Annotated in this window: 49 protein-coding genes and 1 pseudogene (2 of these 50 cut by a window edge); 44 read left to right on the top strand and 6 right to left on the bottom strand. The window is 38.9% G+C overall.

Features of this window, described 5'->3' with window-relative positions; genetic code table 11:
* A protein-coding gene (locus CLNEO_RS06470) for a putative polysaccharide biosynthesis protein (protein ID WP_066086181.1) crosses the window boundary here: on the top strand, positions 1-1,179 show its 3' portion. The gene continues 450 nt to the left of window position 1, outside the view; only the last 1,179 of its 1,629 coding nucleotides appear in the window; its start codon lies off the left edge, out of view; the stop codon is at positions 1,177-1,179.
* 91 nt (positions 1,180-1,270) lie between these two features.
* Here CLNEO_RS06470 and CLNEO_RS06465 read toward each other — a convergent pair whose 3' ends face one another.
* The gene (locus CLNEO_RS06465) at positions 1,271-2,926 is read right to left on the bottom strand and encodes a CotH kinase family protein (protein ID WP_066086178.1); all 1,656 of its coding nucleotides are present in this window, start codon (positions 2,924-2,926) and stop codon (positions 1,271-1,273) included.
* A gap of 508 nt (positions 2,927-3,434) precedes the next feature.
* Here CLNEO_RS06465 and uvrC point away from each other — a divergent pair.
* Genes uvrC through CLNEO_RS06435 form a run of 6 tightly spaced genes read left to right on the top strand, consistent with a single transcriptional unit; the run spans position 3,435 to position 9,347 of the window.
* On the top strand, positions 3,435-5,297 hold the full coding sequence (gene uvrC, locus CLNEO_RS06460; protein WP_066086174.1) for an excinuclease ABC subunit UvrC: 1,863 nt from the start codon (positions 3,435-3,437) through the stop codon (positions 5,295-5,297).
* A 53-nt stretch (positions 5,298-5,350) separates the two neighbouring features.
* Positions 5,351-6,283: an HPr(Ser) kinase/phosphatase gene (gene hprK, locus CLNEO_RS06455; protein WP_066086172.1), complete on the top strand. Its 933-nt coding sequence runs from the start codon at positions 5,351-5,353 to the stop codon at positions 6,281-6,283.
* Between the two features lie 12 nt (positions 6,284-6,295).
* Positions 6,296-7,204, top strand: coding sequence for a UDP-N-acetylmuramate dehydrogenase (gene murB / locus CLNEO_RS06450; protein WP_066086168.1), 909 nt, complete (start codon positions 6,296-6,298; stop codon positions 7,202-7,204).
* Between the two features lie 25 nt (positions 7,205-7,229).
* Positions 7,230-8,108, top strand: coding sequence for an RNase adapter RapZ (gene rapZ / locus CLNEO_RS06445; protein ID WP_066086166.1), 879 nt, complete (start codon positions 7,230-7,232; stop codon positions 8,106-8,108).
* Positions 8,109-8,148: 40 nt separating this feature from the next.
* Complete coding sequence (gene whiA / locus CLNEO_RS06440; RefSeq protein ID WP_066086163.1) at positions 8,149-9,108, top strand: DNA-binding protein WhiA; 960 nt, start codon at positions 8,149-8,151, stop codon at positions 9,106-9,108.
* Positions 9,105-9,347, top strand: a complete 243-nt coding sequence (locus CLNEO_RS06435) for an HPr family phosphocarrier protein (protein WP_066086161.1) — start codon at positions 9,105-9,107, stop codon at positions 9,345-9,347. Before whiA ends, CLNEO_RS06435 begins: the two co-directional genes overlap by 4 nt.
* Before the next feature lie 120 nt (positions 9,348-9,467).
* On the opposite strand, the gene CLNEO_RS06430 is transcribed toward CLNEO_RS06435, so the two are convergent.
* Positions 9,468-10,601, bottom strand: coding sequence for a THUMP domain-containing class I SAM-dependent RNA methyltransferase (locus CLNEO_RS06430; protein WP_066086158.1), 1,134 nt, complete (start codon positions 10,599-10,601; stop codon positions 9,468-9,470).
* A gap of 446 nt (positions 10,602-11,047) precedes the next feature.
* Between CLNEO_RS06430 and tgt the strand changes: the two genes are divergently transcribed.
* From tgt to alr, 15 genes are all read left to right on the top strand, one after another.
* Complete coding sequence (gene tgt / locus CLNEO_RS06425; protein WP_066086157.1) at positions 11,048-12,193, top strand: tRNA guanosine(34) transglycosylase Tgt; 1,146 nt, start codon at positions 11,048-11,050, stop codon at positions 12,191-12,193.
* A gap of 104 nt (positions 12,194-12,297) precedes the next feature.
* On the top strand, positions 12,298-12,753 hold the full coding sequence (gene yajC, locus CLNEO_RS06420; RefSeq protein ID WP_242864175.1) for a preprotein translocase subunit YajC: 456 nt from the start codon (positions 12,298-12,300) through the stop codon (positions 12,751-12,753).
* Positions 12,754-13,159: 406 nt separating this feature from the next.
* Entirely contained in the window at positions 13,160-14,290 is a 1,131-nt protein-coding gene (locus CLNEO_RS06415) for a BMP family ABC transporter substrate-binding protein (RefSeq protein ID WP_066086154.1), read from the top strand.
* 274 nt (positions 14,291-14,564) lie between these two features.
* Positions 14,565-16,133: an ABC transporter ATP-binding protein gene (locus CLNEO_RS06410; RefSeq protein ID WP_066086151.1), complete on the top strand. Its 1,569-nt coding sequence runs from the start codon at positions 14,565-14,567 to the stop codon at positions 16,131-16,133.
* The gene (locus CLNEO_RS06405) at positions 16,123-17,229 is read left to right on the top strand and encodes an ABC transporter permease (protein ID WP_066086148.1); all 1,107 of its coding nucleotides are present in this window, start codon (positions 16,123-16,125) and stop codon (positions 17,227-17,229) included. The genes CLNEO_RS06410 and CLNEO_RS06405 overlap by 11 nt, the downstream gene beginning before the upstream one ends.
* Positions 17,229-18,173 (top strand): ABC transporter permease, encoded by a 945-nt coding sequence (locus CLNEO_RS06400; protein WP_066086145.1) that lies wholly within the window; start codon positions 17,229-17,231, stop codon positions 18,171-18,173. The genes CLNEO_RS06405 and CLNEO_RS06400 overlap by 1 nt, the downstream gene beginning before the upstream one ends.
* Positions 18,174-18,246: 73 nt before the next feature.
* Positions 18,247-19,188: a nucleoside hydrolase gene (locus tag CLNEO_RS06395; protein ID WP_066086143.1), complete on the top strand. Its 942-nt coding sequence runs from the start codon at positions 18,247-18,249 to the stop codon at positions 19,186-19,188.
* Positions 19,185-20,117, top strand: a complete 933-nt coding sequence (locus tag CLNEO_RS06390; RefSeq protein WP_066086140.1) for a nucleoside hydrolase — start codon at positions 19,185-19,187, stop codon at positions 20,115-20,117. Before CLNEO_RS06395 ends, CLNEO_RS06390 begins: the two co-directional genes overlap by 4 nt.
* Before the next feature lie 144 nt (positions 20,118-20,261).
* Entirely contained in the window at positions 20,262-20,891 is a 630-nt protein-coding gene (locus CLNEO_RS06385) for a TetR/AcrR family transcriptional regulator (protein WP_066086137.1), read from the top strand.
* A 64-nt stretch (positions 20,892-20,955) separates the two neighbouring features.
* Positions 20,956-22,215 carry an MFS transporter gene (locus CLNEO_RS06380; RefSeq protein ID WP_066086135.1) on the top strand — a complete coding sequence of 420 codons (1,260 nt, stop codon included), beginning with the start codon at positions 20,956-20,958 and terminating at the stop codon, positions 22,213-22,215.
* A 26-nt stretch (positions 22,216-22,241) separates the two neighbouring features.
* Complete coding sequence (locus CLNEO_RS06375; RefSeq protein WP_066086132.1) at positions 22,242-24,593, top strand: FtsX-like permease family protein; 2,352 nt, start codon at positions 22,242-22,244, stop codon at positions 24,591-24,593.
* A gap of 16 nt (positions 24,594-24,609) precedes the next feature.
* The gene (locus CLNEO_RS06370; protein ID WP_066086129.1) at positions 24,610-25,356 is read left to right on the top strand and encodes an ABC transporter ATP-binding protein; all 747 of its coding nucleotides are present in this window, start codon (positions 24,610-24,612) and stop codon (positions 25,354-25,356) included.
* A gap of 189 nt (positions 25,357-25,545) precedes the next feature.
* Positions 25,546-26,031 carry a QueT transporter family protein gene (locus tag CLNEO_RS06365; RefSeq protein ID WP_066086127.1) on the top strand — a complete coding sequence of 162 codons (486 nt, stop codon included), beginning with the start codon at positions 25,546-25,548 and terminating at the stop codon, positions 26,029-26,031.
* A gap of 187 nt (positions 26,032-26,218) precedes the next feature.
* The gene (locus CLNEO_RS06360; RefSeq protein WP_066086125.1) at positions 26,219-28,132 is read left to right on the top strand and encodes an oxidoreductase; all 1,914 of its coding nucleotides are present in this window, start codon (positions 26,219-26,221) and stop codon (positions 28,130-28,132) included.
* A gap of 144 nt (positions 28,133-28,276) precedes the next feature.
* Complete coding sequence (gene alr, locus CLNEO_RS06355; protein WP_066086123.1) at positions 28,277-29,470, top strand: alanine racemase; 1,194 nt, start codon at positions 28,277-28,279, stop codon at positions 29,468-29,470.
* Positions 29,471-29,643: 173 nt separating this feature from the next.
* Here the strand turns inward: alr and CLNEO_RS06350 are convergent, their stop codons facing one another.
* Entirely contained in the window at positions 29,644-30,537 is an 894-nt protein-coding gene (locus CLNEO_RS06350) for a DegV family protein (RefSeq protein WP_066086121.1), read from the bottom strand.
* Between the two features lie 458 nt (positions 30,538-30,995).
* Here CLNEO_RS06350 and CLNEO_RS06345 point away from each other — a divergent pair, with 458 nt between their 5' ends.
* The 5 genes from CLNEO_RS06345 (at position 30,996) to CLNEO_RS06325 (ending at position 34,169) form a co-directional block, all read left to right on the top strand.
* On the top strand, positions 30,996-31,463 hold the full coding sequence (locus CLNEO_RS06345; RefSeq protein ID WP_066086118.1) for a CarD family transcriptional regulator: 468 nt from the start codon (positions 30,996-30,998) through the stop codon (positions 31,461-31,463).
* Between the two features lie 70 nt (positions 31,464-31,533).
* Positions 31,534-32,613 carry a PIN/TRAM domain-containing protein gene (locus tag CLNEO_RS06340; RefSeq protein ID WP_066086115.1) on the top strand — a complete coding sequence of 360 codons (1,080 nt, stop codon included), beginning with the start codon at positions 31,534-31,536 and terminating at the stop codon, positions 32,611-32,613.
* Between the two features lie 84 nt (positions 32,614-32,697).
* A complete protein-coding gene (ispD, locus tag CLNEO_RS06335) occupies positions 32,698-33,399 on the top strand; it encodes a 2-C-methyl-D-erythritol 4-phosphate cytidylyltransferase (RefSeq protein ID WP_066086113.1) in 702 nt (233 codons plus the stop codon).
* The gene (gene rnhA, locus CLNEO_RS06330) at positions 33,396-33,863 is read left to right on the top strand and encodes a ribonuclease HI (RefSeq protein ID WP_066086111.1); all 468 of its coding nucleotides are present in this window, start codon (positions 33,396-33,398) and stop codon (positions 33,861-33,863) included. Before ispD ends, rnhA begins: the two co-directional genes overlap by 4 nt.
* 105 nt (positions 33,864-33,968) lie before the next feature.
* Positions 33,969-34,169 (top strand): cold-shock protein, encoded by a 201-nt coding sequence (locus CLNEO_RS06325; protein ID WP_066086108.1) that lies wholly within the window; start codon positions 33,969-33,971, stop codon positions 34,167-34,169.
* 233 nt (positions 34,170-34,402) lie between these two features.
* On the opposite strand, the gene CLNEO_RS06320 is transcribed toward CLNEO_RS06325, so the two are convergent.
* Entirely contained in the window at positions 34,403-34,885 is a 483-nt protein-coding gene (locus CLNEO_RS06320) for a hypothetical protein (RefSeq protein WP_066086105.1), read from the bottom strand.
* 1,062 nt (positions 34,886-35,947) lie between these two features.
* Between CLNEO_RS06320 and CLNEO_RS06315 the strand changes: the two genes are divergently transcribed.
* From CLNEO_RS06315 to CLNEO_RS06240, 16 genes and pseudogenes are all read left to right on the top strand, one after another.
* Positions 35,948-37,417, top strand: a complete 1,470-nt coding sequence (locus CLNEO_RS06315; RefSeq protein ID WP_066086102.1) for a sensor domain-containing diguanylate cyclase — start codon at positions 35,948-35,950, stop codon at positions 37,415-37,417.
* 442 nt (positions 37,418-37,859) lie between these two features.
* Positions 37,860-39,122, top strand: a complete 1,263-nt coding sequence (locus CLNEO_RS06310; protein ID WP_242864174.1) for a chloride channel protein — start codon at positions 37,860-37,862, stop codon at positions 39,120-39,122.
* A gap of 276 nt (positions 39,123-39,398) precedes the next feature.
* Complete coding sequence (locus tag CLNEO_RS06305) at positions 39,399-40,208, top strand: transporter substrate-binding domain-containing protein (RefSeq protein ID WP_066086099.1); 810 nt, start codon at positions 39,399-39,401, stop codon at positions 40,206-40,208.
* A gap of 70 nt (positions 40,209-40,278) precedes the next feature.
* Positions 40,279-41,007, top strand: coding sequence for an amino acid ABC transporter permease (locus tag CLNEO_RS06300; RefSeq protein ID WP_066086096.1), 729 nt, complete (start codon positions 40,279-40,281; stop codon positions 41,005-41,007).
* The gene (locus CLNEO_RS06295) at positions 40,997-41,743 is read left to right on the top strand and encodes an amino acid ABC transporter ATP-binding protein (protein WP_066086093.1); all 747 of its coding nucleotides are present in this window, start codon (positions 40,997-40,999) and stop codon (positions 41,741-41,743) included. Before CLNEO_RS06300 ends, CLNEO_RS06295 begins: the two co-directional genes overlap by 11 nt.
* Positions 41,744-42,126: 383 nt before the next feature.
* Entirely contained in the window at positions 42,127-42,438 is a 312-nt protein-coding gene (locus CLNEO_RS06290; protein WP_066086088.1) for a YbjQ family protein, read from the top strand.
* Positions 42,439-42,505: 67 nt separating this feature from the next.
* The gene (locus CLNEO_RS06285) at positions 42,506-43,426 is read left to right on the top strand and encodes a magnesium transporter CorA family protein (protein ID WP_066086085.1); all 921 of its coding nucleotides are present in this window, start codon (positions 42,506-42,508) and stop codon (positions 43,424-43,426) included.
* A gap of 375 nt (positions 43,427-43,801) precedes the next feature.
* Entirely contained in the window at positions 43,802-45,709 is a 1,908-nt protein-coding gene (gene thrS / locus CLNEO_RS06280) for a threonine--tRNA ligase (protein ID WP_066086079.1), read from the top strand.
* A 382-nt stretch (positions 45,710-46,091) separates the two neighbouring features.
* Positions 46,092-46,586 (top strand): translation initiation factor IF-3, encoded by a 495-nt coding sequence (gene infC, locus CLNEO_RS06275; RefSeq protein ID WP_066086076.1) that lies wholly within the window; start codon positions 46,092-46,094, stop codon positions 46,584-46,586.
* Positions 46,587-46,659: 73 nt separating this feature from the next.
* On the top strand, positions 46,660-46,860 hold the full coding sequence (rpmI, locus tag CLNEO_RS06270; RefSeq protein ID WP_066049731.1) for a 50S ribosomal protein L35: 201 nt from the start codon (positions 46,660-46,662) through the stop codon (positions 46,858-46,860).
* 31 nt (positions 46,861-46,891) lie between these two features.
* Complete coding sequence (gene rplT / locus CLNEO_RS06265) at positions 46,892-47,245, top strand: 50S ribosomal protein L20 (protein ID WP_066086074.1); 354 nt, start codon at positions 46,892-46,894, stop codon at positions 47,243-47,245.
* 111 nt (positions 47,246-47,356) lie between these two features.
* Positions 47,357-48,274 carry an AEC family transporter gene (locus CLNEO_RS06260; RefSeq protein WP_066086070.1) on the top strand — a complete coding sequence of 306 codons (918 nt, stop codon included), beginning with the start codon at positions 47,357-47,359 and terminating at the stop codon, positions 48,272-48,274.
* A 217-nt stretch (positions 48,275-48,491) separates the two neighbouring features.
* Positions 48,492-49,049, top strand: coding sequence for an XRE family transcriptional regulator (locus tag CLNEO_RS06255; RefSeq protein ID WP_066086067.1), 558 nt, complete (start codon positions 48,492-48,494; stop codon positions 49,047-49,049).
* 353 nt (positions 49,050-49,402) lie between these two features.
* Positions 49,403-50,497: a YkvI family membrane protein gene (locus tag CLNEO_RS06250; protein WP_066086065.1), complete on the top strand. Its 1,095-nt coding sequence runs from the start codon at positions 49,403-49,405 to the stop codon at positions 50,495-50,497.
* 38 nt (positions 50,498-50,535) lie between these two features.
* Entirely contained in the window at positions 50,536-51,885 is a 1,350-nt protein-coding gene (locus CLNEO_RS06245; protein WP_066086062.1) for an aminotransferase class III-fold pyridoxal phosphate-dependent enzyme, read from the top strand.
* Between the two features lie 141 nt (positions 51,886-52,026).
* Positions 52,027-53,135: pseudogene (locus tag CLNEO_RS06240) on the top strand (IS256 family transposase).
* Between the two features lie 570 nt (positions 53,136-53,705).
* Here the strand turns inward: CLNEO_RS06240 and CLNEO_RS06235 are convergent.
* The gene (locus CLNEO_RS06235) at positions 53,706-54,281 is read right to left on the bottom strand and encodes a hypothetical protein (protein WP_066086059.1); all 576 of its coding nucleotides are present in this window, start codon (positions 54,279-54,281) and stop codon (positions 53,706-53,708) included.
* 79 nt (positions 54,282-54,360) lie between these two features.
* Positions 54,361-54,999, bottom strand: a complete 639-nt coding sequence (yunB, locus tag CLNEO_RS06230) for a sporulation protein YunB (protein ID WP_066086055.1) — start codon at positions 54,997-54,999, stop codon at positions 54,361-54,363.
* A 177-nt stretch (positions 55,000-55,176) separates the two neighbouring features.
* Here yunB and CLNEO_RS06225 point away from each other — a divergent pair, with 177 nt between their 5' ends.
* Positions 55,177-57,671: the 5' portion of a transglycosylase domain-containing protein gene (locus tag CLNEO_RS06225; protein ID WP_157723495.1), read on the top strand. The gene runs 202 nt beyond the window's last position; 2,495 of the gene's 2,697 nt are visible here — the first part of the coding sequence; it begins with the start codon at positions 55,177-55,179; its stop codon lies off the right edge, out of view.

The following is a 57,671-nucleotide window of genomic DNA, read 5'->3' as shown; positions in this document are numbered from 1 at the left end:
ATGAATACAATGATTCCAACGGCAATTTCTCAAATTGTGGAGCAAATAGTTAACGCATTTTTTAGTGTTTATCTAGCATATATATTTCTAAGCTTTGGTGTAAGCGCTGGGGAGAAAAATATTCCCATGGGTGCTGCCGGCGGGACTGCGGGAACGGGCATTGGTGCGGCGGCAGGGCTTTTGGTGGTAATCTTCAGCTATTTTTTAATCAGACCGACGATCAAAAAAAAGGTGAAGCGGTGTCATCAAACCACCGAAGAAAGCCGTTTAGACACGGCAAAACAGCTTTTTGCCACAGCGTGGCCTATTATTGCCGGAACTGCGGTGTTTAGTATTACAAACCTAATTGATATGAATATGGTTACCCGTATTTTAGAAAACACAGGTTTTTCTCATAATGAAGCCCTGGACTTATATGGGCAGCTCTCCGGGAAATATGTTACCTTAACAACGCTGCCCGTTTCAATTTCCACGGCTTTGGCCACGGCTGCGTTGCCCAGTATTGCGGCTTCGGTGAAATTAAGGGATCTAAAACAGGTGCGCAGAAAAATGAATTTAACGTTCCGCATTTCCATGATTATTTCCGTTCCTGCGGCAGTAGGCATTGGCGTATTAGGCGAACCGATCATTCATTTGTTGTTTCCCAAGGCGATGGCTGGCGGTGCATTATTAACAGTAGGCGCAATTTCTATTTTATTCCTTGCATTATGTCAAACCGCAACGGGAATTTTGCAGGGGATAGGGCATATTAAGGTGCCTGTGATTGGTGCAATTTTAGGTGCGATCGTAAAGGTGATATTGAACTATCTGTTAATTAGAATACCCGAATTAAATGTACTTGGGGCTGTTTTATCCACAACTGGGTGCTATTTGGTAGCGGCTGTTTTTGATGTAATCATGCTTTCGAGAATTTCGGGAATTAAATTTGACATGATGGGTACACTTTTAAAGCCCATTGCCGGTGCAACCGCCATGGGGGTGACTGCCTTGGCAGTTTACCACGTTGTAATTATGGCTTACCCAAGTAATGCTTTGGCAACGATAGTAGCAATTTTATTTGCCATGGGGATTTATGGAATGGTCATGTTATTGATTGGCGGTATTACCGAGGAGGACTTGATGAGCCTGCCAATGGGAAAGAAAATTGTTAGCTCCTTAAGACGGCTTCGCTTGGTATAATAAAAACCTCAAAATTGTTGAAAAACAGCAATTTTGAGGTTTTTTATATTTCATCTGTTTTTTAATCTAGGAAATGCATTTGAACATCCTGTTATTTATTTTCTTTTTCCGTTTGCATTGGCATCTGTCCGGGGAAGTTTCCCATACCCTCATGACCTCTTCCTTTTCCTTGACTGCCCATGGCGGAAATATCAATTCCACTGGCGTCAACAAGTGCAGTTGCATTCTGTGCATCGGTAGTAGAGGCAAGAGAACCATCAAGCTGACTGCGAATGCTTTGTGCGCGAAGGATGCAGAATTGGGTAAGGGTATCCACCGCTGTATCAAATTCATCAATGCTGTACCATGCAGTAGGGTCATTTTCCACATAAGGACGAATAAGGGTAGAAATACGGCTTACCGTACTTTCAAAACGACCGGATTCAAAGTAATTTGTAATCAGCTCATCGAAATATTTGTGATAAAGCTGCAAATTTTCCTCGTTCGCCATAAGCTGATCCCACATGGGCCGCTTGCCAACATTTTCCGAGTTTAAAGGTGTATCGATGGCGGTATTTACAATGCTGGTTGCATCACCATTCATTTGGAAGCCACCAAAGGCAAGGTTATAGTCCCAAGGAAGCATGGATAAAATGCCATTATCTTCATACAGCCAGTAGTTATGGAGCATAGAGCCGGTATAACTGTCACCGTTTATCACAAAGTTGTGTGCCACAAAATAACGAACTACGGCATCAACATTTATGCATTCCTCCAGATTTTCTCCTGTAGATAGCTGTTTCAGTGCTGCAATTACGCGTTCTTTGTCCTCATCCGTTGCTTTGGTTTCGGCGTTATCAAAAATATCAGTATAACTGGTAATTTCGTCATCTGTATAGGCAAGGTCTGCGCCCTTTGCCGTACCGCCCATACCCATGCCACCGTTGCGGTGCTGTCCCATATTCTCGGGCATGTCGATATTTTGAGGATTTTCCGTATTGGCTTGTGCTGGCATTTGCTTGCCATTTTGCGTGTCATCTATTTCTGCAGGTCGTTCCATGCCCTCAGGTCCCTCCATGCCCTCAGGTTGTTCCATGCCCTCAGGTCGTTCCATGCCCTCGGGTCGCTCGCCATCTTTCATGCCCCGTTGCTTCATATTCCCTAACATTTCCGTTTCCGGTTTATAAAGCTGGCCGTAGTCTTCACCGTAGTTGCGTTCCAGAAAAGATGTGCTTACATCCTCTAGTGCCAAATACAAGCCGTAAAGCTCTCCGTTAATGGAAAGAGAAACATAGCTTGTTTGGGGCGCGGCAACACCGGCTTCCTGCATAATTTCATAAGCAATATAGTCTTTCATATAGGTTGCATCGGAAAAAATATTCTGCAGGTTCAATTTATCCAAGCCGTCATAGGTCTGTTCATCAACAAATTTACCGAAGTTGATTTTAAAGCTGTATCGATCGCTTTCGCTTCCTGCTACCTGAGAAAGGGAGGAGTTTCCCTTTGTTGCAAAAGATACATTTTCAACGGTGTTTCCGTCGATGACAACATTGGTTGCATACTTTGTTTTGTCCATTGGATTTTCCAGTAGGTTTGCCCAACTGTCTTGGTCAATTTGAATATCAACGGTATGTACATAGCTATCATCAAATAGAGCGTTTGCATATTCCGCTGTATCAATCTGTGAGTTTTCCTGTTGTGCTTTACTGCAAGCAGTCGTACCGAATAAAAGGGTAAGGCTGAATAATACGGGGGTAAATCGTTTCATTACTTTCATCCTTTCTATGATTAATTTATTTACATTAACATGATAAATTTAAATCAAACTTAAAATCTTATGGGAATTATATAATTTTTCACAACAATGTTTTAGAAAAGCTTAAAATAGTAGTTTGAAACAGTGGATTTCACTGGATTTTTCTAGGAAGCCAGGCTATAACCTTAATATAAAATAAAATTTTACATATAAAGTTTTCATAAGCCTTATCATAAGCTTGCAGGATACAAAACAGCAATCAGAGAAACTGAAACTGTATTTGCCCATGAGATTTTTTTGTTTGCAGGTGTAAACTTTGTTTCTTTGTAGATTTCTTTTGAAAAATAAAAACCAAACCTTACAATCTATTTTGCAAAACCTCTTTAAAATTAATGAAAAATAGTATATAATATTTTTATTAAGCAAGAGAAGAAAAGGTAGGGAAATATAGGCCTTTGGTACTTCTCTTTTTTCTTTTTCTGAGAAAAAGACTACACAATTTGGGAAAGAAGGTGATGGAATGTTTGATATTAGTGAGGAATTGAAAAAACTGCCGCAAAAGCCCGGTGTTTACCTTATGAAAAACGAAAAAGGCCAAATTATTTATGTTGGGAAGGCAATTAACTTAAAAAATAGAGTTCGCCAATATTTTCAAAGCAGTAAAAATCAAACTGCAAAAACCAAGGCAATGGTTCCTCAAATTGTGGAGTTTGAATATATTGTTACTGATTCAGAATTGGAAGCATTAATTTTGGAGTGTAATCTTATTAAGCAGTATGAGCCCTATTATAATATCATGCTGAAGGATGATAAAACTTATCCATACATTAAAGTTACGATTCAAGAGGATTTCCCTCGTGTTTTTATGACACGGCGTATGGATAAGGATAAAGCCAAATATTATGGCCCATACACCGATGTTTTGGCAGTGAAGGAAACGGTGGAAACGCTGCATAGGCTTTTTCCTATTCGTAAATGTAAAAAAAATTTACCGAAGGAAATGGGGAAGGAGCGCCCTTGCCTAAATCATCATATCGGACAATGTCTTGCGCCTTGCAGTGGAGCAATTGCATCCCCAGAATACAAAAAATATATTAGCGATGCCATAGATTTCTTGGAAGGAAAGCATGACGAAATACGAAAAAAAATGGAGCAGGAAATGGCAGAGGCTGCAGAAAAGATGGAGTTTGAAAAGGCAGCTGCGTTAAGAGATAAAATTCGAGCGGTAAAGAGCATCGCCCAAAAGCAAAAAATGGCGAATATGTCTGTGGGGGATGCTGATGTAATTGCTATGGTTCGTGCCTTTCACGAATGCTTGGTGCAGGTTTTCTTTATTCGAGATGGAAAAATGACCGGGCGGGAGAATTTTACCATGACCGCCTCGGAGGAACAAGGCCGTAGTGAAATTTTAACTGCCTTTGTGCAGCAATTTTATACAGGTACAGCTTACATTCCCAGAGAAATTATTTTGCAGGAGGATTTGGTTTCTGAGGAAAAAGAGCTTTTGGCGGAATACCTTTGGGAGAGGCGAGGGGGAAAGGTTACCTTTACTGTGCCGATCAAAGGCGAAAAGCAAAAATTGGTTGAGCTTGCCCATAAAAATGCTATGCTTATTTTCGAGCAGTTCGGCGAGAAATTACGCAAAGAGGAGCAGCGTACCAAAGGGGCCATGGAGGAATTGCGCCAGGCATTAGGGCTTTCACAAACACTGAAACGTGTGGAAGCATATGATATTTCCAACACCCAGGGGTTTGAATCGGTAGGGTCTATGGTGGTATTTGAGGATGGCAAGGCGAAAAATAGTGATTACCGTAAGTTTCGCATAAAAACTGTAATTGGCGCAAACGATTATGCATCTATGAAAGAAGTCATCACTCGTCGCTTGAATCATGCTTTGAAAGAAAAAGCAGAGGGAAAAACCAGCAGCTTTACGCGTCTGCCGGATTTGATTTTTATGGATGGCGGAAAGATTCAAGTAAACGCCGCCCAGGAGGTTCTATTGTCCTTTGGCATGAATATTCCCGTTTGCGGCATGGTAAAGGATGAGAAGCATCGTACCCGTGGACTTTTGTTTGATGGAGAAGAAATCAAGATACCATTTACCTCCGAAGGCTTTCGCCTACTGACAAGAATACAGGATGAGGTGCATCGCTTTGCCATTACCTATCATAGAAAGCTGCGGCAGGAGAAAGGGCTGCACTCAGTTTTAGATGATATTAAAGGGATCGGAGAGATTCGCAGAAAGGCTTTAATGCGTCATTTTGGATCGATTGAAGATATTGCCGCAGCAGAGGTGGCGGAGCTTTTGGAGGTAGAAGAAATGAATATTCCCTCGTCAGAACAGGTTTATGCCTTTTTTCATCAGGATGAATTGCAAAATTAACGGTTTTCGGTTATGATAACAGGGAATAAGCCCGTTTTGCCAAGGAGGTTTTCATGTATAGCGCAAAATTAACAAAAATTGTTGAAGAATTTCAATTGGAGAATATTTTACCTGAGGTTGATATATCAAATCGGGTAATAACCCGCAAGGAAGTAAATCGCCCTGCGTTACAGCTGACAGGTTTTTACCATCGCTTTGACAATGATCGACTACAGATTATAGGCAGGGTGGAACACAGCTATTTACAAACACTGGATGAACCTGCTAGGGACGAGGCAATCTGTCATTTGTTTGAATGTCATATTCCTTGTTTGATTGTTTGTAAAAGTCAAGAAATTTTTCCGGAGATGCTTTTTTACGGAAAAAAATATGAAATTCCAATTTTTAGAACCTGTAAAACCACTACGGATTTTGCCGCAGAAATGATACTATGGCTGCGGGGGGAATTGGCTGATCGTGTTACCATGCATGGCGTACTGGTTGATATTTATGGCGAGGGCGTTTTAATCACAGGGGCAAGCGGGATCGGAAAAAGTGAAACCGCTTTGGAATTGATAAAAAGAGGTCATCGTTTAATTGCCGATGATGCGGTGGAAATCAAAAAAATTGCTGACCAAACCCTTGTGGGAACTTGTCCTGAGCTGATTCAATATTTAATTGAATTACGAGGAATTGGTATTATTAACGTAAAAGAATTATTTGGCATTGGTGCGGTGAAGCAGATAAAATCCATTGATTTAGTGGTTAAGTTGGAAATTTGGGATGGAAACAATTGCTCCTACGACCGCTTGGGATTAAGCGAGGAATATATTGAAATTTTAGGGAATAAAGTACTTTGTAATACCATTCCCATTCGTCCTGGCAGGAATGTTGCGGTTATTTGCGAATCAGCGGCAATCAGTAATCGCCAAAAGAAAATGGGGAATAATACAGCATTGGAACTGGAAAAAAAGATTATGCAAAACAATCATACTGAGACAAAATAGGAAGGTGACTATATGGATTCAGTAGTAGCGGCACTGCGCGTAAGACTGGGTGAGGATGCTGTTTTGGCGGATGAACCCATGGATGGGCATACCACTTTTCGCACAGGTGGACCGGCGGATATTTTTATTATGCCCGGCAGCTTTAAGGAAGTAAAAGAGAGCATCAGTATTTTAAAAGAGAATAACATTCCATTTATGGTAATTGGTAATGGCAGCAACCTGTTGGTAAGGGATAAGGGCATTCGAGGGGCGGTAATTCAGCTTGGCAGAAGATTGTCAAAGGTTGATGTGGACGGCGAATTTGTCTTTGCAGAAGGCGGCGCACTTTTGACTGCCTTATCTGCCAAAGCAGCTGAAAATGCGTTGAGTGGACTTGAATTTGCATCGGGTATTCCTGGAACCGTGGGCGGAGCCATAACAATGAATGCCGGGGCTTATGGCGGGGAAATGAAGGATGTGTTAATTTCCGTTGAGGTTTTAACGGAGGAAATGGAAGTGAAGACAATTCCTGTTGAAGCCTTGGAATTATCTTATCGACATAGTATTTTGCTTAAAGATGGGTATATTCTTTTGAGGGCAAAGCTTAAATTGAAAAATGGAAATCCGGAGGAAATAAAAACGAAAATGGCGGAGCTTGGGGAGCAAAGACGGGAAAAACAGCCTTTGCAATACCCTAGCGCAGGCAGCACCTTTAAGCGTCCCCAGGGCTATTTTGCAGGGAAATTAATACAGGATGCAGGGTTAAAAGGCAAGCGTATTGGCGGGGCACAGATTTCCGAAAAACATGCAGGTTTTATTATTAATGTGGGGAAAGCCACCACACAGGATATTCTAGACTTGATTGCATTCTGTCAGCAAACTGTTTATGAAAAATTTGGTGTGCGTTTGGAAACAGAGGTAAAAATTATCGGAGAGCTTTAAGCGCTATACAAAGGAGAAGATTACTATGAGATTTGTAATTGTTACAGGTATGTCCGGCGCAGGAAAGTCATCGGTTCTTAAGTTTTTGGAGGATATTAATTTTTTCTGCGTTGACAATTTGCCGCCGGCATTGATCCCGAAGTTAGCTGAGCTTTGCTATGAACAAGAAGGGGAAATTGAGCGTGTTGCCATGGGGGTAGATATTCGTGGCGGAAAGCTTTTTAACGACTTATTCAATGTATTATTTATTTTGGAGGAAAAAGGCTATCAATACGAAATTATTTTCTTGGATGCCTCGGATAATACGCTTATCAAGCGTTATAAGGAAACGCGCCGCAGCCACCCCCTTTCTCGAAAAGGAGCTATTGAGGATGGCATTTTGCAAGAAAGGGAAATGCTGAAGGAGGTAAAAGGCCGCGCAACCTACATTTTGGATACGACGAACGTGCTTACCAGAGAACTAAAGGCGCAAATAAACCGTATTTTCATGGAAAATCAACAATTTGAAAGCCTGATTATTACCGTTTGTTCGTTTGGTTTTAAATATGGTATTCCTGTAGACAGTGACTTGGTTTTCGATGTGCGGTTTTTACCAAACCCCTTTTATATTCAGGAGCTGAAGGAAATGACAGGAAATGATACGCCTGTAAGCGATTATGTAATGTCGTTTCAAGAAAGCCGGGATTTTTTGAAAAAGTTGGTTGAAATGGTTGAATTTTTACTGCCTCTTTATGTAAAAGAGGGGAAGAATAGTCTTGTAATCAGTATTGGATGCACGGGCGGAAAGCATCGCTCCGTTACGTTGGCAAATGCTTTGTATCATGCCTTAGACCAGGACAAGCATACACTTTTATTAAAACACAATGATATAGAAAAAGACGCTCGTCATAAAAAACAGTCTTAAAAAGTTTGAGGCGCACAAAAACTTGTGAGGAGGCGTAAATTTGTCATTTTCATCTAAGGTTAAGCAAGAGATTGGCGAACATTTAGGAAATGGGAGACATTGCAGAATAGCCGAACTCTCATCTTTTGTAAATATTTGTGGACATATCGGGCTTTGCAGAGATTATTTTTGTCTAAAAATTCAAACTGAAAATTACCTTGTCGCGAAAAAATGCTTTACATTATTGAAAAATGCTTTTAATATTAACAGTGAAATATTTATCAAATCCGGCGGGAAAAAACGCAGGTCAAAGGTTTATGTTCTTTTCATAAAAGATTCTGACCAAGTTGAAAGGTTACTTAGGGCAACAGGCATTTTGTTGACTAAGGAAGGTTTGCCGGTTATTCGAAACAAGTTGAATCCCACGGTAGTCAGCAGCATCTGTTGTCGACGTGCGTACATTCGTGGAGCGTTTATTTCGGTTGGCTCGGTAAACAACCCCGAAAAAAATTATCACTTAGAGTTTGTGCTGTCTTCTTGGGAATTGGCAACGCAGCTTCGAGATTTGGTGAATACCTTTGATCTTGACTCAAAAGTGGTAGAACGCAAAGATCATTTTGTTGTGTATCTAAAAGAAGGGGAGCAAATTGTAGATTTGCTTAATATCATGGGTGCACATATTGCATTAATGGATCTGGAAAACGTTCGCATTGTGAAGGAAATGCGAAACGATATTAACAGAAAAGTGAATTGTGAAACAGCAAATCTCAATAAAGTGGTTCTTGCGGCGGTCAAGCAGTTGGAAGATATTACATATATCCAACAAACCATTGGGCTTGATAAGCTTCCGATGCAGTTACAGGAGGTCGCAAGACTTCGGTTGGATTATCCGGACACCAGCCTAAAGGAATTGGGAACCTATTTGGCAGAGCCAGTTGGCAAATCCGGTGTAAATCACAGACTGCGGAAAATCAGCAACTTAGCAGAGACGCTCAGAGAGGGTAAGGGTGAAGAAAAATGACACAGAGAACAGTGACAATTAAAACATCTTTAGATGCAAGACAGGCAGCTTATTTTGTGCAGACAGCAAGTAAATTCAATTCGGAGATACAAGTAAGTGTGGAGGATAAGAAAATTAACGCAAAAAGCATTATGGGTACCATTGCGTTAAACATGAAGGAAGGTCAAACCGCTACAATTTTTGCGGATGGCGCAGATGAAGCGTTGGCTGTTGAGGAATTGGCAGCAGTATTGTGTTAAGCAATTATTCTAATTAATAAATTTTTGCCCTTTGAATGTACGAGGGTGGTTTTATCTGTCATATTAAAAATAAAAGAAACTGCGTTGTCATATTTTTTTGGCAATGCAGTTTCATTTATATTAAGTGCGGGGAGGTTTTGCTCCTTCGAATTGGTAATAATCCGTTTTAATTCGACCGTTAAACAATTTTCTTTTTTTATCCGCTTTTCGCCCAAACAGTGTTTCAAAGTATTCCATAGACGTGATTAGATAGGTTGACCATGTAGAATCCTCTTTCATGGTTGCGCCTAAAGCACGATACATTTCCTCCACTTCCTTTAGCTCGCCAATTCGTTCGCCATAGGGCGGGTTTGTTATGACAACACCGTATTTTCCAGGCAAAGTGATTTCATGGGAAGGCTTTACTTCAAAAGTAATACAGTCATCCACACCAGCCTTTTCTGCATTTTCCTTGGCAAGGACAATGGCGGCGGGGTCAATATCACTTCCATAAATTTGTGGGGTAACATCATAATCAATCGCTTGATAAGCCGCGGCCCGTACCTTTTTCCACCGTTCCTTTCCGATTCGTTCCCATTCCTCGCTGGCAAATTTTCTTTGCAAGCCGGGTGCAATATTTCTTGCAAGCATTGCTGCTTCAATGGGAATGGTACCTGAACCGCAGAAAGGATCCAACAAAATTCTATCCTTCCGCCAATAGCTAAGCTGTACCATGGCTGACGCAATGGATTCTTTAAGTGGCGCATCCAAAGCATTTGCACGATAGCCTCGCATGTGCAAGCCAGAGCCGCTGCTATCAATGGCAAGCGTAACCATATCCTTTAAAATCCCAACTTGAATTGTATAAGAAGCACCTGTTTCATCAAACCAATCGGTTTTATATTTATCCTTCAGTTTTTCCACCACTGCTTTTTTAACAATTGCCTGGCAATCTGGCACGCTGAATAGGGTAGACTTGACTGATTTTCCCACAACGGTAAATTTTCCGTCTTGAGGAATCCAATCGCCCCAGGGTAAGGCCTTAGTTTTATCAAATAATTCCGTAAAGGTTATGGCGGTAAAACTGCCCATCTTTATCCATACCCTTCCGGCGCAGCGCAGCCAAAGGTTGGCCTTTACGATGTCGTCTTCGTTTCCGGTGAATTCCACTTTGCCGTCGGAAACATTAATATTTTGAAATCCAAGGGCTTGGCATTCCCGCTTTACAACGGATTCCAGACCAAAGGTTGTACTTGCAATTAATTGTATACTCATTTGTTTCACTCCGTTCATTTTTCGATTTTATAGAAATAGGTGCATAGCTTTTTCGTCGACACAGTAAAATAGCAGACGAAAGGGGTTTTTTGCATGGATTTGAAACGATTATACCATAAAACGGTAAAACTTGGTTTGTAAAAGCTTCAAATTCGAATTTTTGTCTTTGTGTTTTGTTTTACAGATTAGAAAAGCACGAAAAAATTGATTTGATATTTATGGTTCGAATTACGAGAAAATACAAAACAAAATGCTGGTTTCGCAAACTTCATCAATGGTAATTTGCCGGGCCGTTTTTTTGAACAATTGTTGTATTATATCATGTTATTGACAAAAGCTAAAGGAAATATGACTAATTTTATCCAAAATAATTAAATTCTCTTGATTAAAAATTGGAAAAACGGTATTATAATGTTTACGCATAAAAAATAGAAACGGGGAGAATTATGTATAAATTATTAAAAACCTGCGGAAGAGCCAAACGTGGTGAATTTCACACACCTCATGGTGTGATTCAAACCCCTGTGTTTATGAACGTAGGAACCTTAGCGGCCATCAAAGGTGCTCTTTCAACAGAGGATTTGGAACAAATAAAATGTCAGGTTGAGCTCTCCAACACCTATCACTTGCATTTGCGTCCCGGTGATAAAATTGTAAAGCAGCTGGGCGGACTGCATAAGTTTATGGTTTGGGACAGGCCCATTCTAACAGATTCCGGTGGCTTTCAAGTTTTTTCCTTAACTTCTCTGCGGAAAATTACGGAGGAAGGCGTGCATTTTAGCTCTCATATTGATGGCAGAAAGATTTTTATGGGACCTGAAGAAAGTATGCAGATTCAGTCAAACCTTGCCTCAACGATTGCTATGGCCTTTGATGAGTGTATCGGAATTCCGGCAGAACGGCCTTATGTTGAGGCATCTGTGGAGCGAACAACCCGTTGGCTGGAGCGTTGCAAAAAGGAGATGACGCGCTTGAATAGCCTGGAGGATACCATTAACAAAAAGCAAATGTTATTTGGTATTAATCAAGGTGCAATCTATGCTGATATAAGAATTGAACATGCAAAACGTATCTCAGAGCTGGATTTGGATGGTTATGCTGTGGGCGGTCTTGCAGTGGGAGAAACCCATGCTGAAATGTACCATATTTTGGAAGAAGTCGTTCCGTTTTTGCCGCAAAAAAAACCCACGTATTTAATGGGCGTAGGCACTCCCGAAAATATTTTGGAATCCGTAGAAAGAGGAATTGATTTTTTTGATTGCGTATTGCCGGCCAGAAACGGTCGTCATGCCCACGTTTATACCAATGCTGGCAAATTGAATCTGCTCAATGCGAAGTTTGAGCTTGATGAAACACCCATAGATGCTACTTGTGATTGCCCTGTATGCCGCAGATACACTAAGGCCTACATTCGCCATCTTTTTAAGGCAAAGGAAATGCTGGCAATGCGTTTATGTGTTATGCATAACCTGTATTTCTTCAATACCATGATGGAAGAAATCAGGCTGGCCCTGGATGAAAATAGATTTCCGGAATATAAAAAAGCAAAGTTAGAAGGGTTTTCAGCAAGCCAAAGGCAAATAATTCCTTGACGTTAATTTGATTTTTATATATAATTGTTTCGATACCAATAAAAAGCTTGAAATTGGATTTTTTTGATTCAAGTTTTAAGAAAACTATGTTAGGAGAGATACAAATGTTATTCGTACCTTTATTATTAGATGGAAGCACTACAATTTTACCTAGTAGCGGAGATGCTGCTACTACAACTTCTACCAGCGGAAATATTTTCGGATCTTTTGCCAGCAGCAATCCGGTTATGTTAATCGTGCTTTACTGCATACTCCTTGTAGGTGTTATGTATTTCCTTTCTGTACGTCCAAATCAAAAAAGAGAAAAGCAGTTGGCTGAATTGAGAAGCTCAATTGATGTAGGTGACTCTATCATCACAAATAGTGGTATGTTTGGCAAGGTTGTAGATATCACATATGAAAGCTTCATTATTGAATTTGGCTTAAACAAAGGCGTTCGTGTTCCTGTTTTAAAGGGCGAAGTTTTAGGCAAGAGAGAACCTAACTTATCTAACGAAGCTCCTGTTCCGGTAGAACAGCCCAAAAAGAAAAAAAGTCTTTTTCGACGCAATGAGGAATAAATGAACGGAAAGGAAAGGCTCTATGATTGCATGGAGTCTTTTTTTATATATCGATATGTTGACTTGATTTTACGAGATAGCATTTGCAAATGAAAACCATAGAAAAAGTTATTGGTTTTTGAAAAATTAGCGAATAAATAAATAAAAAAACAAATTTTATTGGTAAAAAAATAAATAATGTTTGAAATTTAACAAAATAAATATGTATTTGTGGTATAAGAATTATATAAATTAAAATATTTGTCGCAAAAGTAAGAACAATTTTTACAAATATCTTACCAAATAGTTGTAGTTTATTGACAAAATTGAGCAATAGAGGTAAAATATGTTCATGCAAAACTTGTAAGTATACAAGCTTTGCAAATTTTAGGTAAACTAATATGCAAAAAGAAAGGGAGAAAAGACTATGAAAAAATTGCTTTCCATGCTTCTTGCTTCTGCACTGACAGTTTCCATGCTGGCAGGTTGCGGCGGCAGTAAAGCAAACACCGATGCAGATAATGGAGCTGCTGCAGACAATGAGAAAAAAGTATATAAAGTATGCAACTTGGTAAACGGTACATTGGGTGATAAATCCTTCTTTGACTCTGCTCAGGCAGGTCTGGAAAAATTAAAGGCCGATGGTAGAATTGATTTTACAACCATTGAAATGGGCGGCACAACAGAAGATCAGGCAAAGTGGCAGGGCTACTTGGAAGAAGTTTCTGCTTCCGGGGATTATGATCTGATTATTTGCGGTACATATCAAATGCCTGATTATTTAAAGAATGTATCTGAAATGTATCCTGATCAGAAGTATCTCATTTATGATGATACAACACATCAATTGCCTAATGTTGCAAACTTGAGCTATGCGCAGAACGATTTGGGCTATCTGGTTGGTGTTTATGCTGGTGCAATGACAACAGAAACAAGTGTTGAAGGTATGAATGAAGACGCTGTTGTTGGTTTTGTTGGTGGCGTTGACAGTCCTGTAATCAACGATTTCCTGTATGGCTTTATTTTGGGCGCACAGGAATCAAATCCTGATATTAAAATTGATACAAGATATGTAAATAGTTATGTTGACCCTGCAAAGGCAAAGGAATTGGCTGAATCCATGATTAATGATAAAAAATGTGACATTATCTGGGGTGTAGCTGGTAATTCCGGTAACGGCGCTGCTGAAGCCGCTTTGGAAACAGGAAAAGCATTCTTCATTGGCGTTGACTCCGATCAGGAATTAACATTCTCCCCTGAATTGGCAGCAATCACGTTGACATCAGGTTTGAAAAACATTGGAAATTCCCTTATCTGGTTCTTTGATGAATGGGATGCAGGTGTTGAACATTTCGGTCAGCATACTTTATTAGGTATGAAAGAAGGCGGCATTGGTGTCGTAACAGATAAAAACTACGACAGCAAAACACCCGAAGCAGTAAAAGAAAAAGTAGCTGCAGCAATTGAAGCTATTTCCAGCGGTGATGTTGTAGTTCCTACTGCAATTGGAAATCAAACTGATGATGTTCAGCAGTTAAGAGAATCTGTAAAACCTTGATGAGTCAGCATCAAACGTTTGAATGATGGTGAATGTAGGGGGGCTTTCAAGCTCCCCTTTTACCATTAATTAAAATTTTCTTATGATTTACCCTTGTTTCACAGAATAAATCGTATTAAACTTCTGCAGTTCTTACAAAATATGCATTTTGAAAAAAGATATTTATTTAAAATTATTTAAAAAATGAATTTTTTGAGGGTGCATGGGAAAAAATGGACTTTCTGCCTAAATTACGAAACAAATTATCATATGCAAAAGAGGAGGGGAACCGACAATGTCTGACAACGATTTTGTTGTTCAAATGAAGGGTATTACCAAAGTTTATCCTAATGGTATTGCTGCCAATCAAGGGGTTGACTTTAACGTAATGCGTGGGGAAATTCACGCCCTTATGGGTGAAAACGGTGCCGGTAAATCTACATTAATGAAGATGCTTTTTGGTTTGGAACAACCAACCGAGGGAGAAATTATTATTAATGGAGAAAAAGTATCACTTTCGTCACCAACTGTGGCGATTGCAAAGGGAATTGGAATGGTTCATCAGCATTTTATGCTGGTTCCAAGCTTAACTGTTGCCGAAAACATGGTTTTAGGCATGGAACCCAAGCAAGGAAACAAATTATTTATTAATTACAAAAAAGCCGTAGAAATTACAGAGGAATTTTCAAAGAGATATAATCTTTATGTTGATCCACATGCAAAAGTAAGAGATATTCCTGTAGGAATGAAGCAAAAGGTGGAAATTTTAAAAGCTTTGGTGAGGGGTGCAAAAATACTTATTTTGGATGAACCTACTGCCGTATTAACAACCCAGGAAACCGAGGAGCTTTTTAAAGAGCTGATACATTTGAAAGAACAGGGTTACACCTTGATTTTTATTTCTCATAAATTAAATGAAATCAAACAAATTACGGATCGGCTTACCATTATGCGTGGCGGTAAGTCTATGGGTGTATATGAAACGGCAGGTATTTCAAAAGAAGATATTTCTCGATTAATGGTTGGGCGTGATGTTGTGCTTACCGTTGAAAAGGAACAAGCCCATCCTACAGATGTGGTTTTAAGTGTGCGCAACATGGAATACACCAATGAGTGGAATAAAAAAATGCTGGATAAATTGTCCTTTGATGTTAGGAAGGGCGAAATTCTGGGTATTGCCGGTGTTGAGGGTAACGGGCAGAGAGAATTAGTTGACATGCTTTTTAATTTAAATGTTCCCGATGGTGGTTCGGCAAAGGTGAACGGAAAAAATATTTTGGGGCGTCCCCAGAGAGAAATTCGAGATATGGGCGTGTCATTAATTCCTGAGGATAGAATGACTTTTGGTATTGCCGGCGGAGGTACAATTGAAGAAAATTTGATGAGTGACCGTGCGTCTGACAAAAGATATAATAACGGGGTTTTATTTAACCTAAATGCAATGCATAATGACAGTGACCAGCTGATTAAAGATTACAAAGTGCTTTGCAAATCACGCAAGCAGCTGGTTGGAATGCTTTCGGGTGGTAATATTCAAAAGGTTGTTGTTGCAAGAGAATTTTCCAGTGAACCTGTATTAATTATTGCGGATCAACCAACGAGAGGTATTGACGTTGGTGCAACGGAGTTTATTCGAAAAAAATTGGTTGAACTAAGCCGTGAAGGTGCTGCAGTTCTTTTGGTTTCTGCGGATTTGAACGAAGTAATGGAGCTTTCTGACAGCTTAATGATTATGTATAACGGTAAAATTGCCGCTTATTTTGAAGATACAGCTGTTTTAAACGACACAATTATGGGCGAATATATGTTAGGCTTAAAACAACAAAGTGTCGAGGAGATAGGGGGAGTTGTACATGGAGAATAAGCGTCAAAGTATGTTTGAAATTTTCCGTGGGTTCATAGCTATCGCAATTGCGATTTTGGTTGCATTTATTTTAATTCTTATTTGCGCTGATGACCCCGGTAAGGCTTTAGAATGCTTGCTAATCAAACCTATTATTAGCAACGGTGCATTGAATACAAAATCAATTTTTACAATTTTGGCTCGTATGACTCCCGTAATATTTACAGGTTTGGCGGTTTGCGTCATGTTTTCAGCAAACCAATTTAACTTGGGGGGCGAGGGTTCTGTAATGTTAGGGGGCTTTGTGGCTGCAATTATAGCCATCAATATTCCAATGGCAACAGGGGCGCATGTTTTTGTTGCAGTATTAGCCGGTACGATGATTGGTGGATTGGTTATGATCGTCCCTGCCGTAATTAAGGTTAAGCTAAAAGCCAGTGAAATGGTTTGCTCCTTAATGATGAATTACGTTATTATGTTTGCTATTTTACATTTTTTGAATAACAAATTTGCTGATAGAAGCAAGGGTGCGACACAAACCTATCCGTTCTTAAAAACCGCTGTAATATCAAAAATGATTCCGGGAACAGAATTGTCTTGGGGTTTTCTTATTGCAATTATAGCAACGGTTATTGTGGCGATTTTTATGTATCGCACAAGATGGGGATATTCCATTCGTATGATCGGTATTAATGAGTCTTTTTCAAAATATTCAGGGATGAAGGTTGGTGGCATGATCGTTTTATCCCAGGTGATTGGTGGTATGCTTTCCGGTATGGGTGGTGCCATTGAAATGTTGGGTAGATATAATACCTTTTTATGGTTGGATTTACCAGGCTACGGTTGGACAGGTATTACCGTTGCGATTTTAGCCAAAAACAACCCGATTATGATTCCCCTTGCGGCTTTGTTTATTTCTTATTTGAATAGAGGCTGTGAATTAATGTCTATTTATGCAGGGGTTCCGGCGGAAATGATAGATATTATTCAAGCAGTTATTTTCTTGTTCTTTGCAGCGGAGCATTTCTTGTCTGGTACACGGCAAAAAATTGTTGTTAAGGACGCAAAAGAAGAATTACAGAAAAAAGAATTGGCAAGTGAAGGGGGTAATGCGTAATGTTCAGTCAGATAATTGAAATGATTTTTTCTGCGAGCTTTGGATATTCCATCATTCGTATTACTTCCCCAATTCTATTCGCAGCTTTAGCCGCAGTTGTTGCAGAAAAGGGCGGTGTTGTTAATATCGGCTTGGAAGGTATTATGACAATTTCCGCATTGTTTGGTGTGCTTTTTGCTTACTGGTCCAATAGTTGGATTATTGGCGTAATTGGCGCTACAGCAATTGGTGTTTTGATTGCAATGATTATGGCAGTATTTGCATTAAAATTAAAAACGGATATTATTTTAGCCGGTATTGCTGTTAATCTCTTGGGCGGCGGGGGCACCGTGTTTCTTTTGTTTCTTTTTACCGGGTTAAAAGGAAACACTGCAAGCCTTACAACACCAAATATGCTAACGCCTAAGGTGAATATCCCTTTTTTGAAGGAAATACCTGTAGTTGGACGGATTTTTTCGGGTCACTCAGTATTAACTTATGTTGCGTTCCTTTTGGTTATCCTCGTATGGGTATTGCTGTATAAAACTGCTATGGGTCTTAGAATTCGTGCAGTGGGTGAAAACTCTCATGCCGCTGACAGCGTTGGTGTTAGTGTAATGAAAACACAGTACATTGCTTTAGCCATCTCTGGTGCATTGGCGGGCTTGGGCGGCGCGTATATGTCTATGTACTATTCTCAGAGTTGGAACATAGGTATTGTTGCAGGGCGTGGATTTATTGCTTTGGCTGCACAGGCTATGGGGCAAGGCCAGCCTGTTGGGGCGATGCTGGCATCCCTGTTGTTTGGGTTTGCAAGTGCCTTGGGTAACAAGATGGAAGGCATGCAAGGCTTCTCCTCGTATTTAGTGGCGTCCATTCCGTATGCGGTTACCATTATTGGTTTGGTAATTTATTCCATGAGTACCATTAAGAAAGTGAAACGCTTTAAAGACAACGAAAAATAAAAGCCTGGGGGAAGTTGGAAAGTTCTTTTGGACTTCAACTTTCTCCATCAATAGAATAAATAGGAGGATAGAGATGAAAAGGATACCTATTATTTTAGATGGTGATCCAGGACATGATGATGCAATTGCATGGGTTTTGGCAAAGGCAAGCCCAATGCTTGATATTCGTGTTGTTACGTCTTGCTGTGGAAATCAAACAATTGAAAAAACGACTTACAATGCGCTACGCATATGCACATTAATCGATTTACATGTGCCTACAGCTAAGGGACGCCTTCGACCTTTGATTGCTGCGCCCATTATTGCACCAACAGTGCATGGGGAATCCGGCTTAGATGGACCTGAATTACCTGAACCGGATTTTGATGTTGTTGATATGGATTCGGTAACCTTAATGGCAAAGGTAATTCGAGAAAGCGATGAACCTATTACCATAGTGCCCACCGGCCCGTTGACAAATGTTGCGGCGCTACTATTGGCGCACCCTGAATTGAAAAAAAATATCAAGCAGATTTCGTTAATGGGCGGAGGAGTTCAGTTTGGCAACTGGACGCCTGCAGCGGAATTTAATATTTTGGTTGATCCTGAGGCGGCGGATGTAGTATTCAAATCGGGCATTCCAATCATTATGGCTGGTTTGGACGTAACAGAAAAGGCGATGATTTTCCCAGAAGATTTTGAAAGAATTCGAGCATTGGGAAATCATGTAGCAGAAATTGTAGCCGATTGGTTAGAGTTTTTCTATCAATTTCATAGAAGCATGGGCTATGAAGGCGCACCTGTGCATGATGCAGTGGCGGTTGCGGCCTTAATTAAGCCGGAAATTATGGAATCCAGAGATTTATTTGTGCAAATTGAAACAACAGGGGATTTTTGCAAAGGAGCAACGGTTGCTGATTTTAACCACGTATTGGGAAAAGCACCAAATGCGAAAGTTTTAATGGGTATCGATAGACAAGCCTTTGTGGATCTTTTAGTAGAAGCAATTCATACTTACGGGGAGGTGGCAAAATGAATCGTTTCCCAGTAATTATTGACTGCGATCCCGGCGTTGATGATACGGCTGCATTATTATTGGCAAGTCGTATGGACGAATTGGACATTCGTGGAATTACAACCGTTGCAGGAAATGTTGGGGTGGATAAAACAACGGCAAATGCAATAAAAGTAAGACACGCAATGGGAGAAGACATCCCGATTTTTATGGGGGCAGATAGACCCATGTTTCGTGATCCTGTTACTGCCGAAAAATTTCATGGCGAAGACGGTTTTGGCGATGTAATCTATCCCAAGGAAATCAGTGATAACGAAATCGGTGAAGAAAAGGCGTGGGATGCCATTTATCGCATCGCAAAAGAATGTAATGGAGAATTGATTGTAATAGCAGTCGGCCCTATGACAAATCTGGGCATTGCATTATCAAAATACAAGGATTTACCTCAATTAATCAAACGTATTGTAATTATGGGTGGAGCTGCAATAGGCGGCAATATTACCCCTTCGGCGGAATTCAACATTTATGTTGACCCAGAAGCAGCGGATATGCTGTTTTGCTGCGGGGTACCCGTATATATGTGTGGGTTGGATGTGACTTTAAAAGCATATATGACTCCAGAGGAAATTGAGGAAATTGGGGCATTGGGTTCTTTTCAGGCAAAGCTGTTTCGTGATGTACTGCAAGGTGGCTTGAAAAAATACTTGGGCTGGGGCTATAAAGGTGTTGCTCTGCATGATCCAGTAGCTGTATTATATGCTGTTGATGATAGCATTTTTGAGACGCACCATGTGGGAATTCGGGTTGAAACAAAAGGTCTATTGACCCTCGGCAAAACTGTGACGGATTTATTGAGTGATAAACAAATGGAACATAATGCTTACATTGTTACTAATGTGAATCGAGAAGCATTTTTAGAAAAAGTGAAAAGCTTAATGTCAAAATTTTAAGAAATGCCTCTATCCAATGAAAATTGTGGTAGAGGCTTTTTATAATTATTAAAAAAATACTTGACAAAAAATAAAAAAACTCTTACTATAGCCTTATATAGACCGACGGTCGGTCTGCAAGCGGAAAAGGAGCATACTACTAAGATGAGAAAAGTAAAGGAACATGACGAACGGAAAAATGAAATTATCGATACAGCCCAAAAACTGTTTTCAACAAAGGGATATGGGCAATGCAGCGTAAATGAAATTTTGACGGAAATTGGAATTGCCAAAGGCACCTTTTATCATTATTTTAAATCCAAAGAAGAGGTGCTAGACGCAATCATTGAAAGGACAACAGAAATCATTATCAGCAGGGCTGAGGCTGCGGCAACGGTGAAGAACCTTTCACCGTTGGACAAATTGATGAAGATATTTTTGGCAATACGTATAGAAAATGAGATGGATTCCGCCTTGTTAGAGGAAATGCATAAGGCGGAAAATGCATTGATGCATCAAAAATCATTGCGTTGTGTAGTGACACAGCTTACGCCAATATTGGTAAAGGTAATTGAGGAAGGAAACAAAACCGGTATTTTTCATGCCGAGTTTCCGAAGGAGTATATGCAGATTTTTTTGGCTTCTGCTTTAACCCTTTTGGATGAAGGGATTTTTCAAATAGAACCAACCCAACAGCAGATTATGTTTCAAGCACTTATTACCCTACTGTCTAAAATGCTGAATATCGAGAGCAATTTGTTACTAGAAAAGGCCGCATTATATTGGCAGCAGTAAATTATTTTTTGCGGCACTTGAGAAGCAAGCATTGCATTTTAAAGTAAGAAGGATGGACAGAATAATGAAAAACTTTTTAATCATATGGGCTGGCGAATTGATTTCCAATATTGGAAGTGGTATGACGGCATTTGCCTTGGCAATTTATGTATATCAGCTGACAGGCAGTGTGACTTATGTATCCCTCATTACATTGTTCGCGTATATGCCAACGGTACTGTTAAGCCCCTTTGGCGGGATTTTGGCTGACAGATATGATCGAAGAATATTAATGATTTGCGGCGATACACTATCGGGGTTTGGCTTGCTGTACATTTTACTGAGCATAAAATTCGGCCATGGCGGCATGATACCAATTTTTGTTGGTATTACTTTGAATTCAATTTTTGTTGCTTTAATGGAGCCTGCGTACAGAGCAACCATTTCGGACTTATTAACCGAGGCAGAATATGCCAAGGCAAGCGGCATGGTACAAATTGCGTATAATGCAAAATACTTGATATCTCCTGCAATTGCAGGCATTGTTCTTAGTGTTTCTGACATTTCACTAGTTTTAATTCTCGATATTTCTACATTCATTATAACAGTTTTTGCCGTTGCCATTGCAAGAAAGGAAATTCAAAAACCCATAAAAAAAGAAGTGCACAGTGGTATTTTTAAGGAACTTCGGGAAGGTTTTCAATTGATTAAGGAAAAGAAAGAAGTTAAGTCCCTTATTCTAATTATGACACTTGTATGTTTTTTTATTGGATTTATTCAAACCCTTACTGCACCAATGATATTGGTCCTTAGCAATGCAAAAATAGTAGGCTATATTGAATCAATTTGTGCCGTCGGCATGGTGGTTGGAAGCGTTGTGATTGGTATTTTTGGAATCAAAAACAATCAATATTGGAGAGTGCTTTTTTTGGCAGCTATTTTTTGTGGATTATTTATGACCTTTGCCGGACTAAAAACAAATCTCATTTTTATTTCTGCGGCGCTATTTCTCTTTTTCTTGACATTACCTTTTATCAATACCTGTGCGGAGGTTCTCTTACGGGTAAGCATTCCCAACAATTTGCAGGGGCGGATTTGGGGGTTAGTAAGCCTGCTTACGCAAGGGGGAATGATTATTGCTTACGGAAGCTGTGGCGTAATTGCAGATGTTGTTTTTGAACCCATGTTTCGACAATCGGGGCTTCTTAACCAAAGCATTGGAAAAATCATAGGAACAGGGGAAGGCAGGGGGATTGCCTTTATGCTAATCCTTGCAGGCTTAGGAATGATAATAGCTATGGGTTTTCTAAAGAGAATAATTGTCTTTGGTAATCTAAAAGAGTGAATTTTCGTGGATGAAGGGAGAGAAATATGATTTTTAGAATAATTAAAAATGATATGAGAAAAAACCCTGGAAACAACCTGGCTTTGCTGCTATTTATGCTATTATCCGTTGGGTTGGTTGCCACGGTGATTCTTACCATTAGTCAATTATTCATGTCGATTTCTACGATGTATGAAACTGCCAGGCCGCCCCATTTTTTGCAGATGCACAAGGGAATGATAGATCAAGAGGAGTTAGAGGCATTTAACTGTGCATACTCCAATCTTACATACTGGCAAGCCGTAGAAATGATTGATGTGTATGGTGATGAACTAACGATTAAAAACCTAAGGAGATTTACACTGGAAGATTGTCGTTTGGATATTGGTTTGGTAAAGCAAAATGAGCAGTATGACGTGCTGCTGAATGAAAAAAGAGAACCCGTTCATCTGAAAAAAGGAGAAATCGGCGTTCCTGTCATACTATTAGAAAAATATCCAATTGATATCGGGGATACAATCCTGCTGGAAAGCAAAGGCGTTACGGCAAATTTTATTGTTGCAAGTTATATTTATGATGGGCAAATGAATTCCACACTATGCTCATCAACCAGATTTCTGCTCAGTGATGAAGATTTTAACGCTTTGCGTGGTATCGTGGGCGAAACGGAATATCTATTGGAAGCATATTTCAAAGATCCTTTCATGGCAGCAGACTATCAGACCGCCTATGAGCAGTATACACCGGCTTTGCCCCAAAATGGTCAAGGGGTCACCTATACCATCATTTTTCTTCTGAGTGCTATGACGGATATTATGATGGTAATGATATTGCTTGTTATAAGCATTCTTTTGATTTTAATTGCATTATTCTGTATGAAATATACCATTTTGACAGCAATGGAGGAGGAATTAACGGAAATTGGCACGATGAAGGCAATCGGCTTGCCTCGCAGTGCCATTGCAAACTTATATTTGGGAAAAATGAGAATTTTAATGGCATTTGGTGTTGTTTTTGGTTACCTGCTTTCCCTAATAAGCTTTTGCTATACTTCTGGGCATATGAACAGAACCTTTGGGGTACAGCCCTTATCCATGAAGGGGTTCGTACTTGCGGGAATTGGATGCTTTCTGGTATATTTTATAACAATTCAATATTGTAAGGCCACATTAAATAAGCTAAAAAAAATCAGTGTTGTAGATGCATTGGTTCGTGGGCAGGGGATTGGAAGGGAAAAGAAAATTAGGAATGTTTTGCTTAGGGCTTCAAAAATCCCCTCTACGCTTTTGTTGGCTCTACATGAGGTTAGAGTGGAGTTTCAAAGGTTTACCCTAGTCCTTTTAGTAATGACCCTTGTTTCTTGTATTGTCATTATTCCGATTAATATTGTAAGCACCATGGAAGCGGATGAATTTATTACCTATATGGGCAGCGATGTCCATGATGTTTTAATTGAGATAGAACCGGGGGATGATTTGGATCATAAGTTTGAAAAGTTAGAAAAGCTTTTGCAAAAAGAAAGTAACATTCGTTATCAATATTTACAAAGAGTTAGAGTGCTTGCCATAAATGCTCATGGAATAAGGGAAAGCATTCATATTGATTCGGGAAAGACAGCGGGTTTTGGACTGCAATACTTAAAGGGAAATGCGCCAGCCAATGAAAACGAGATTGCATTATCAAAGCTGGAGGCGGCACAGTTAGGTAAAAATATGGGCGATTCACTTTCAGTTTATTTAGAAAATCAAGAATTTTTATTTACCATATCCGGAATATATCAGGATGTAACCAGCGGTGGTATGACGGCAAAGGCAACGGTCCTTTTTATGGGGGCAACCTCTGAGCAGTATACGTTCATGGTCGATATCTTGAATTCAGCAAAAAAGCAGCAGTTGGTGGAAGGTTGGCGATACAGCCTTGGTAATGGTTATTCCGTTGAACAAATGGATGAATTTATTTCGCAAATTTTAGGCGGTGTGGTAAAGCAAATACGCTCTGCGGCTTGGGCGGCCATGGGAATAGGCGTGGGGCTTACAGGACTTGTAATCTTCCTCTTTATGAAACTAAGACTGGCTAGAGGCGCTTCACAGGTTGCGCGACAAAAGGCAATGGGAGTTTCCACAAAAAGACTGCGTAAACAGGAGCTATATCAGATTTTAATTTCTGCTGGCATGGGTATCTTTTGTGGCGCAGTTATCGCAAACTTATTTGGGGACTATTTGGTGAGTATTCTTTTCGCTATCATGGGCTTGGGAATAGAGAAAATTCATTTTTTCATAAATCCGGTGATTTCGTGGGTTGTGGTGCCATTCATATTATTAGTGTTTGCGGGCAGTTTTTGTTGGATCAGTACCGAAAGAATAAATAAAATGAACGTACTGTGCCACTTGAACGATTAAAAGATAGGAGCAAGCCATGGGAACAATATTACAAGCTAAAAACGTATGCAAACAATATGAAGGTAATGAGGTGTTGAAGAGTATTTCTTTATCTATAGAAGACGGAGAATTTGTTGCGATTATGGGGCAGTCCGGCTCAGGAAAATCAACCCTTTTATATAATTTCAGCGGCATGGACACAGCGACAAGTGGTCATGTTTTCTTTCAAGGAAGGGAAATCACTGCACTATCCGAAGAAGAAATAAGCTGTTTACGATTGGAAAAAATGGGATTTATTTTTCAAAGCGCAAATTTGTTGAAAAACTTATCCATTCGGGACAATATTATATTTCCGGGGTTTCTGCTGGGGAAAGCATCGCCAAGGGAATTAAATAATCAAGGGGAGATATTAATGAAACGAATGGGTATTTTTGAAATTGCAAACCATGACATTAAAAAGGTTTCTGGAGGACAGCTTCAAAGGGCGGCAATATGCAGGGCTTTAATCAATAATCCAATCATTATTTTTTGTGACGAACCAACGGGTGCCCTAAATTTGGCGGCCACAAAAGAGGTGATGGAGCTTTTTAATAAAATCAACAGAGAAGGCACTGCGGTCATGCTTGTTACACATGATGCAAGGGTTGCGGCAAGGGCGGACAGAATTATTTATTTGGAGGATGGGGAAAAGAAAGCTGAATTACGCCTTGGCAAGTATCAGGATGAAGATAGCTTGCCAAGAGAGAAAAATATGATTGAATGGTTGCAAGGCATGGGATTTTAAATAAAACAAGCATATTACAAAAAAAAAATTTACTTTGGTGAATGTATCAACTGAAATTATCAGTTGCATTTTCAATGAAATCCCTGTATAATGCCTATGATACATTTAATTTAATATTATGAGATGTTCCTTGCGAAGGACGGTTAAGCTGTCCCACCATCTCGTAAATAAAAAACAGGGGGTTTTTTTATGGAAAAAAATAGGATATCAACAAAATTTTTGGTTGTAACAGCGTTAATTGCAGCGGTTTATGTTGTTATGACACTTGCCATTGCACCTTTGTCGTTTGGGTTTATCCAGATGCGCATTTCTGAGGTTTTGGTGCTCTTGGCGTTTATTGACAGGCGGTATGTTCCGGGGTTAATTTTAGGCTGCTTTATTGCAAATTTATTCAGCCCCTTTGGCATGATGGATGTTTTTTTTGGAACAGCCTGCACGGTAGCTGCTCTTTGGGGTATTACACACAGTAAAACATTATTTGGTGCCAGCTTATGGCCGGTTTTCTGTAATGCATTCATAGGAGTGGAGCTTTATTTATTAGGAGAGTGTCCTTTGATTTTTGGCATGGTTACCGTTGCTATTGGCGAATTTTTAGCGGTTTCATGCGTAGGATATGCTTTATTCCGCCAGATTATGAAAAATCCGGGGCTTATGGCTCGTTTGAAATTTGCATAAGCTTGAAAAATAAATTGGGGAAGTGTTTTCTTGGGGTGTCATTGTGATAAAGCGATGACACCCCATCTTTATTTATGGTATACTTAACCTACAATATGTTGAAGCTATCATGGATTAAAAAGCATCTATACAAAAATAATGATAAAACAGTTAAAAAAACAAAATTTTAAACGGACGGAGTGATTTAATGCTATATTCTTCATTTAAAATTCGAAATTTGGAACTGAAGAACCGATGGATTATGCTGGCCTTGCATACAGGCTATGCCCAGAGAAATACAATTAGTGAAAGGGAAATTTCGTTTTATGAAGAAAGAGCCAAAGGCGGTGCTGCTGCGGTAACGATGGTTTTGGCTGTAAATGAGGCGGGAAGTCTAAGAGGAATGCATCAAGGAAAAATTCTTGAAATGGAGAGCCTTAGGCAATTGGCCAATCAATTACACCAGTATGACTGTAAGCTGATCGTCCAGCTTTTTCATTGTGGGCGAAATGACAGCAAAAAGGGCCATGGGACGAAGGCATTGCTTGCACCTTCTGCCGTTCCCTCTATAATTTATAAGGCAGAACCTATGGAAATGGATGAGGCTGAGCTAGCAGGAACAAAAGAGGATTTTGCATTTGCCGGGGAGTTGTGTAAAAATGCAGGGGTGGATGCAATTGAAATCAGTGCGTCGGCGGGGTATTTATTATCGGAATTTTTGTCGCCGCTTACAAACCAGCGGAAAGACGACTATGGATATGAAACCCATGGGGGGATGGGTTTTCCCCTTGAGGTCATTCGGACTGTCCGTGAAAGGGTAGGAGATTTACCTATTTTACTTAAGGTTTCCGGCGCACAAATGGTAGACGGGGGCTATGGACTAGAGGATACGATTTCCTTCTGTCGCTTGGCAGAGGAATATATTGACTGTGTTACTGTTACAGGCGGTTGGCATGAATCTCCCGTGGAGCAGATTTCCTATCATGTGGAAAAGGGGGCATATGCACCTTTTGCCGGAGTGTTAAAAAAATATATTGCTTTGCCTGTAATTGCTTGTAATCGGATTCACGATGGTGAAACGGCGGAACGATTGCTGGCAGAAAAGCAGTGTGACTTAGTAGGCTCGGCAAGAGCTTTTTTGGCGGATCCCCAGTTTTCAAATCGTGTGGAAAAAAAAGAGCGGTTTTTACCCTGCCAAGGCTGTAACCGCTGCATTACTAGAGTTTTAAAGGGACAGGAGGTAATTTGTGGTTTTAATCCTGAGGCAGGGAATGAATATTTTGAAAAACAGCGAAGAAAAATAGCAACCAGAAAAGAGGTTGTGGTGGTTGGCGGCGGTCCTGCCGGAATGGAAGCAGCGAAAAAAGCGGCAGAACGTGGTTTTATGACAACATTGATTACTGAGGAAAAAACCTTGGGTGGACAATTAAATTTGGCGGCAAAACCTCCTAAAAAGGAAGCAATGGGGGAATATATTGCCTATATGGAAGAGGTGTTAAAAAATTTAAATGTAAATGTTTTGTTGGGGCAAAAATGCTCTGAAGAATTTTTAATAGAGAAAAAGCCTTATTTTACGGTTATCGCAACGGGCAGCCAGCCCGTCAGACCCAAGATGGATGGCGAGGAAAAAGGGATATTTGCAAACGATGTTTTGGCGGGGAAGGCTTCTCTTCCACCCCAGTCTTCGGAAGGACAAATTGTAATTATTGGCGGTGGCTTTGTTGGGCTGGAAACAGCAGCATATATCATGAAAATGGATGCCCAGAGAAGAATTAAAATTGTTGAAAGCCAAGATGCTTTTGGCAAAGGGCTGGGAGCGCTGTCAAGACCGCTGATTTCAAGCTTGCGTTCCAAAGGCGTTCAATTCATGTCAGACACCAACGTTGACGGCTTGGAGGGTGGAAAAGTGTTGGTTTCTATTGGTGGCCAAAAGTATTTTTTGCAAGCAGATGCCGCCATTTTGGCAACAGGGGTTACGGCGCGGGAATTTGGTTATTTAACCATGCCTTTGATGGATGAGAGGCTGTCCTATGCCTTAGTTGGTGATGCAGAAAAGGTTGGAGACGGGGCTGATGCAGTGCATTCAGCTTATGAATTATTCACAAGGGTTTATTTGGCATGAACTAGCAATAATAAACAAAAATAAAGATGTTTATTGCTTATTCTGGGTAATTGTACTATAATTAATGAGGTTTTAATTGGAAGCAACTGTAATCAAATAAAGGGTTTTTGATTATTTAGGAGAGAGAACAGAGGGGGAAATAAAATGGATTTTATCAGAAGAACTTGGGCTGAAATTGACATGAATGCATTGGCGCATAATATCAAAAGCATCAAGTCAAAACTGGCAGAAGGCGAAAAGGTAATGGGAATTGTGAAGGCCGATGCTTATGGCCATGGTGATGGATATGTGGCGCGGGCTTTACAGGATGCAGGGTTTGATTGGTTCGGCGTTTCCAATATTGAAGAAGGTATAAGCTTGCGTAACGAAGGAATTACTCAGCCGATTTTGGTTTTAGGCTATACTCCCGTTGAAACCGTAAGCATAATGAATGAATATAAGATTACACAGGCCTTAATTGGGATGGACTATGGGATGGCATTACAGAATGAAGCACAAAAGGCGGGTGTAATTGTAGATGTACATGTCAAGCTGGACACGGGCATGACTCGTGTTGGCTTCCAAACGGATGATGAAAACTTTGAGGAATCTTTGAAGGAATTAATTGAAGTAAGCAAAATGCCTAATATTCACATTACAGGTATTTTTACCCATCATGCAGTTGCGGATGCTTATCAGGGGGACAATCCTCAGTTTACGCAAATGCAGTTTATCCGGTTCAACAAAATGGTTAATGCTTTAAAGGATGCGGGTGTAGATACTGGAATTCCTCATTGTGCAAATAGTGCAACAACCATTGCGTATCCCGAAAAACACCTGGGTATGTGCCGCTCCGGTATTATTACCTATGGAATGCTTCCTTCCGGCGAATGCGAAGGCATGATTGATATTAAGCCTTTAATGACACTGAAAACAACAGTTGGACTGATTAAGCATGTAAAAGCCGGTTCTCAGCTTTCCTATGGCAGAACCTATACGGCGGATAAGGATAGAGTCATTGCAACAGTACCTATTGGATATGCGGACGGATACAATCGCTTGTTGTCTAACAGGGCTAGAATGCTGGTAAACGGACATTTTGCTCCGGTTGTTGGCCGTGTTTGCATGGATCAGCTCATGCTGGATGTAACAGGTATTCCCGATGTAAAAATGGGGGACGAAGTCGTTGTTTTTGGCCATCAAGGAGATCAGGTTTTGCCCATTGAAGAATTGGCAGATATGCTGGGAACGATTAACTATGAGCTTACTTGCGTTGTAACTAAAAGGGTTCCTCGTGTGTTTATTCAAGATGGTAAGGTTATTGGTGTAGTTGACCACGTTTTGCATCAATATAAATAAGCAAGACTTAAAACAGCAGTTTTTGTGGAAGCTGCTGTTTTTTTTGCAAAAAACTCCTACTAAAAATACAGACAATAGTAACGAAGCATAGGTGGAAATAAGTAATTTTTATTAAAAATAAAAAAACGATAATCATATCGTTATGATTACCGTTTAAAATACTTATTTTAAATTTATAAATGATAGGCTTGATATTTTTTTGCAAAACAAAAGCCGATGGTTCCGGGCCCGGTGTGAGAAGCAACCGTAGCACCAATTTGAAAGGATGGAATAAATTCCATTTCCGGCAGAGCCTTTTTTAGCACGGCTTCAAATTCAGGAACTTCATCCCAAACGTTTGTTGTGCCAACAAAGCCTACATAATCCTTAGGATTTTCTCCTGTTGCTTTAAAATGCTCTTTTGAGATGTCTGCCAATTTGATAAGACCCTTTTTCCTGCTTCTTACAGCACCGCCAACACTAATTTCTCCCCCTTTAAGTATAATAAGAGGTTTGATTTTTAAAATGCTGCCGGAAAGAACGGCAATTTTACCAATTCTTCCACCTACTTCTAGATGACTTAACCCACCAACCATGAAATGAATGCGTGCATCAACTTTTGCTTTTTCCACGTATTCCAAAACCTCATCAATTGTTTTGCCAGCACGCTTCATCTTAGCCATTTCCATCAATATTAAAGTTTGGGATCCAGTAATATGCCAACAATTAACGACATAAATTTTTGCGTTTGGAAATTCTTCCTCCAGCATCATTTTTGCGGTTGTGGCTGATTGAACAGAACTACTTAAAGAGGGTGTAATTGTGGTACAAATGATATCCTTTCCTTCTTGTAAAACAGGACGAAAAGCGTCAATAAAATCCTGAACAGAGGGCAAAGAGGTTTTCGGAAAACCATTTTGCTCGGTCATAAATTTATAATATTCGTCTAAAGAAATTTCTTCGATTTCCTTATGATATTTCTCGTGATCTAAAGAAACATAAAAAGGAACGAGGGAAATATTGAATTCTTTTTCTCTTTCTTTGCCAATATCACAGGCGCCGTCGCTGAAAATTTGATAGTCTGCCATAGCTTCCTCCTTCGGTACATTACTACCTCATACATAATATAGCAAAAAAATTAGCGAAATGCAACAGAAATTACGTAACGTAGTTTAAATAACTATGTTATGTGTATTATTCGTGTTTTTACAAAAAATATGAGGCAATATTCTTGTTCATTTCAGCAACGTAAATAAATAATTTTTTTATTTTTAACTTTTGTTTTATGCAAGGGTATTAAAATTATTTTTAAACATTCGTGATACATTATTATTATAGACTTATATTTTCCAGATGCTGAAAACACATTCGGAAATTGCTTGCATGCAGCTAAAACTGCAACATTAAAAAACGTACACAAAAATTAAAGAAATTGTCAGGGAATTTTAAAGATTAATTTGAAAAAATGATTTATGATAATTAAGTCCACAGGTTGGCATAAGAATCTCCTTTTTCGGGAAAAATTAGAAAAAAGGAGGTAATATATATGTTTGAAACAGGACAAAAAATTATATATCCTATGCATGGAGCCGGATATATCGAAGATATCGAGGGGACCGACAATGGCGAGTATTATATTATCCGTATTCCAACAGGTAACGTAAGAATTCGTATCCCAATGGATGGCGCTGAAAAATCAGGAATACGTGCTCCAGGTGAAAAGATGGCAGTGGAGGAAACTATAATTCAGGTTGGAAAAAGTAAGCCTGCAATATCCAATAATTGGAACCAAAGATATAAGGAAAACTTTGGACGACTAAAGACAGGAAAGTTAGAAGAGGCGGCTAAAGTGATAAAGCTGCTATATGAGCAGGAAAAAAAGAAAAAGCTTTCTTCCGTTGAATGTCGACTGCTAGGCATGGCGAGACAAATTGTGCTGAGTGAAATTATTTCTGTTTATGAAATAAATAGCGAAAAAGCAGAAGAATTACTTGCAAAATGGATACAAAATTGATATTATTCTGATATGGTAAAGTATGGGTAGTTTACCCTTTTGCCAATAATAGGGGGAAGGAGGTGGAAAAATGAAGAGACTTGTTGAGATTATTATGAGTTTAATCGTTATGGCGGCGACTTATGCGCTTATGCATATTTTATTTATATCTAACCAGTTTCAATGGCATATTTCCATGCCTGTTTATGTGCCAACAGGGTTAGCAGTTTTTACCGGACTTATATTTTATCTTATCTTATCATCGCCCTTAACGGAATTGATGTTAAAAAGGCTTTCTCAAACAGAAGAAAAATTAACCAAAATGAATGTAAAAGAATTGGCGTTAACGATTCTTGGCGGCGTTATTGGTTTGGTCATTGCAAACTTAATTGGCATCGCTTTTAGTGGGTTTGGCGCAATTGGTACTTTTATTGTGGTCTTGCTAAATATTTTATTTGGTTTTTTGGGTATTCGAGTGGCGAGAAAAAAGAAGGATGAATTTAATGTAAGAAGTTTCCAGAAAATGCTACTTCCCGCTTTTGTGCCACAAGAAAAAGTTTCTGTTTATGGACGACCAAAGATTTTAGATACAAGTGTAATTATTGATGGTAGAATTTTGGATTTACTGCAGACAGGTTTTATTGAAGGGAAAATTATTATTCCCAATTTTGTTTTGGAAGAATTACGTCATATTGCAGACTCTGCTGATGGTTTAAAGCGAAACCGTGGGCGCCGTGGTTTGGATATTCTAAATGAAATCCAAAAACAGGTGGCAGTTTCCGTTGAAATCAAGGAATATGCAACAAAGCAACCCATGGAAGTAGATTCTATGTTACTGAAAATGGCGGAGGCTATGGATGCTTTTGTGGTTACAAACGATTATAACTTAAATAAAGTTGCAGAGTTTCAAGGCGTGCGTGTTTTGAATATCAATGAACTGTCAAATGCAATCAAGCCGGTAGTACTTCCTGGGGAAGAAATGCAGGTAACTGTGATCAAGGCGGGAAAAGAAAGCGGACAAGGCGTTGCTTATTTGAATGATGGCACGATGATTGTTGTAGACGGCGGAAACAGGTTTATTGGTGAAACGAAAAACGTTGTCGTAACAAGCGTATTACAGACAGCAGCCGGACGTATGATTTTTGCAAAAATGGTAGCAGCAGCTTCGTAAGTGAAAGTATTAAAAGCCCCAAAGCAAAATATCCTTTTATCAAGGTTTGCGAGGGGCTTTTGTTTTATAAGGGAGAGAAGATGCATGAATAATGATTCTATTGTTTCGGCAATTATTGTAGCTGCCGGCAAGGGAAATCGTATGGGCAGTCAGATCAGCAAGCAATTTTTGCTCCTCGAAGGGAAAGAAATATTAGCTCATACGGTAGGCCAGTTTGAGCAATTCTCCAGAATAAATGAGATCGTTTTGGTAAGTGGAAAAAATGAGATCGAGGATGTAAGGACTATGGTGAAAAGCTATGGCTGGCAAAAGGTGGCTGCTGTAGTTGCCGGCGGGAAAGAACGACAGGATTCTGTAAAATGCGGATTGCATGCACTTTCCCATCAATCGGAAATTGTATTAATTCATGATGGAGTTCGTCCTTTTGTGACGGAGGAAATGATTGAAAGGTCCATTGATGCCGCACAAAAATATGATGGTTGTGTTCTTGGAGTTCAAGTCAAGGATACATTGAAAATTTGTGATCAAAATGGTTTTGTTTTGGAAACCCCCCAGCGCAGTTCCCTTTGGCAGATTCAAACGCCACAAACTTTTCGCAGAGAGTTCATAGAAAAGGCGTATGCAAAGGCGGAGCAAGGGGGTTTTGTTGGTACGGATGACGCTTCTGTGGCTGAATTTGCAGGAATGAAAATTAAGGTGATCCAAGGGAGCTATCAAAATATCAAGATTACCACAAAGGAGGATCTTTTGATTGGTGCTTGTTTTTTGAAGGAGGAAAAGGAATGAAAGCAGTTACTATATATACGGATGGTGCTTGTTCTGGAAACCCGGGGCCGGGAGGCTATGGCGTTGTTATGCTTTATGGTTCAGCACGAAAGGAGCTGTCTGGGGGATTTCATAAAACAACGAACAATCGAATGGAAGTTTTGGCTGTAATTAGGGGATTGGAAGCATTGAAGGAGCCTTGTAACGTCAAGCTTTATAGCGATTCTAAGTATGTTGTGGATGCAATAGAAAAAGGGTGGGCAGTAAAATGGCGCAGCCAGGGCTGGATGCGCAACAAAAAAGAAAGAGCTTCTAACGAAGATTTATGGGAACGGTTGTTGGAATTGTTGAAGATTCACAAAGTTTCCTTTATTTGGGTCAAGGGTCACGCTGATAATCCCGAAAATGAGCGATGTGACCAATTAGCAAGGGCAGCGTTGCAAAAAAATACGTTAGAAAATGACGAAAATTACGAAACATTGTAAACGATAACAGTGATTAATTAGGAAATTTGCGTTGACACTTTAAGAAAAATATGGTAGTATTGACCTGTAACAGTTCTTATTTATCTATGTAGGAGGATTTATTCAATGAAAAAAGGTACAGTAAAATGGTTCAACGCAGAAAAAGGTTTTGGTTTTATTTCCGTTCCTGGTGAAGATGATGTATTCGTTCATTTCTCTGCAATTCAGGTTGATGGCTACAAAACACTTGAAGAAGGTCAGGAAGTTGAGTTTGAAGTTGTTCAGGGCGCAAAAGGTCCTCAGGCTGCCAATGTAACACGTGCTTAATCGATTTTGATTCTGTATTGAAAATGCCTAGGCATTGATAATATAAATTATCTTTTGGTTATGCAAGAAAACGCTTCATATCGTTGGACGCAGAAGGAAGTTTGGCTTCCTCGAGAAAGGCATAGGATGTGCATCCCGTGCCTTTTTGAATGCAAAGAAATTGCCTTATAACAGAAAATATTCTGCTGAGTGTTGAAGGTGTATGGCCAACTATAGTTTTTCTTATGCAGTATCTACTTTTTTGTTCCTTTGATTTTATTGTAATGCTGCAAATGTATGCCGATGTGTCCAATTCCTAAAATTATGATGGAAAGAACGAGCCAAATGACTTTACCATATACGCCAAGTAAAAGAAAGGCAATTACAGGCAAGGTTGCTCCTGCAACGGGGATACCCAGGATGCTGCTATAAAAATCCGCTAAGGTTCGTTGGCTGCAAAAATAACGAACCCACCAAAGTTCATATAATATCATTAGAAAAAATGATGCAATCAGCCACCAAGACCAATTGGACCAAGTTTGAAGATTAAAGTCCTGAAAAATCAATGCTGTGCAGGTAACAAGCGCCTGTCCGATTTTTTCTAGGAATAGGAGAATTTTGTTTTCAAACGATGTGTCATATCCTTGGGGCTGTTTTTTTGTCCAAAGGATATTCGGAACAGCTAACATAACTAAGTAAATGAAACCTACATAAGAAAAACCAAAATGCCCTAACATTTGTCACTACTCCTTTTAAATACAGAACTGATTGCTTCACATGTTTCTTGCTGTTCATTTTGCTAATGTATCTTCATTTTGAAAGTACTGATTAGGCAACCATTTTTATACAACTTTTTATCAGACACTGTATTTGATCTTCAACTTATATTCTCTAGGTTTTAAATATCCTAAGCTATGAACCCTTTGTTTATTATACAAGTAGGCATAATGAAAGAATTTAACTACTGATTTTTCAAGGAAATAAATGTTTCTCCATATGCAAATTTCGCTTAAATTATGTTGTATGTAGATGCTACTGCATTATCATAAGGAGTACCTTTTTGCGAAGAGAGTGTTTTATGCTAATTTTTTTGAAACCCAGCTCAAATGGATGTTCTCAAGCTGATTTTCTTTTCTCAGCCGATTGATTTCACACCATTGAACCTTAGTATAATTAACCATTTAACATTATACCATATATTTGAGGAAAGAAATATGCGCTTGAGCAAATTTTGATTGTTTGATCATAATGTATTGAAAAACACTTAATAAAACTACCAGACTTCTAAGAAAGAGGCTTGGTACTTTTTTTGTTTAAATTTTTTTAAGAGATAGTTTTAGTAACATGAAACAAAAAAAATAAGGGTATAACATAAAAGAACGCATAGTTTGGAATCTGTGCGTTCTTTTATGTATTGCGATAATAGTTACACCAAATTTCATAGCCCCTAAATGGAATAAAATAACACTGGACAAAATATTGTAATTTTTAAAATGTAATATAGTTTTTTATATTGCGCAGATGACCAAAAAATAAATTATTGGTAGAATTTTGTATTTTTTTGTAGTATAATGTACGCTAAAATAAATGCAAAGCAATAACTGAAGAATGGCGTAGAAATAGTTTGTTTTTCCAAAAAATGATGAACCATTTTGTCAATTTTGATAGTTGAAAATGTTTAAAAACATTAGGGATAAGTAAGCAGATTGATAGAAGCAAACTGTTTTTAACATAATTTTATGGCACCTTTTTAAAAAATCTTTAATGCCAAATAAATTTAAATGTTCAAGGGGGCAAACGTGAAAAAGCATTTTTTACTGCTCAGTAATTTAATTATAATTCTTGCTTTAATGGCAGGTTTTGCCAGCATTGTATACAAAGAAACGAAATCCTATCAAAATCTGTCAGAAGAATATTTGGAAAACATCGTTGGTCTTGCAAATACAGATGTTTCGAGGCAAATTGAAAGCTCTATGACGAAGCCTGTGATGGTTTCCAAAACAATGGCGAATGATGAGTTTTTAAAACAATGGTTTTCACATGAGCGTGAAAATCAAAAAAATGATTTGTATATGCAGCAGTTATACAGTTATTTAAGTACATATAAAGAAAAATATGGTTATACAACAGTCTTTTGTATTTCCGATCAAACGGGAAACTATTACGTTCAGGATGGGCTGAGCAAAGTGATTTCAGTCAATAATGAGCATGATGTTTGGTATTATAATTTTATTAGTTCTGGAAATGAGTATGATTTGCAAATTGACACGAACGAAGCTAAAGGTAATGTGATTACAGTTTTTATCAACTTTCGTATGGAAGACGGGGATGGTAAACTACTTGGCGTAATTGGTGTTGGGCTTGAGGTTTCAGATCTCGAGAGTATTATTCGCTACTATGAAGAAAATTATGATTTGTCTATGTATATTGTCAATGTAGGCGGTTCTTTAAACTCCTTTGACAATAATACAGATGTTTTTGTAAGCGAAGAAGAGCTGGCAAGACGTACTAAAGTAGAGGGGAAAATTTTAACGGATTTCTCCGGTGAATCTAAATTACGATGGTATACAGCTGAGAATAGAAGAATATGCCTTATTACAAAATATGATGCTACACTTGGCTGGTATTTAATTGTGGAAAGGGATATGAATTCAATCAGCAGCTCATTTCGAAAGGGAATCATGGATAATGTAATATTTATGCTGATATCTCTTGCGATTTGTATTATAGTTGTTACAACTGTTTTTCTTAATTTTAATCGGCGTATTATTGAAATTGAAAATATTGACGAATTGACAGGGCTGCCGAATAGAAAGTTGTTTTCTATGAAATATCTTTCATTTGTGAGCAAAAATCAGGGAAGAAAAAAGACGTTTTTTATGTTTGATGTAGATAATTTTAAGAATATTAACGATATACATGGTCATTTGTTTGGGAATGCAATTCTTGCAATGGTTGGAGAACGCCTGCAAAACACCATGAATGGCTCCGGTATTGCAGCTCGTTGGGGAGGGGATGAATTTGTTGGCATACTTGACGCGACACTCGATGAGGCAGAGGACATTCTTAACCAATTTATGGACACTTTGAGAAATGAGAATAAAGAAAGCTGCTACCATATAACAGTTAGCGCAGGGATTGCTGAGATTAGCGAAACACTTAGTGTGGAGCAGATGATAAAAAAGGTTGATAAGGCGGTATATTGTTCCAAAAAAAGTGGTAAGAACCAAATTACGGTTTGGAAAAAAGAGGACAGCCAGGTAAAATAAGCAGGATGTTATTAAGCAATGGAAAATTTCTTTTGTTGAAGAAAGCTTGATGGTTCTAAGGGGAAGGAAGAAGGCTGGCCTGAGAAATATATAAACCCATAATTCATCCCCATAAAAGGCGCGTCGTTTTGTCAGACAATGTGATGTGCTTTTTATGCTGAGAATGTTTCCCATTCCATTGCCTAAAAGAAATTGTTGCTTTTTCGTTTTTTTCGTAGAAATATGTTCTTGAATGGATTCCGGGTATGTTGTATACTGATTTTTGAGCTTAAAGCTTTTCTGAAAATTATTTTTTGATTTTTTGGCAGTGTTTTTTTAAAAAATTCTAAAAAAGCCATATGTTCTTTTTTGAAAAATGCTTGTTTTGCGAAAAAATATAAAAGAGATTATAGAAAGTCAGTTTTCAGAAGCGCTTTATTGCTTTGCAAAGGAGGGGATCAATTTGTGGGAAAAGGTGAAAACCCACATTAGTAGCAGCGAGGGCGTCTTTTTCGTATTCGTAAAATGGGTGTTGATTGGGGGCATCATAGGGTTGATTGTTGGTCTTGTCGGTATTAGTTTCCATTGGCTGCTTGAAAAAGCAACTGAATTTAGAATGGATCATCCTGGCATACAATGGCTGTTACCTATTGGAGGTCTTGCCATCATTGGCTCTTATCATATTCTGGGAATGCAAAATGACCGAGGTACTAATTTTATTCTGGTAGCAGTTCGGCAAAATAAAGCTGTTTCATTAAAAACGGCGCCGCTAATTTTTTTTAGTACAATTGTAACACATTTATTTGGTGGATCGGCCGGCAGAGAGGGGGCGGCGCTGCAGCTTGGGGGCAGTCTAGCTTCTTTTTTTGGCCGTATCATTAAGCTTAATGAAAAGGATGAAAGAATTATAACAATGTGCGGTATGGCAGCAGGTTTTTCCGCATTGTTTGGCACACCGATTACAGCAGTTATTTTTTCGATGGAAGTGATTTCTGTTGGGATTATGCACTATTCCGCAATCGTTCCAGGTACAATTGCGGCTTTTGTAGCGGCGGCGTTAGCGCAAAGAATGGGCTTTTTACCGACGGCTTATGCTTTATATGGCGTGCCGGATGTGCTGAGCTATAGGGTTGCTATTTCTGTGGCAGTCCTTGGCATACTTTGTGCGCTGGTGAGTATGCTGTTTTGTATTACAATGAATAAGGTTTTTCAATTCTATAGCTTGCACATAAAAAATCAGTATGTCCGCATTTTTGTGGGAGGTGCTGTGTTGATCGGCTTAACGTTTCTTCTTGGTTGTAATGACTACAATGGCGCCGGCATGCATATCATTCAAAAAGCCATTCAAGGAGAAGCAAAGCCAGAGGCTTTTTTGCTTAAAATTATCCTTACAGCAATTACATTGGGCGCAGGGTTTAAGGGCGGCGAAATTGTTCCGACTTTCTTTGTGGGAGCAACGCTTGGCTGTGTTTTTGGGCCGATACTGGGGCTTTCCCCATCCTTTGCCGCCGGCTTGGGTATGACAGCGGTTTTTTGTGGTGTGACAAATTGTCCGATTGCTTCGTTTGTTCTATGTATTGAACTCTTCGGTGCAAAAGGTATCATATATTATGCCCTTTGCTGTGGAATCAGCTATATGCTTTCCGGTTATTATGGGCTGTATAGTGAGCAAAAGATAATGTATTCTAAGGTAAAACCTGAATTTATTGATAGAAGTGTAGAATAAGCAGAGAAATGCGTGAATATACAGTGTTTATGCAAATAATTATGCAATAAAAAATTTTTTTACGGGTTAAGCATATGCTTTTAAATGGGATTTACTAAGTTGAATATGTGTAAAAACATGGATAATTAAGCGCATTGCATAAAAATTTATGCGAAGCTGTGTGTTTTATAGTGAAATAACGCCATTGCATTTTATGCAGTTTTGGAGTATAATTTCAAATATAAATATGAATATTTTAACCTATGATTGAATCATAGAAACGGGAGGAAGGGTATTATGAAAAAGTTTTTTAAAGTTATTTTAGCGACAACTATGGTAGTGGCAATGACAGCTGCTTTGGCAGGCTGTGGTGGCTCTCAAAGCGCTGACCAGCCTAAGGCTGGTGATGATAATGAAAGCCCACAAAAAGAAACCTTAATTATGGCAACAAATGCAGAGTTCCCACCTTATGAATTCCATGAAGGTCAGGGCATTGTTGGTATTGATGCCGAAATTGCTGCTGCAATTGCTGGAAAATTGGGCTATGACTTCGAAATTGAAGATATGGCGTTTGATTCCATCATTCCTGCAGTAACAAGTGGTAAAGTAAGCTTCGGTATGGCTGGCATGACAGTAACACCTGATCGTCTTGAAAGTGTTGACTTTTCAGATTCTTATGCAACCGGCGTTCAGGTTATCATCGTAAAGGAAGGTTCGCAAATTACATCTGTAGATGATTTGTTTGCGGATGGTGCAAATTATAATGTAGGTGTGCAGACCGGTACAACGGGTGATATTTACGCATCCGATGATATTGAAGGGGCTGGTTTAGGAACAATTGAACGTTATAACAAGGGTGCGGATGCTGTGCAGTCTTTGGCAACAGGTAAAATTGACTGCGTAATCATTGATAATGAGCCTGCAAAGGAATTTGTAGCTGCCAACGAAGGCTTAAAGATTCTCGATACGGAGTATGCTGTTGAGGATTATGCAATCTGCTTTGCAAAGGGTAGTGAATTAACTGAAAAGGTAAATGGCGCTTTGAACGAGCTTATTGCCGATGGTACAGTTCAGGCGATTATTGATAAATATATCAATGCCGAATAATTTATTTTTCGCTTTGCAATAGGGGCGTGTTACGCCCCTATTTTGGTTTTAAAAGAGTAGGAGGTTTTCTATGGGTGACTGGCTGGAAAAAATGCAAGCCCAGTTTGAATTAAACTTTATTAAAGATAATCGATGGCGTTATATTGTTGATGGTTTGAGCGTAACACTGAAAGTGACTTTATTTGCCGTAATTTTGGGAATTGCGATTGGTGTTTTTATTGCAATTATTCGTTCTACCTATGATAAGAACAAAAAAGAAATGCGCCCTGGACTGGGCAAATTTGTTTTGTCTGCCCTTAATGTAATTAGTCAGGTGTATTTGACGGTTATTCGTGGTACACCTGTTGTTGTGCAGCTAATGATTATGTATTATATTATTTTCGCCTCATCCAATAATAAGATATTAGTGGCGGTATTGGCCTTTGGTATTAATTCCGGTGCATATGTTGCGGAAATTGTGCGAAGCGGTATTATGTCTGTGGATTTGGGACAGTTTGAAGCGGGACGCAGTCTGGGCTTTAATTATTTTCAAACGATGCGCTACATCATTGTGCCGCAAGCATTCAAGAATGTTTTGCCTGCATTGGCAAACGAATTTATTGTTTTGTTAAAGGAAACTTCTGTTGCCGGTTATGTAGCTTTGCAGGATTTAACAAAGGCAGGCGATATTATCAGAAGCAGAACTTTTTCGCCATTTTTACCGTTAATTGGAATAGCACTCATTTATCTGGTTATGGTAATGTTCTTTACCCGTCTTGTAGGTATGCTGGAAAGGAGGCTGAGAAACAGTGAACGCTAATGAAACCTTAATTAAAGTTGAAAATGTTCAAAAGTATTATAATGGCGGCGTCATTAAAGCGCTTGACGGCATTGATACAGACATAAAAAAAGGCGAAGTGGTCGTTGTGATTGGGCCTTCTGGTTCGGGGAAATCAACCTTTTTACGCTGTTTAAATTTACTTGAAATTCCCACAGGGGGAAGTATATATTTTGAAGGCATTGACATTACGGATGCAAAAACAAATATAAATATACACCGTCAGCGCATGGGGATGGTTTTTCAGCATTTTAACTTATTTCCCCATATGACGATTTTAAAAAATATGGTTATTGCCCCTATGAAGCTGCAAAAGAAAAGCTTGGGAGAGGCGACTGCTTTGGCAATGGATCTTTTAAAACGAGTTGGTTTAGAGGACCGTGCCAATGCTTATCCTTCTCAGCTTTCCGGCGGACAGAAGCAGCGTATTGCAATTGTGCGTGCTTTATGCATGCAGCCGGAGGTGATGCTTTTTGATGAGCCCACCTCAGCGTTGGACCCTGAAATGGTTGGCGAGGTTTTGGAAGTAATGAAGCAGCTGGCCAATGAAAGTATGACAATGGTGGTTGTTACTCATGAAATGGGTTTTGCCAAGGAAGTCGGCACAAGGGTACTGTTTATGGCTGACGGTAAGCTCATTGAGGAGGGGAAACCCAGAGAGATTTTTGAAAAGCCGAAAAGTGAACGTTTGCAAACCTTTCTTGCAAAGGTTTTGTAAAATTTCGTATATACAGAATGGAGAACCCTTCTATTGTCCAATAATTGCAGTAGGAGGGTTATTTATTTGGAAAAATCTTTTTTCTTATACTGTTATTAAAAATGAAACATGGTATAATATGTTATATTTGATAGTAAAGAAAAAACAACATAAGAAAGGCATTTTTGTATTGTGTCATATTAATTAGGAATTTTACGTTTGTTTCATTGGTTTAACGATTTTCGCAATGGGATATTCTATCTTGGATTATTTTTTGTGTAGGAAATATTATAGAAAGATCCAAGAGAATCTTGAAAATATTTTGGATTTTCCAGTGAAAAGCATTGTTGCTTTAAAAAGTAAAGGGTTGTTATATTATATTTATAAAAGGAAAGGGTGATAATATGATTTTAGTAAATACAGACTATATAACGGGCAAGGAAATAGAAATGTTGGGATTGGTGCAGGGTGCTACAATTCAATCTAAGCATATTGGGAAGGATATCGGGGCAAGCTTAAAAGGCATTGTTGGGGGAGAACTTTCCGGCTATACGCAGATGATGATCGAAGCGCGTAATATTGCCACGGAACGTATGATTGAAATGGGGGAAAAGCTTGGAGCTGAGGCGATAGTTAATGTTCGTTTTACAACCAGTGCCGTTACTCCGGGGGCGGCGGAGGTAATGGTTTATGGAACTGCGGTGAAATTTAAATAAATAAGGAAGCAAAAAAGTAAAATCAATTTATTATGGAAACAACTCTGCTTTGAAAGGGCGGTTTACTATGTTTATGACGATTGGCAACGGCGAATATAAAATCAGCCCATATATGGAAAAAAGCCGATTGAAGGAAACGGAGTTTTTATCTGTATCAACCTATGATGAAATGGAAAAAAGAGCAACAACTTGGGGAATTTCTGTATCAATTCTTGAGGAGGCAAGACGTTTTGGATATGCAAAGTATGATACTTTCGAGAATTTCGATTGTATTAGTTTGGAAATGCCGGATTTTCAAAATGTAATGTTAAGCCACGGAAGTGTTGTCATTTACCTGGAAAAAGGCCGAGCATTCTTTTTTACCTCCCAAAAACAGCGCGTAATGGATTTATTGGAGGAGAGTGCAAAAAATTTGGGAGAACGGGTTTCTCTAAACCGTGTCATTTTTTTGTTCATTGAGGCGCAAACCAAAGAGGACTATGACGTTTTTGACTCCCTTGAAAAGGAAATTATGGATTTGGAACAGATTTTGATTACTTCCCAAAGGCATAACTGCGTAGGCAACATTATTAGCCTTAGAAAAAGATTGATGTACTTGAAGAGATATTATGAGCAGTTCTTAAATGTGCTTGACATATTGGAGGAAAATGAAAATGGTATCTTTGATGGAAAAACCCTGCGTTCCTTTAAAATGCTAAATAGGAGGACGGAGCGGAGGTATCAAAGCGTAATAAATCTTCGAGATTCCGTTACTCAAGTAAGAGAGTCCTATGAGGCGGAAGTTGACATAAGCTTAAATTCAACCATGAAGGTGTTCACTGTAGTCACCACTATTTTCTTGCCTTTGACATTGATTGCAGGATGGTATGGTATGAATCTTACCATGCCGGAATATGAGTGGAAGTATGGTTATCAATTTGTAATATTTATCTCTGTACTTTTTATTGTTGCGGGGGTTTATTTTTTCAAAAAGCACAAGTGGTTTTGAGAGAGGGAATTTAAGAAAAAAGGGTTGACAGAATTATTTTTAGTGCTATAATTTTAAGTGTTTCATTAAAGAATAGAATACGTTGATGAGGACAGTAGTCCTTTCAAAACGGACAGAGAGGGACATCGGATTTATTTATAATCATGGGTGGAAATGTCCTGCGTTTAGAAAGAGTGCGAAAACCACCTCGGAGTGGCTCTAATAAAGCCCGTCGACTACGTTACAGTCATAAATGAGTGGTTTTATAACAAAAAGGGTGGAACCGCGGGAGAATTATGCTCTCGTCCCTTTCCGAAAGGAAAGTGGACGGAGCTTTTTTTATTGCAGTCTGCTTTCCGAAAAATCTTGTTTTATTTCGAGAAGGAGAGGAAAATTATGAAGATTACACTGAAAGATGGCGTTGTAAAAGAATTTGAACAGGCAGTATCTGTATTGGATATTGCTAAGTCCATCAGCGAAGGCTTGGCAAGAAATGCTTGTGCAGGTATTGTAGATGGAGAAGTGAAGGACTTGCGATTTGTTGTGGAAAAAGATGCAGAGGTTAGTATTTGTACTTTTGGCGATGAGGCAGGTAAAATGGCATTCCGCCATACAACTTCCCATATCTTAGCACAAGCTGTGAAGCGCCTTTACCCTGATACAAAATTTGCAATCGGGCCTGCAATTGCAGATGGCTTCTACTATGACTTTGACCGTGAAAAAGCCTTTATTCCCGAGGAATTGGAAGCAATTGAAGCTGAAATGAAAAAAATTGTAAAGGAAGATTTACTCATTGAGCGCTTTGAATTGCCTCGTGGGGAAGCTATTCAATATATGGAAGAAAGAGACGAGCCCTATAAGGTTGAGTTGATTCGGGACTTGCCTGAGGATGCAATCATTTCCTTTTATAAACAGGGAGATTTTACTGACCTGTGTGCAGGCCCTCACTTGATGAGCACAAAATATATTAAAGCAATCAAGCTGACTTCCGTTGCCGGTGCATATTGGAGAGGCAGCGAGAAAAATAAAATGCTCTCCCGTATTTACGGAACTTCCTATCCAAAGGCATCGGAACTGGAAGCATATTTGACCATGATGGAGGAGGCAAAGAAGCGTGACCATAGAAAGCTGGGCAAGGAATTAAAGCTGTTTGCCATGCTGGATGAAGGCCCTGGTTTCCCGTTCTTCCTGCCAAAAGGCATGGTAATTAAGAATACCTTGTTGGAGTACTGGAGAGAAATTCATAAAGAAGCTGGCTATGTTGAGGTTTCCACGCCGATTATTTTGAATAAACAGCTCTGGGAAAGAAGCGGTCACTGGGATCACTACAAAGATAATATGTATACAACTATAATTGACGATATGGATTTCTGCGTGAAGCCTATGAACTGCCCCGGCGGTATGCTGGTTTATAAGCAGGACATGCATTCCTACAGAGATTTACCATTGCGTGTTGGCGAAATTGGTTTGGTACACAGACACGAAAAATCCGGTGCTTTGCATGGTTTGATGCGCGTGCGCTGCTTTAATCAGGATGATGCCCATATCTTTATGACTGAGGAGCAGATTAAAGATGAAATCAGCGGTGTAATCCGTTTGATTGACGGCGTTTATAAGCTGTTTGGCTTTAAATATCATATCGAGCTTTCCACAAGACCCGAGGATAGCATGGGTTCTGACGAAGCATGGGAAATTGCAACAAACGGTTTAAGAGATGCTTTGGATGAAAACAAAATTCAGTATGTTGTAAACGAAGGCGACGGCGCATTCTATGGACCGAAGATTGACTTCCACTTGGAGGATTCCATTGGAAGAACATGGCAGTGTGGCACCATTCAGCTGGATATGCAAATGCCTGAACGCTTCGAGTTGGAATATACAGCAGCGGATGGCAGTAAAAAGCGCCCTGTTATGATTCACCGTGTTGCTTTTGGCTCCATTGAACGCTTCATAGGTATCTTGATTGAGCATTTTGCAGGACAGTTCCCCACATGGCTCGCACCTGTACAGGCAAAGGTATTGCCTATTTCTGAGAAATTTGCTGATTATGCAAAGCAGGTAGCTGATGCTATGGATAAAGAGGGGATCCGCGTTGAGGTCGACTATCGTGCAGAAAAAATCGGATACAAAATTAGAGAAGCCAGAAACGAAAGAGTGCCTTACATCATTGTCGTTGGCGAAAAGGATTTGGAAGCAAACAAGGTGTCTTTACGTTCCAGAAAGAACGGCGAAGAAGGACAGGTTGATTTGGCAGATGTGATTGTCGCATTGAAAAAAGAAATTGCAGATAGAAGTATGGATTAATTACTATAAGGGCAAGATTGAAGCTTATTTTACTGAATTTGAAAGTATAATTCAAAAGTTGTTTTAAATAGGTTAATAGGAATAAATCAGCGTTTCATTAAGCTTTATGTGTGCAGATAAAATTTATCTGCACACATTTACAAGTTTAATTCAAAAAAGTGTTGACAATGTAAATATTTAGTGATATAGTTTTTTAGTAACAAAGAAGAAGTTCCGCTTCTCACCTTATGGCATGGGCTGATTAAGGTTAATACACGATTTGTAAAGCAGGGCATTTACTCTGTCTTTCTTTGTGCGGCGGATTTCTTCCGGTGCATTTTTTTTGCGCCCTTGCGGAATAATAGTACAATAATTTGGGAGGTGCTTTGCTATTACAGAATTAATGATCAACGAGCAAATCAGAGACAAGGAAATTAGATTGATTGATGATAATGGAGAACAGTTGGGAATCGTTTCCTCTAGAGACGCCCAGAAACTGGCAGATGAAAAAAAGCTGGATCTGGTTAAGATTTCACCTACTGCGACGCCTCCGGTTTGTCGTATCATGGACTATGGAAAATATAAATTCGATCAGGCTAAGAAAGAAAAAGAAGCCAGAAAGAAGCAAAAGACCGTAGATGTGAAAGAACTTCGTTTGTCTCCCGGTATCGACACCCATGACGTTCAGGTGAAAGTGAAAAAAGCAAATGAGTTCCTGAAGGATGGAGATAAGGTAAAGGTTAGCATTCGTTTTAGAGGACGTGAAATTGGTCATTCCAAAGCGGGTATGGTCATTCTGGAGAACTTTGCCAATGAAACAGCAGAGTTTGGTGTGATTGAAAAAGAACCCAAGATGGAAGGCAGGAGCTTAGTTATGTTCCTTGCACCAAAGAACTAATCCGCAGGAAGGAAGAAAGCAACAAGACACAAGCAGGTTTAACTGCTATGATTATTTTAGGAGGATTAACAATATGCCTAAGTTAAAAACAAAAAAAGCAGCAGCTAAAAGATTTAGAATTACTGGCACAGGCCAGCTAAAAAGACAAAAGTCCAATACACAGCATATTCTTGGCAAGAAGTCCAGAAAAAGAAAAAGAAACTTGAGACACGCTACGACTGTTGACAAAACTGTATTGAACAGCATTAAAAAGAGACTGTTACCATACGCATAATTTCGAGTATATTTTTTAGGAGGACTTTACCATGGCAAGAGTGAAAGGCGCGCTAAACGCGAGAAAAAGACATAAAAAAGTATTAAAACTGGCTAGAGGTTACCGTGGTGCTAGAAGCAAACAGTACAGAGTTGCAAAACAGTCTGTAATGAAAGCTATGGCATTTGCATTTGCCGGCAGAAAACAAACAAAGAGAGAGTATAGAAGCCTTTGGATCACAAGAATCAATGCAGCTGCAAGATTGAATAATATTTCTTACAGCAAGCTGATCCACGGTTTGAAAATGGCTGAGGTAAACATCAACAGAAAGATGTTGGCTGACTTGGCTGTTTCTGATCCTGGTGCTTTCACAACTTTGGTGAGTACAGCAAAAGCAAAACTGTAATTTATATTTGAAAATGTGACCTTTTGTTTTTGCAAAAGGTCTTTTTTCATTTATATATGAAGGGAATAGAGTTTGGTGATTGCAAAAGACAAACTCATAGGAGGCGCCTAGATGGAAGTTGTTTTAACAAAAGCCTTTGGGTTTTTATTTATGATTGCAATGGGCTTTGGGCTAAAGCGTGGAGGGTTATTTTCCCAAAAAGATACTGATCTTTTGACAAGACTGGTTATGAAAATTACATTACCAATGGTAATTATAAGTAATTTTAGAACCTTAGACTTAAATATTTCATTTTTAATGGATATTGGATTGGGTTTTTTTGTAAACTTTGTTACAATTGGATTGGTGTTGTTTCTTACCAGAAAAAAACAGCCGGCTGAGCGGGCATTTTTTATTATCAATGGGACTGGCTACAACATAGGACTGTGTACTTTGCCGTTTATGCAAAGCTTTTTTGAGGCTGAATCTGTGGCGATTGTCTGTATGTTTGACGTAGGCAATGCAATTATGGTTTTTGGGGTTACTTTTACCGTTGCAATGTTGATTGCCAAAGGAAAAGGCAATGTGAGCGGAAAAGAAATTGCAAAAACTTTATTTTCCTCTATGCCGTTTGTTGCTTATCTGGTAATGATTTCTTTATGTATATTAGGAATTCATTTACCTAATATTGTGTTCGATTTTGCGGGAATGATTGGTCAGGCAAATACTTTTTTGGCAATGATATTAATTGGTATTATGTTTGAGCCCCGGATGAAAAAGAGCGTATTAAAGGATATGGGCAATGTTTTTGTATTTAGAATTGTAATTGCTTGTGTGTTTTCCTATATTATTTATCACTACTTACCCGGCCCAATGTTACATAGACAAATCTTATCCATTGTAGTTTTTTCGCCAATCTTAAGTATTGCGCCTATTTATACAGAGCGATGTGGCTATGATCGCTCGGCGGCAGCTGTTTTAAATTCTTTGATGCTGCCCATAAGCTTAATTTTGATGACAATTTTACTAATTGTGTTAAAATTGTACTAGAAATTGCTTTGCAAATGAATTATATAATGCCAATAAAAAATATTTGTGAATAAATGATAAAAGAGCTGATAAAAATTAGTGCTAATCGCTATATTTTATTCTGCTTCTTTTCTTTGAATTTGTGCAAATATTATGATATAATTTAAATATAATAAAAAAATATAGAATGTGTCATTTATGCCAATTACTGAAGTATGAAAACACTGGGGGAATTTTTATGATAGGAGAAAAAATTAAATCCGCAAGAATAGAAAAAGGTGTCACTGCAAAGGATTTAGCTGAAAAAGCAGAGGTAACCCCAGGTTATATTTCGCAAATTGAGCATAATTTAATTAGTCCGTCTTTGTCAGTATTAATGCGAATTGCCGAAGCAATTGATATTCCGTTGGTTTCTCTTTTTTCCCAAGAGGAACAGGAGCAGGTTACTGTTATTACTAGAGATAATCGAACCAAAATTCAGTTCGCGGATATTAATATGGAATATCAATTTGTAACACCATATAGCAGAAGTAAAAATTCTTGTACAAAAATGGAGATGCTATGCTTTAAGCTGGGGCCTAAAAGCTGGGGGAGCACCATGATTCAATATCATGAAGAAGCAGCGGAATGTACTTTGGTTTTGAAGGGGATCTTAGAATATCATATTGGGGATAATGTGTATACCCTAAATGAAGGAGATAGTATTTATGTGCCTCAACAAACATACCACCAGTTGTATAACCCCGGCGATGAGGATGTTGAGGCTGTTGCTGTCATTTCCCCCGCTTTGTATTAAATTATTATACCAACAGGAATAAGGGCTTAAGACATGAGGAGATTTTCAAAAAAGAATGTTAGTAATTAAAATTTTGATTACAAATTCATAAAAATGAATAAACAAAGGAAATGAACTTATCTTTAGTTATAACTTTATATTAAAGACAAGTTCTTTTTTTGTTTAAAAATAAAACACGAAATTTAGGCTAAATATTATTATCTACAACACAAAAGCAAAAAAATTTAAAAATACTAAATTTTATTTAATTACTCATTGACATTTACAAATACTAAATATATAATCAGACTAAATTAAATTTAGTATGATTAACGTGAGATGAGAGGAAAAATATTAGCAAAAGGAGGAATCATATGAGTATTATAACGTCAAAAAAATTTCAAAAGTATTTTGTTCCCGGCATCGTTTTTCAATCCTGTGTAATCGCCGGGGGCTATGGAACTGGGCGAGAGCTTGTAGAGTATTTTATGGGATATGGGCCAATGGGGGGTGTGCTAGGAATGTGCATCGTTTCTCTGTTAACCTGGTCCATTGTTTGTGGTGTTTCTTTTGCATTTGCCCGCAAATTTAGAAAATACGATTATAAGAACTTTATGAAAAAACTTATGGGACCCGGATGGATCGTTTTTGAAATTGCTTACATAATTTTTATTTTAATTGTTTTAGCTGTTGTTTCCGCTTCAGCAGGCTCAATACTTCATGAACTTTTTGGTTTTAATAAGTGGGTTGGAATTATTGGTATGTCTGTTGCTGTTTTTCTATTGGTTATGAACGGTTCGGAAATGATTGAAAAAGTATTATCTTTGTGGTCCTTTGTATTATATGGGGTATATTTTCTTTTTTTAGTTTTAGTAATTTCCAAATACAATTCGGCCATTGGACAGAGTTTTGCAACGGTACCGGTAACAGGCAATTGGGCTTTGGGAGGCTTTCAATATGCATTCTATAATTTAGCAATTATTATTGCTGTCCTTTATACCATTAGGCATTGCGAGAATGAAAAGGAAGCCTTTTCTTCAGGACTAATCGCCGGTGTAATTGGTATTTTACCTGGAATCATTTTATTTGTGGCAATGGCAGGGTTTTATCCTGTAATTAAGGATCAGGAACTCCCTATAGACTATATTTTGATTCAAATGAATATGCCTTGGCTGCGTTATATTTTCCAAATTATTTTATTTGGTACGTTGATTGAAACAGGTTCAGGTCTGATCTATTCCATTACAGACCGTATTGCTGAGGGCTACAAAAGTAAGGGCAAAGAAGCGCCAAAATGGACTACACCTATAATAGCAGTGCTTCTTTTAGTAATAACAACATTTATTTCTTCCTATGGCTTGATTAATTTGATTGCAAAGGGATACGGAACATTGGCGTGGGTATTCTTTTTTGTATATGTAATACCAATTATGACGCTGGGGGTATATAAGCTTCTGAAAAAAGCTTGATAAGGGTTGGAATGGGTAATTTCAAGGAGATGAAGGTTATGAGTTTAACAACGACAAAAAGTGAAGCTTGGATCAACCGAGATAAAAAAGTGATTGCACCCTGTCAACATTTATCTTACTATCCATTAACAGTTCAAAAAGTTGAGGGAGAAATTATTTATGATCAGGATAATAATCGGTTTATAGACTTTCTAAGCAGTGCGTCTTCCTTAAATTTAGGAAGTGGTTTTCCGATGATCACCGAAGCATTGATAAATCAAATGAAACTGTATGTACAGTATACCCCTGCTTATATTTATAATACCCCGAATATCGCCTATGCTGAACGGCTAACATCCGTTTATCCCGGAGGCATTCAAGCAAAGGTATGCTTCGGAAATTGCGGCTCGGATGCCAATGATGCGGCAATTAAGTTTGCTAGGGCATTTACAGGGAGAAGTAAAATTATAACGTTTATTAACGGATACCATGGGAACACTTATGGGTCTATGTCATTAAGTGCTGTTACAACAAGGATGCGTTCAAAAATGGGCCCTTTTCTTCCCGATATTTTCTCCTTTCCTTTTTATGGTGATGATTTGGACAATGAAGTTTGCCAAGGAGAATGTACCAGAGAAATTGAGAGGGCGTTTGAAACCTATTTGCCGGCAGAAGAAGTGGCGGCAGTCATTATTGAGCCAGTGCAAGGGGATGCCGGTTTGATCCCAGCTCATGGGATATTTATGAATAAACTCCATGCTCTTTGTAAAAAAAATGGAATTCTTTTTATATCAGAGGAGGTACAGCAAGCATTTTTCAGAACCGGCAAGTGGTTTGCAATTGAACACTATGATATTGTTCCAGATGGAATTATATTGGGAAAATCCGTTGGAGGAAGCTTGCCGTTGGGGGCTTTTATGGCAAGAGGTGAAATTATGGATTCCTTGCCGGCCCCGGCGCATTTGTTTACATTAGGTGGTCATGCGTTGGCTTGCGCAACAGGATGCGCTGCTTTTGATTATATGCAAGGGGCAGATTTTCAGGATATTTTAGCAAAAAATGAGAATGCAATGGAAGATTATTTAAATGAAATTATGAAAAAATTTCCGGAATTTGTTACACAAAAAAGGGGAAAGGGAATGTCAAGAGGATTGGTTTTGACAAAACAAGACCAAAGAACAGGTGAGATCGTTCCTGATGAAATAGGTACTTATAAGGTTTTATATCGTGCATACGAAAAGGGTTTGGTAATGATTTCCCTTGGCAAAAACGTTTTGCGTATACAACCGCCATTGAACATCAAGCCTGAAAATTTGAAACGTGGCTTTGAAATTATTGATGAAGCCATCGAAGAATATTTGGACGAAAAAATTTCCGATGAAGTCTTAAAATATAGAGAAGGCTGGTAAATTACTGATTGAAATCGTTAAAATAATCAAGATAATTGAAAGCATGCCCCGCAATAAATGGGAGTCTGTGAAAGTTTTTTGCAAATAAGGTTTTATAAGGTCTTCTATGAAACAATATTAAATCATAGGAGGCCTTTTATTATGGCAAGAGAAAAGAAACCAGTACAAAAATACAAATGACAGACGAAAAACGCAACATCATTCAACAGCTCCTGCAGGAGCATGACATTAAGACATCCAAGATGCACTTAAGGATCTGCTTGTCGGCACCATCAAAGAAATGATGGAAGCTGATATGGATGACCATCTTGGCTATGAAAAGTCAGAACGCTCTGACAGCGATGATTATCGCAATGTTTACAAGTCAAAGTGTATCAGCAGTAGTTATGGAAGCATGGATAACCCGTTCCGCAGGATGGTAAGTCGATCTTGAAACCACAGGTGGCCAAAAAATGCCAGAAATATGCCAAAGGTATGAGCACCAAACAGATTTCAGATGCCCTCAAGGAAATTTATGGGGTTAAGACTCCGAGGGCTTTATTTCTGATGTTACGGACAAAATCATGCCCAGATCGAGGACTGGCAGAATCGCCCTCTTTCAGAGATATATCCAGTATTGTACATTGATGTCATCCACTATTCTGCTGGGGATAACGGGATTATCCGAAAACTTGCGACATATGTCATTCTTGGTATTGACAATGACGGGTACAAGGAAGTATTGACCATTAGAAGGAGAAAATGAAAGTTGTAAGTACTGGCTTTCTGTTCTTAATAATTATCTATGAGATGGTTTGACTGGAATCAAGGAAGCTATATCTACAGCATTTCCAAAAACAGAGTAACAACGCTGTATCGTTCATCAGGTACGCAATACAATGAAATATGTGGCTGACAAGGATAGGAAATCGTTTCGCGCAGATTTAAAGTACATTTATCAAGCGCCCAATGAGGAAAAAGCTCTTGATGCCCTAGAAAGTGTCACCGAAAAAGGGGATGCAAAATATCCGAACTCCATGAAAAGCTGGAAGCAGAACTGAGAGGCCATTTGTCCAGTTTTTAAATTTTCAACAGAAGTGCATAAAGTAATTTATACCTCAAATGCTATTGAAAGCCGGAATGCACCATACCATACGCTGAACCATCAAAGGAGCTTATTCCCTAGGAATACAGCATTTCTAAAAGCTCAGTACTTATCAACATTTGAGGGAACAAAGGAATGGAATCTGCTCCTTGGAAACTGGGGATAGGTCTACGGTGAACTCAGTATCATGTATGAAGGGAGGCTACCTCAATAAGTCACTCATTTATGCTGACTTTTTAGCAGGCGGCATTTTCGCCTGCTATTGACATACATTAATATTTGTTATTATATAAAACAAGGTTTAAAGGCTGATTCCAAAGCCCTCAGACCAGTTCTTATCATAGAAGATTCGTATTTACAGACTTTTCTTTATAAACTCAAAGCCACTTGATTTGTTGTATATCTAAATCTCTGTAATCTTAGGATAAATTAAATATATGTATTTTTTAAAATATCTATAATTGCCTGTGAATGAGGGATATTATTTACAATTATTTGGGGCATTCCCATAGAATCATCTCCCCAAATAATATATAGAAATAGAGTAAAATGAAATAAGACAACGGCTCATACTATATTTTATACGAGAGACATATTGTGTGATTCTTTTTATGGTTATTCTAATAATGCTCAATCGAAAGGAAAGGGAAACTCCAAGAAAATAACAGTGCCAGAAACAGAGGTTGCCGCCAGCACTGCTATTATTATTCATATTGAGGTGTATCAAACGCAGTGATTATTTTCCAATGGATTTTTTGTAGGCTGCAATATCAGCATCTGACAGAGGTTTTAATTCTTCGGGTGCTCTCCATCTAACCCATATTCTACCTTGTAACCCAGGAATATCCAACGGAGCATCCAGAGAATCTTTATCAATGGCAACCACAGTATCATTATCCCCATTAAACATAATTTCAAAGGGCTTAAGCTCACCGTTTTCAAAAACAAACATCTGTGTGCTGTAAAAATTTAAAAAACCGGCTTCACTTAAAAGATATTCCTCCAATTTTTCCAAGGAAGGAATCGTGACCAGATACCAATTTCCATCGGAATCAGAGTAGTCATACAGCTGATATCCCGTAAATTCCAGTTCCTCTTCGCCCGTTGCTCCCTTATCAGTGTTTGCTGCGCCTTTTAAAGTTAATGGTTTTCCATTTTTTCCATTGCTTAAAATTTCCGTTCCCGCAAGGAAACAATCAACAAAACCCTTTACCTCATTTTCTTTGTGCTTATCTTTAATTATCATATAGTCGCCATTATCATAAGAAAGGCCACCAACCTCGTTTAGAAATTCTTTTAATGTTTTAATCATTTCCAGTACCTCCAAAAAATAGAAAATCAAATTCCACTTACCATTTAATAATATTTTAACCAATCTGTCAATAGATATTCTAGTTTTGGCCTGCGCTGAAATAAAGTCCGGGTACTTTTCCGCCAATAATTGTATCTACCAGCATAATTTTTTTTGTCAAAGAAATCTTCTCAGAATAAAGAGGGTTTACAATTTGAATTTCGAGAGTCACATTTATCCATATCTTATAATTAATTTGATTAATTCCTGCGGTTACAAAAGAGGTTTCGTAATCCGAAGTGATTTCCCCACTGGGCATTAAGGTAAAAGGAATCAGTGGCCCCCAATTTGCAAAGAAATTCGTTTTTGATGCAGCCCCTAAAGGTATTAAAATCCGTTCATTTGGCAAGGCTTGCATGGCGGTATTAATTTTTTTATTTAAATTTGTGCAAAAAAGATTAATTTGCTGGGTATTCACACTGTATGTAGCGTTCTCTTTGTCGTTCATAATTAAAAAGGTATCCGAGGATGGCATTTGTTCCGCCATAACTTTTTGAATAGAATCATTTATAATTTCATTCGCCATAGCCATAGAACGATTATGGGAAATTTCTTGCAGGGAAGGCACAACTTTCATTTCTATTTTGTACATAACGAAAATAGTCAGAAGGAACGCACAAATAAAAAAAATAAAAAGAGATAGTATTCCGTTAATTTTTTTGCGTCTCCTAGTCCTCATTTTTTTCACCTCTTTAAACAAGATATGAATCAAAGCTAAAGATTATCAAAAAGAAATAGGAACAGAAACTACATAGTTACCCATTCAAAAATGCTTAAGATTGTTTTAAATAAATTTTTCTTTTCCTATTTAGTGATTTCTGCTATAATTATATTGAATTAAAGGGGGTTTATGTATATGAGTGAAACGCATCAGAGGAGACGCCCGCCTGAGGGTACTCCAAGGAGCAGTTCGTCATCTCGCCCAACTCGTTCAAATCCAAAAAAGAAAAAACGACGCAGGCGCAAAGGCGTGGGGAAATTTTTTAAGATCCTTGTGGCGATTGTCGTGATTGTTGGTTTTGCAGTTGTGGGCGCTGGTTTAGGAACAGTGTTTGGAATTCTAAAGGGTACGGATATGTTGAACACTTCCGATGTTACACCGGAATCGTATACTTCGCTTATATATGATGCCAGTGGGGCAGAGTTTGATAAGCTTCATGGGGATGAAAACAGAGAGTATGTTAAGCTAAGCCAAATCTCCGAATATATGCGGGAGGCAGTGATTGCCATTGAGGATGAACGTTTTTATGAGCATAATGGAATTGACTTGCGTGGTATTATGAGAGCAACGGTGCAAAATGTGATGCAAATGAGTTTCTCTCAGGGTGCTAGCACAATTACGCAGCAGCTAATTAAAAACGAGGTATTGTCAAAAGAAAAAACCATAGTAAGAAAAGTAAAAGAGCAATACTTAGCCATTTCCTTGGAAAAATCCTTGGAAAAGCAGCTTGGAACAAAAAAAGGAGCGAAGGACTATATTTTAGAATTGTACCTAAATACAATAGGGTTAAGTCATGGGTTAAATGGCGTTGAGGCGGCGGCGCAATATTATTTTGGCAAGAATGCCAACGAGCTTACTCTGGCGGAAAGTGCATCCATTGCGGGGATTACGAAAAATCCAAGCCAATATGCACCAGATACAAAACCAGAGGACAATAAAGAGCGTCAAATGACTATATTAAAGAAAATGCTTGATTTGGGCAAAATTACCCAAAGTGAATATGATCAGGCGGCGGCGGAGGATATTTATGCCAACCTGGTTTGCAGTGATGTGGATGATGAAACTGCAACAGCAAATCATAATTATTTTGTGGAAGCAATGATTAACCAGATTGCAGCGGATTTGGTTGAAAAGAAAGGCTATAACAGAAAGCAGGCATATGATTTGATTTACAGTGGTGGTTTGCAGATTTACTCAACCATGGATACAACCATGCAGAGCGCTATGGAAAGTGCATTTTTGGATGACAGCCTTTTTCCTGCCTCCGATGGCACCCTTGATGTAACCTATTTGATTTCTGTTATGGATACAACAAACGCAGATGCAAATAGCAATCAAACCCATTATGAGAAAAAAACTACAGCAAAAACACAGGATGAGGTGGATGCATTCGTTGCCTCTGTTCAAGAAGAATTATTGGATGAAACCCATGTTTTGGTGCTGGATAAGGTTACTGTTTCCAAGTCCTTACAGGCAGCCATGGTTATTATGGATCAACATACCGGTGAAATCAAGGCACTGGTAGGCGGTAGGGGACAAAAGCCCGGAGATTCAGTATTTAACCGCGCTACGCAAGCTTTGCGCCAGCAGGGCTCGGCGATGAAACCGTTGGCTTCCTATGCACCAGCCGTTGATATGGGGCTTTTGATGCCGGGTTCGGTAATTATTGATGAACCCATAACCTATGGCAGTTGGTCGCCCAGAAACTGGAATGGTAAATTTCTTGGGCCTTGTACTGTAAGACAGGGTATTCGTGATTCCATGAATATTTTAGCAATAAAAACCTTTATGATGGTAGGGGCAGAGTCGTCTTACAAATATATGGAAAACTTCGGGTTATCAACCTTAGTGGAAGAGGATAAGGCGGGAACAACAGCTCTGGGGGGTTTGACGAAGGGGATTTCTGTTTTGGAAGGCACGGCTGCCTATGCTGCTATAGCAAATGGCGGTGTTTATAACGAACCGCACTATTATACCGTTGTGTACGATCACGATGGTAATGTATTGCTGGATAATGGAAATATTGACACGCATAGAGTAATTAAAGAAACTACAGCGTATATGCTGACAGATATGATGAAGGATGTAATTACCGGCGGTGGTAGTGCCACCGGGCATAAGGCAGCAATCAGCGGTATGACGGTAGCGGGAAAAACTGGTACAACCAACGATACGAAGGATTTAACCTTCTATGGATACACGCCTTATTATACAGCGGGAATTTGGATGGGGTATGATACTGCAAAGTTAATTGCTAATGCAGGAAATGCCCACTTGAATATTTGGCGTACAGTTATGAGCCAGGTGCATCAAGGCCTTACAAACAAGGATTTTCAAAAACCCAGTGGAATTGTTACCCAGACATATTGTTCCGCTTGTGGTGGCATTCCTTCTGAGTTATGTAGTCAGGACTATTATGGACTTACAACCCATACGGATATTGCTGCGGCAGATTTTAAAGGGTCTGCTGAAGTTTGCACAGCGCATAAGGTATTTACCATATGCAGAGAATCGGGTAAGCTTGCTACAGAAAATTGCTCTGCTTCCAGTCGAATGGATGTTGTGTTAGCCGTGGATGATGAGGGAAATATCCTTGGAAAGCCTTCCACAATACCGGATGGGAAAATGGA

This window comes from Anaerotignum neopropionicum (genome assembly GCF_001571775.1).
GTDB classification, from domain to species: Bacteria; Bacillota; Clostridia; order Lachnospirales; family Anaerotignaceae; genus Chakrabartyella; species Chakrabartyella neopropionicum.
Note: the sequence above shows the minus strand (reverse complement) of the source record. Positions and strands in the feature narration are given on the sequence as shown.

Coding starts and splice junctions, on each gene's coding strand:
- CLNEO_RS06465 (WP_066086178.1), bottom strand. CDS start 2,926: ATGAAACGATTTACCCCCGTATTATTCAGCCTTACCCTTTTATTCGGT.
- uvrC (WP_066086174.1), top strand. CDS start 3,435: ATGTTTGATATTAGTGAGGAATTGAAAAAACTGCCGCAAAAGCCCGGT.
- hprK (WP_066086172.1), top strand. CDS start 5,351: ATGTATAGCGCAAAATTAACAAAAATTGTTGAAGAATTTCAATTGGAG.
- murB (WP_066086168.1), top strand. CDS start 6,296: ATGGATTCAGTAGTAGCGGCACTGCGCGTAAGACTGGGTGAGGATGCT.
- rapZ (WP_066086166.1), top strand. CDS start 7,230: ATGAGATTTGTAATTGTTACAGGTATGTCCGGCGCAGGAAAGTCATCG.
- CLNEO_RS06435 (WP_066086161.1), top strand. CDS start 9,105: ATGACACAGAGAACAGTGACAATTAAAACATCTTTAGATGCAAGACAG.
- CLNEO_RS06430 (WP_066086158.1), bottom strand. CDS start 10,601: ATGAGTATACAATTAATTGCAAGTACAACCTTTGGTCTGGAATCCGTT.
- tgt (WP_066086157.1), top strand. CDS start 11,048: ATGTATAAATTATTAAAAACCTGCGGAAGAGCCAAACGTGGTGAATTT.
- yajC (WP_242864175.1), top strand. CDS start 12,298: ATGTTATTCGTACCTTTATTATTAGATGGAAGCACTACAATTTTACCT.
- CLNEO_RS06415 (WP_066086154.1), top strand. CDS start 13,160: ATGAAAAAATTGCTTTCCATGCTTCTTGCTTCTGCACTGACAGTTTCC.
- CLNEO_RS06410 (WP_066086151.1), top strand. CDS start 14,565: ATGTCTGACAACGATTTTGTTGTTCAAATGAAGGGTATTACCAAAGTT.
- CLNEO_RS06405 (WP_066086148.1), top strand. CDS start 16,123: ATGGAGAATAAGCGTCAAAGTATGTTTGAAATTTTCCGTGGGTTCATA.
- CLNEO_RS06400 (WP_066086145.1), top strand. CDS start 17,229: ATGTTCAGTCAGATAATTGAAATGATTTTTTCTGCGAGCTTTGGATAT.
- CLNEO_RS06395 (WP_066086143.1), top strand. CDS start 18,247: ATGAAAAGGATACCTATTATTTTAGATGGTGATCCAGGACATGATGAT.
- CLNEO_RS06390 (WP_066086140.1), top strand. CDS start 19,185: ATGAATCGTTTCCCAGTAATTATTGACTGCGATCCCGGCGTTGATGAT.
- CLNEO_RS06385 (WP_066086137.1), top strand. CDS start 20,262: ATGAGAAAAGTAAAGGAACATGACGAACGGAAAAATGAAATTATCGAT.
- CLNEO_RS06380 (WP_066086135.1), top strand. CDS start 20,956: ATGAAAAACTTTTTAATCATATGGGCTGGCGAATTGATTTCCAATATT.
- CLNEO_RS06375 (WP_066086132.1), top strand. CDS start 22,242: ATGATTTTTAGAATAATTAAAAATGATATGAGAAAAAACCCTGGAAAC.
- CLNEO_RS06370 (WP_066086129.1), top strand. CDS start 24,610: ATGGGAACAATATTACAAGCTAAAAACGTATGCAAACAATATGAAGGT.
- CLNEO_RS06365 (WP_066086127.1), top strand. CDS start 25,546: ATGGAAAAAAATAGGATATCAACAAAATTTTTGGTTGTAACAGCGTTA.
- CLNEO_RS06360 (WP_066086125.1), top strand. CDS start 26,219: ATGCTATATTCTTCATTTAAAATTCGAAATTTGGAACTGAAGAACCGA.
- alr (WP_066086123.1), top strand. CDS start 28,277: ATGGATTTTATCAGAAGAACTTGGGCTGAAATTGACATGAATGCATTG.
- CLNEO_RS06350 (WP_066086121.1), bottom strand. CDS start 30,537: ATGGCAGACTATCAAATTTTCAGCGACGGCGCCTGTGATATTGGCAAA.
- CLNEO_RS06345 (WP_066086118.1), top strand. CDS start 30,996: ATGTTTGAAACAGGACAAAAAATTATATATCCTATGCATGGAGCCGGA.
- CLNEO_RS06340 (WP_066086115.1), top strand. CDS start 31,534: ATGAAGAGACTTGTTGAGATTATTATGAGTTTAATCGTTATGGCGGCG.
- ispD (WP_066086113.1), top strand. CDS start 32,698: ATGAATAATGATTCTATTGTTTCGGCAATTATTGTAGCTGCCGGCAAG.
- rnhA (WP_066086111.1), top strand. CDS start 33,396: ATGAAAGCAGTTACTATATATACGGATGGTGCTTGTTCTGGAAACCCG.
- CLNEO_RS06325 (WP_066086108.1), top strand. CDS start 33,969: ATGAAAAAAGGTACAGTAAAATGGTTCAACGCAGAAAAAGGTTTTGGT.
- CLNEO_RS06320 (WP_066086105.1), bottom strand. CDS start 34,885: ATGTTAGGGCATTTTGGTTTTTCTTATGTAGGTTTCATTTACTTAGTT.
- CLNEO_RS06305 (WP_066086099.1), top strand. CDS start 39,399: ATGAAAAAGTTTTTTAAAGTTATTTTAGCGACAACTATGGTAGTGGCA.
- CLNEO_RS06300 (WP_066086096.1), top strand. CDS start 40,279: ATGGGTGACTGGCTGGAAAAAATGCAAGCCCAGTTTGAATTAAACTTT.
- CLNEO_RS06290 (WP_066086088.1), top strand. CDS start 42,127: ATGATTTTAGTAAATACAGACTATATAACGGGCAAGGAAATAGAAATG.
- CLNEO_RS06285 (WP_066086085.1), top strand. CDS start 42,506: ATGTTTATGACGATTGGCAACGGCGAATATAAAATCAGCCCATATATG.
- thrS (WP_066086079.1), top strand. CDS start 43,802: ATGAAGATTACACTGAAAGATGGCGTTGTAAAAGAATTTGAACAGGCA.
- infC (WP_066086076.1), top strand. CDS start 46,092: ATGATCAACGAGCAAATCAGAGACAAGGAAATTAGATTGATTGATGAT.
- rpmI (WP_066049731.1), top strand. CDS start 46,660: ATGCCTAAGTTAAAAACAAAAAAAGCAGCAGCTAAAAGATTTAGAATT.
- rplT (WP_066086074.1), top strand. CDS start 46,892: ATGGCAAGAGTGAAAGGCGCGCTAAACGCGAGAAAAAGACATAAAAAA.
- CLNEO_RS06260 (WP_066086070.1), top strand. CDS start 47,357: ATGGAAGTTGTTTTAACAAAAGCCTTTGGGTTTTTATTTATGATTGCA.
- CLNEO_RS06255 (WP_066086067.1), top strand. CDS start 48,492: ATGATAGGAGAAAAAATTAAATCCGCAAGAATAGAAAAAGGTGTCACT.
- CLNEO_RS06250 (WP_066086065.1), top strand. CDS start 49,403: ATGAGTATTATAACGTCAAAAAAATTTCAAAAGTATTTTGTTCCCGGC.
- CLNEO_RS06245 (WP_066086062.1), top strand. CDS start 50,536: ATGAGTTTAACAACGACAAAAAGTGAAGCTTGGATCAACCGAGATAAA.
- CLNEO_RS06235 (WP_066086059.1), bottom strand. CDS start 54,281: ATGATTAAAACATTAAAAGAATTTCTAAACGAGGTTGGTGGCCTTTCT.
- yunB (WP_066086055.1), bottom strand. CDS start 54,999: ATGAGGACTAGGAGACGCAAAAAAATTAACGGAATACTATCTCTTTTT.